This is a genomic window from bacterium (genome assembly GCA_037147175.1).
GTDB lineage: Bacteria > Cyanobacteriota > Vampirovibrionia > Gastranaerophilales > UBA9971 > UBA9971.
The window spans coordinates 1-57,671 of sequence record JBAWVS010000009.1 but is presented as its reverse complement, the minus strand read 5'-3'; the positions used below and the strand labels follow the sequence as shown (position 1 = coordinate 57,671).

The window sequence follows — 57,671 nt, the reverse complement described above, 5'->3', positions numbered from 1 at the left end:
CTTTTATACGGTGTGAATTTACTTCTTTTAATATTCAGTAAACTGGGTAAGTCTGCTTTAAACCATTATAAAGATTCTTTTAATGATTTAAACACCATAATTTCAGACACCAGATGGCTTGTAATTATAATTTCAGCTCTTTTCCTTTTCATAACAGCACTTATAACAATAAATATTACACAAGTTTTTACACCTCCCGCAAAAGATAATATCCAAACACAAGATATATCTTCAGGCGGAGGAAATACTTACCAGCCGCATGGAAATATTCTCGGAGCAAAGAATGCGAAACTCGTTGTACATGAATATACTGATTTTCAGTGTCCTTATTGCGCTATCTCCAATTCTATGATGTCCAGACTTGTTAATGAGGTTGACGGTGTGAGAGTTGAGCATCATGATTTCCCTCTTAATAAGGAATGTAATTCGCTTGTTAAAGCATCTCCGCACAAATACAGCTGCAAAGCGGCATATTATGCAAGAGCAGCCAGATTTCAGGGTAAATATTGGGATTATATTACTTTGCTATTTGATAATCAGCAGGACCTCTCTGAACCCAGACTTATTGAACTTGCAAAAAGTATAAATCTTGACATAGACCAATTAAAAAAAGATGCCTATTCTCCTGAAGTAAAACAGGGGGTTATAGCAGACATAGAGAAAGCACACAGCCTAAATATCACTTCTACTCCTACATATATTATAGGTATTAAAAAATATGAAGGACTTATGCCTTATCCGGAGCTAAGAGAAACTGTCCTCAGAAATATGTATTAATGGAAAGAAAAAAACTTCTTGTTCACACCTGCTGCGCACCTTGCGCAACTTATTCTTTTGAAAAATTGATTTCTGATAAAATTTTTCCTGTCGGTTTTTTTTACAACCCTAATATCCATCCTGAAGATGAGTATAAAAGACGGCTCAAAGAACTTGTCAGGTATACTGATTGCAAAAAATATCCGTTAATTGTACAGGAAGACCCTTCCGAAATCTGGTTTGATGCTGTTAAAGACCTTGAACAGGCAGAAGAAGGAGGAAGCCGCTGTCAAATATGTTTCAGGCTCAGACTTGAGAAAACAGCTGTTTATGCAAAAGAAAACAATTTTGACGGGTTTACAACTGTCTTGACAATTAGTCCTCATAAAAATTCCGCTATTATAAATCAAATCGGCAAAGAACTTTCTGAAAAGCACGCTATTTATTTTCTTCAAGAAAATTTTAAGAAAAATGATGGATTTAAAAAATCTCTTGAGCTTTCGAAAGACTATAATCTTTACAGGCAAAGCTATTGCGGATGTAAATTCAGTATTAACTCTAATGGCTAAAAAATTAATCGATTCGTCATTGCGAGGAAGCTCGAAGAGCTGGCGTGGCAATCTATTTCGGCTTTAAGCGGGTATTAAAACCTGATATTCTCACGCTCCCGTTAGTCGCTCAAAATGACAATAAGAATGTTCTTGCTGCTTTTTGCTTACCAGTCTTGTTAAAAACAGAACGCAGGCTTGAGCAAGTCTGCGTTTTGTAAATTACTATTTTTATTAATACTAAGAAACCTGTTTGTTTTTATTCCCGAAAAATCCTATTGGATTTTTCTTATTTAACTTCTCTTCAAAAGGTTTTAAAGCTTTGTCAAAATCGACTTGTTCAATCCTTAAATTTTTTGCATCGTCAGGCACAAATGTTCCTTTTTCCATTTTCTCAAAGATACCCAAACGGTCATAGGCATGTGCGTTGGCGTCAGTTACAATTCTTGCAATATCTGCTCCGTTTACATTTTGCTTAAATAATCTTTTTGCAAACTTTTCAGAATCAAAATTTTCAGCAATCGGTTTATTTTTTGAATGAATGTTGAGGATATGCTTGCAACCTTCTAAATCAGGGTTATTAACTTCTATATGTTTTCCGAATCTGCCGGACCTCGTTATAGCGTCATCAAGCAAGCCGATTTTATTCGTTGTTGCAATTACATAAACCTGATCATTACTTTTTTCCAGGTCGCTCATAAGGGCTAAAACCGTATTTACTGCTTTATCATCGTGTCTTGATGTGTCAGAGCCTACTCTTGTTCTGAAAACAGCATCGGCTTCATCGATAAAAATAACTGCCGGCTGCTTTTTTCTTGCATTTGCAAAAAGTTCTCTCCAATTTTTTTCAGTCTCGCCAACCCATTTTGATTCAAGTTCAGAGCCGTTTATCTTAATAAAACTTGCCTCAACTTCATTTGCAAGAGCCTGAGCAATGAGTGTTTTGCCTGTCCCCGGACCGCCTGTCAGTATAAATCCGCGGTTAACGCTGAAGTTCTTAAAAGCATCAGGATGTTTAATAGGATAAATTATGCCTTTTTTTAACTCATCAATAACATTTTTTTGCCCGCCTACATCTGCGAATGTAATTTTTTTAACACCCTCGCTCGCCTCTTTAGCTCCTGTCAAGAAGCCAATATTTTTTTTATTCAATTTCCCGATGGCTTCTTTATCTATATCTGTAAAATCAAAGAATTTAACAATATTTTCAAATTCGGCTGAAGGGATTGTTGATACATCATTTAATCCAAATTTTGCATTTGAACCAATGCAAATTTGATCTGCTTCATTAATGTTATGAACATTACCTTTTTTTGCAATAAAAGGGTTTGCCTTGTCTTTTTTTATAATTTCAGCTGATTCATCAGCAAGATTAATGAACTGTTTTATGCCTAATTTACTTCTGGTTACAGCAAAGTCCGGTAAGCCTTTTTCTTCAATAAAAAATAATTGTTTAACTAATTTGGGAAGATTATCTAATGAACCTTTAAGAGCCTGAGCAGCTTTTTCCAAGTTTTCACCTACAAGAATAATTCCATCATTATGTAAAAACTGTAAAGCTAATGCGATTTTTTTTTCAACAGGATGAGTAGCAACAATAGGTAATCCTTTAAAGGCAAGCGCACTTTTCGATGCAAAAATTTTTCTGTGGTTATCAACAATCGTTGGATTTTGAACAGAAGGTTTTTCTAAAAAATTTGTAAAGCTTGGTTTTTGTGCAGTAATATTCATTTCCCTGCTCCTCTTATAAGATGTTTTTACTAACTAAAAATATAGTTGACCTTTGTTTTAAACGTATATTGTGTTAATTAATTTTCTTCTTTTCACAGGAATAACGAACTATAATCCAACTTAATAAACACAATATAATCTGTGAAGTGATTTCTGTAAAGTGTATTTTGTACAATTATTAAGAAGAGTTAAGCCAAAAGAATTAATCCTTTTCCTGTATCCCTTCTCCAGCACTGCCTTTTCTCCTTTCCGTCTGTTATCTTGATTGCATTAAATTTTTCTTAAATAAAAAACAAAACCTGCACTGTGTGTTGATTTCACTTTGCAGGTTTTGTTTTTTAAAAGAGATTTTATTCTACAAAAATTTTAGATAATTAATTTATTTTTAAAAACACCTGCAAAAAAGGGCATACACATTTGGCACATGCACATAATGCAGCAGCAGCACATAATCATCGAATGTTTTTGTAAATTATTTTGTTTTTTAACAATAAAGTTTTTCATTAATAAGTCCGTTTGGCTTATGGTAAAATATTCGGGTTGCCGTACAATTATAGTTATCCCAAATATTTTAAAAAGTCAAGAGGCAAAATTATCATGGTAATTTATTTCTGTAGTACAAATTGGTTATAATAACCTATCTAAAGCTAATTGCTGGTTAGCGCAAGTCAGCACGAACTTTGCTATTGTCATTCTTGCGACTAACGAGTGAATGGGAACATTTCTGATTTAATATCCGTTCAAAGTCGGAATGGATTGCCACGTCAGCTCTTCTAGCTTCCTCGCAATGACAAATTTATTGATTTGTCCTGCAATTAGAGTTATCTATCTACATTTTTAACAATAAACATCCTGAGAGATTTTGTAACCTTGTTCTTTTTTGAAATTTCGACTAACATGTTTAAGGACAGCTGTTAAATCTCATTATTGGCAAGTCGGTACAAGCTTTAACAGGGCAAAACGGAGAGCTTTATTTGATAGGCAAAGTCATAAAAATACATTCGGATTTTTATTATGTGAATCTTAATAATAATATTCTTGAATGTAAAATCAGAGAAAAACTTAAAAAAGAAAAAATAGAAATTTTTGTTGGCGATTTAGTCAAAATAGAAAAAACACCGTCTAATTCAAAGCAGGCGGCAATTATTGAAGTTTTGCCGAGAAATAATTACCTCCCCAGACCCTCCATCTCAAACGTTGATCAAGTATTAATAGTTGCAGCACTAACTCAATCAAAGCTTGAGTTTGAGCAACTTAACAGATATTTATGCCAGGCAAAGCTTTATGATATTCCGGCTTTTATTTGTATAAACAAGTCTGACCTCGATGAAACTTTGAGTTTTAAACAAAAAATTCTTGATATTTATACAAATATTGGATATAAAGTTATTTTTACCTCTGCTTTAAGTGGCTTTGGTATAGATGAACTTATAAACACACTTGAATCAAAAGTTACAGTTTTATGCGGAATGTCAGGTGTCGGGAAAACAAGCCTGCTTAACAAAATTCACCCTGAATTAAAGCTTAAAACAAAAGAAATAAGCGCTAAAACAAATAAAGGCACCCATACCACAAGGCATGTAGAAATTTTAGAAGTTCCCTGCCTGAATAAAAAAACCTTGCAAGTTGCGGATACTCCAGGTTTTAGCTATTTAAAATTCGATACTGTCATGCCTTCAATAATTAACGAACTATTTGACGAAATAAAAGAATTTTCATCAGAATGTTATTTTTCAGATTGCCTTCATTTGAACGAAGAAGGCTGTAATGTACTGGCTAACGTAAGCAAGATAGATTCAACACGGTATGGGAGCTATAAAACATTTGTCAGAGAAGCTGTTGAATACAAGGAAAAAATTCGCAAAGAAGGTCATAAAGAGGAAAAATCATCTAAATCTGTCGATACAGGAAATAAAGAGATGAAACAGCTTATAAAATTAGGCACACAGGCCAGAAAAAAATCAAGAAATACCGAAAAGCAGAAAATGAACCTTATTTCAATTTTGGATGAGGTATATTATAATCAAAATCAAGAAGACTTTGATTAATTTGGGTGAAAATGTTGAAACTCCTTATACAAAAAGACTTTGACTATAATAAAGCTGTTTTTGAAGATAAAGAATTAATTAATTCCCGTCTCGATAAATATCTTGAGGTCAGATATCCTCATTTGATTTGGGAATCAATAAGATATTCCGTACTTGCCGATGGTAAAAGAATAAGACCGCTGCTTTTGCTTGAAAGTGCAAGGATTTGCGGGGGCGATAAAGAAAACGCTATTCCTACGGCTTGCGCGCTTGAGATGCTTCACGCTCAAAGCTTGATTCACGATGACTTGCCCTGTATGGACAATGATGATTACAGGAGGGGTAAGCTTACCAACCACAAAGTTTACGGTGAAGCGGTTGCAGTACTGGCAGGAGATGCTCTTTTGTCTTATGCTCCGAAAGTTATTATAAAACATACTCCTGACAAAGTTGACAAAAAAATTCTGATTCAGATACTTGAAGAATTTTTAAGAGCTGCCGGTCCTATGGGTATTGTCGGTGGGCAGGTTGTAGATATGGAGTCAGAAAAAAAAGAAATCGATTTTGCAACTTTTAACTATATACTTACTCACAAAACAGGCGAACTTTTTAAATTTGCACTAAGAGCGGGAGCTATGCTTTCAGAAGCTCCTGAAGAATTGTTGTCTGCATTATCCTTTTACGGAAAAACAATAGGCTACGCTTTTCAGATTGCTGATGATATAATTGATATTACAGGAACTTTTGAAACACTCGGAAAAACTCCGGGTAAAGACCAAAGTTCAAAGAAAAATACACACGTTTCTCTTTACGGGCTTGAAGAATCAAAAAAAGAGCTGGAAATTCTTTGTGTTAATGCACAGCAGGAATTGCTTAAAAACCACATTAAAAGTCCGTTATTAATGTCAATAGCTGAACAGATCGTAATAAAGGTTTTAAAATGATACTAAATACTGGTACAGAAGTTATACTTTCCTCTTTTATCGGGGCTTGTGCGGCTCAATGGCTTAAACTGGCATTTTACTGGGTAAAACACAAAAAACCGAATTTCAGAATTTTAACTGTTACAGGAGGAATGCCGAGCAGTCATAGTTCGCTTTCTATGGCTTTAACTACCAGTGTAGGAATGATACGCGGATTTGCTTCAGTGGAATTTGCTATAGCCCTTGGTTTTTCGATGGTTATAATGTATGATGCCGCAGGCTTGAGGCGTTCTGCAGGAAAAATGGCTACTGTTTTAAACAAAATTGTTGATGATATTTATTCGGACAAGCCCACTAAATTCCCGAACGAAAGGCTTATGGAACTTCTGGGGCATACACCTATTGAAGTTTTCATGGGAGCTTTGCTAGGCATAGTCCTGGCTTTAGCTGTTCATCTTCTTTTGCTGATTTATTAAAAAATTTATTATTATTTAACTCAAATTGCCAATTAATTTTTTTATTGTCATGTTGAGCAAAGCGAAATATCTGTCCCTTTTTGGTTTTAAGCTTAAATACTTTTTTGGACAGATTCTTCGGACTAAAGCCCTCAGAATGACAATACCAATATTAATGTGGATTTCAACTACCTAGCAATTAGAATATCAGATCTTGGTCTTTGCTCTCGGGTGGGTACTCATGTAAGCCTGTTTAAGCCTTTCCGTAGAAACATGGGTATAAATTTGCGTATTGCTTATGCTTGCATGACCGAGTAATTCTTGTACAACTCTTAAATCAGCACCGTTTTCCAATAATTTTGTAGCGAAACTATGCCTGAAAGTATGCGGTGAAACTTTTTTTTGAAAGCATAAATCTTTTGCAATTTTTGCAATTATTCGATGCACACTTCTTTGCTGAAGCCTGAATCCGTTATTATTAATAAAAACAGGAAATTTTGTAATATTTCTAATCTCCTGATTATCTGAAAACTGTTTCTCGTTAAAGCCTTCTGATAAGCAGCTCCCGGCAAGACTTGGTCTTATATTTTTTATATAATCAAGAAAATAATTCTTTGCCCTGTTGTTAATTAAGACAATGCGCTCTTTTCCGCCTTTTCCAAAAACCGTTATTTCATTTGCTTCAAGGTTAAGATTTTCAAAATTCAAGCCACAAAGCTCTGAAATCCTCATGCCTGTGGCGTAAAGAACTTCCAGAATGGTTTTATCCCTGTATTGGGAAGGGGTTTTTGCTTCAATTTGATTAAGAATTTGATTTGATTCGGAGTCAGTTAGAAATTCAGGCAAATTTTTAATTTTTTTCGGAGTTTTTATATTGGCTGCCGGATTGGATTTTACAAGTCTTTCTCTGTACAAATACCGATAAAACGTCTTTATTGCGGCTATTTTTCTTGAAATAGTAGTTCTGGTATATTTTTTTACTTGAATTTCCGCAAGATAAGTTCTTATATTTTTATAAGTGAAGCTGCAAACATCAGAAACACCCGCCCATCTTAAAAAGTTCTCGAGGTCGGTGCAATAAGCTTTTACCGTATGTACAGACAGGTTTCTCTCGACTTCAAGGTAAAGTCTGAAATCGTCAAGAATGGATTGGGAGCTTATATTTGATAAAGATGACAAAAGCTTAATACTCCTGAATGATAACACTCATTTGAAAAAATTATACAATTAGATGTAAAATACAGGCAACAACCAAATCGTTGAGGAAAATTTTTATGAATAAATCAAAGATCTTTGCTTATATAATTTTTGCCTTTATTCTGCTTAATTATCAGGCTTTTGCGGAAACTTATTCCGCAAATATCAGCAGAAATTATTCAAAAGCAGAAAATTTGATTGAATTAGGCAAATATAGAGAAGCCGAAGCATATATAACAAAACTTCTTGCCGAAAACGCCAACGATATTCAGGCAAAAACATATCTGGCCGAAATTCATTCCGCACAGTATAAGCTTGATGGGGCTGAAAAAGAATTTAATAAAATTCTCGAAAAAAACCCGCAGAATCCTATGGCTCATAATGGTTTAGGACTTGTGTATTATAGAAGAACAACTTCCTCTGATATGACTTTTAGAGGAAATATGGAAAATTATTACAATAAAGCTCTTCAGGAGTTTAGTCTTGCCGTAAAAAATGACCCAAATTTTTATCAGGCCTATGATAATACGGGAAAAATCCTTTTTGATGCAGGAAGACTTAATGATGCGGAAAAATATTTTAAAAAAGCTCTGGAAATAAGACCTGATTACTCAAAAGGTGTTGAAAATTACGGTAGAGTCTTGTTTGCAAAAAACCAGATAGATGCAGCCATCGATAAATATAGAGAAGCCATAAGATTAAACAGCAAAAATTCTTCTGCCTATTGCAATCTTGGCGAAGCATTAATAAGAAAAGGCAATTATAGTACGGCAATAAAACAGCTTCAAACTTCGCTTTATCTTTTTCCAAACAGCGCACCTGTTCATGACTTGCTTGGCAGGGCTTATGAGCTTCAGGGAAACGAAGCTGCAGCTATTTCCGAATACAAAAAATCTTTTCTCATAAAACCTGAATATCTTCCGCCATATTTAAGATTGGCAGATGTTTACAGAAACAGAGGCGACGATGAGATTGCAATTTCTGAACTTAGAAACGCTCTGTCGGTTAATCCCAACTTTTATGAAGCAAAATCCAAAATTGCTGATACTTCTCTCAACGTAGGAAAAACCGAACAAGCTATAAAATACTATAAAGACCTGTTAAGTGTTCCAAACTATAAAGTTGCCGCATTACAGGGGCTTTCTAAAGCTTATTTTGTCAGATCAAAAGAGTTGAACTCGGATGCATCAATCGCTTCTGAGCTCGGTTATGTTGATATAGAAGATTCTATCAAACAGGCAATTCAGTATGACCCTAACAATCTGGAGCTTTATCTGGCTTTGTTAAGAGTAGCAAGGGTTTCTCATAATGATAACAACTCGGCAATGTACATGAAAAATATAATTGAGAATACCCAAAACTCAAAAATTAATCATATAGTTAAAGGCGAAGCTTATATAACCTGTAATGATTATAGCAACGCTGAAAGAGAATTTTTAAATGCACTAAACCAGACTAATAATAAAGAAGATTTGCTGAGATTGGCTCAAATTTACACTATGGACAGGGCTTATATAAGCGCGAAAAACGCTGTTGATAAGGTTTTATCAATGGAGCCAAATAATTTAAAAGCCGGAAGAATTCTTGAACGAATCAGAAGAAACGAGGAGCAATCACTTTCCAGAATGAAAATAGCAGAAGCTTTTTACCGGGATGGTCAAAAAAAAGCGGCTATAGAAGCTTACCGTGATGCTCTTGCCCTAAATGTCTACCTCCCTGAAGCTCACCTCGGCATAGCAAAGGCTTTTGAAAAGGAAAAATATTATTACAATGCGATTGATCACTATACTGCTTATGTTAATTTGATTGATATAAGCAAGATAGAAGACAAAGAAAAATATACTAACAAAATTGAAAAATTAAAGATAAAAGTTGCTGAAATAGAAGCCAGAAAACAATTTGTTAAAAAATATTCAAATATGTAAAAGAAAAAGCAGGTTTTTAAAAGCCTGCTTTTTTCTTTTATTAACAATTGTTAATATTTTGCTTTAAAAATATCAATTTTTTTTATTCACGCTCGTTATAAATTTAGATAAATTTAATAAAATTTTAGTATATCTTATAAGGAGAAAAATTATGCAAATAGGAAAATCAAATATTCCCTTTACAGCGCTTACAAGAAAACCGTTCCATGAACAAAATCATCCTACCATCAGTGACATAAAAGCATTAAGAGTGGCAACAGCAAGCAACGGAAACGAATTCTGGGTTACAGGAGAAGATATCCCTCCTCATGAAGGAATCAGAGTATACGACACACAGAAAAGACTTGATCAATTTGTTCGTGAACGACGCGACGGAAAATTAGAATAATAAAAAGCTCTATCCTGCCTGATACGAAGACATGCTGTTTTTTAACGCTTTCAGCGCATAAAGAGGTTCATTTAGTCCCGCTTCAAAGAGGCTGAAAAGAGCTTTTTTTATTTCGTTTTTGTTATTCTTTTTCTGTAGTTTTCTAAGATAATTAAGTGATTTTAAAAAGCCGGCTCTGGATTTTATTTTTATACCGGAGCTTTTTACAAGTTCGTTTATCCATCTTGCAAATTTTGCAGGGTCTTTTTCTGCGGTAGGTACCATACTTTCGTAAAATACCTGTCTTGATACACCCCAGTTTCCTTGCAGGTTAGATGAATAAATTAAGACATCTTTCCAGACATCCAGATAGTTGTCTTTTTCTTCAAAATTGCTGTTAAAATCATTAGAATATCCAATGAAATAATTGGATTTCATACAATGTACCCTCTTACTTATTTATTCGACGACTTATTTAGCAAATATCCGGATTTAAACTAGATATATACTATATCGCGTGATTTAAAAATTTCTTTAATGTTTTAAGCAACAAAAGTCAGAATATTTAACAAAGCTTAACCTAATTTCAATTTTTTATAAATTAGAAAGGTGTTCTATTTTATAAGAACTAACATGAATTGCCGGATAGTCAAAATCTGCATGAATATTGGTATTGTCATTCTGATGACTTTAGTCCGAAGAATCTGTCCGAAAAAGTATTTAAGCTTAAAACCCAAAAAAGACAGATGTTTCGCTTTGCTCAACATGACAATAAGAAAATTAATTAGCGATTGGAGTTAACTAAATTTATAGTACAGATATAAACTTTTGCTTAATAAGCAAATTTTATGAGATACTTTTGTTGGATACATAGGAGAAAAAATATATGTCAAATGAAAAAGTAATTAATTTAAATTTTGGTTCAAAGAATTTTGAAGTCAAGCCATTTTGGATAATGGCAGCAATCTTGTTATTACTTATTTTTCTGTCAAGAACTGTTCTTATAGTCAACGCAGGGCATAGGGCAATAGTTTTTAACTCGTTTATCGGTGTGGAAAAGAGAACGTTGGGCGAAGGAATTCATTTTCTTGTGCCGGGTGTAGAAACTCCGACAACTTACAGTGTAAGAACTGAAACTTATACAATGTCAGGCAGACAGGATGAAGGACAACAGCAGGGTGATGATGCAATTGAATGTCTTACTTCTGACGGTCAAAAAATCAGGCTTGATCTTTCAGTTATCTATAATTTGATACCTGAAAACTTATGGGAGCTTCACAAACAAATAGGTCCTGATTATGTGGATAAAATAATAAGACCTTCAGTTAGAAGTATTGCCAGAAACACTATAGCAAACTATACCGTAACTGAATTATATTCAGGAAATAGAGATAAATTACAGGATGAAATTTCTTTAAAAGTCAAAAATGAACTTGATAAATATTATGTTAATTCTACGGAAACAATGATAAGAAATGTTGTTTTTTCTGAAGAATTTTCAAAAGCAATTGAGCAAAAGCAGGTTGCAATGCAGGATGCTGAAAGAATGAAATACATTCTCGAAAAAGAAAAACGCGAGAAAGAAAGAAAAATTATAGAATCAGAAGGTCAGGCTATAGCAATATCCAAAAAAGGCGCCGCTCTCAAAGCAAATCCGTTGCTCATAAGGTATGAGTACGTGGATAAACTCGCTCCCGGCGTAAAAACCATAATCACAAATCAGTCTTCAATATTAAATTTCCCCGGTGATTTATTGAAAGACGAAAAATAAAAAAATTATTGGCTTATTCAATCACTAATTTTTCATCAATTAAAGGCTCTATGAAATCAAATAGGGCCTTTAATCTGTTTTTGTCATGAAGATAAAGATAGCCGATAATTGCTTCAAAAGCAGTGCTTAATCTGTGAAGCACCTGATTTGTCCGTCTGGCTGTAGTTACAGAAAGATTTCTCGCTCTTCTGACTATATCTTTTTCTTCTTCCGTCAAAAAATCCTGCATTTTACCAAGAATTTCCGCATGAAATTCTGCTTTTACCACAGAAGACGTTATATTATGTAGCTTATCGGGTTTTGAAACAAGAAAAATAGTTTTTTCCCTGACAAAAACTTCATAAACAGCATCACCAATATAAGCATAAGACCTTATAGGCAGCTCATTTGTCTGCAATTTCGACATCTAATCCTGAATACTCCAAATAGTAGGCTTGTCTTTCTGATCTTTAAGAACTATGTTTAATTTGGCAAGCTCATCCCTTATAAAATCTGACATTACCCAGTTTTTTTCTTCTCTTGATTTTTGTCTTAGGGAAATAACAAGTTCCATAAGTTGTGAAGAAAGGTCATCGCTTAAATTTTCTGATTTTGTTAAATCAAAACCAAGTATCGATGATAATCTCAATAACAATGCCAGACAAAATGCGCTGTTTTGCGGCTTTTGTGATTCCCTTATTTTCTGGGCATTGCTTGCAACTTCAAATAACACAGAAAGCGCTTTTGAAGTATTAAAATCATCATCCATCGCATTTACGAAGTTTTTAATATTTTTAATAATATTATCCAAATTTTCAGAAGGAATGGTTTTCTCGATATCTTGATTTGAATCTATTTCATAGAAAGGAAGGTGATCGGTTTTTACTATTGCATCGATTATAGGAGTGATTAATTCATTTGCTTCTTTTATTTTTTCTTCATCTACTGTATTTTTTACATCTTCATAAGCATTTTTGAGCCTTTTAATACCGTTTTTAGCGGCCTTTAGGGATTCATCGCTAAATTCCACAGGCATTCTGTAGTGGTTTGTAAGTATAAAAAATCTTATGGTATTTGCGTCATATTTTTCAAGCAAATCGTTTATAGTTAAAAAATTTCCTAAAGATTTGGACATTTTTTCTTTATTTGTTGTTACAAATCCGTTATGCATCCAGTATTTAACAAAATCTTTATCAAAAGTTGCTTCTGATTGAGCTTTTTCATTCTCATGATGCGGAAAAATCAAGTCCTGTCCGCCTGCATGAATATCAATCTGCTCTCCAAGATATTTTTTTGACATGGCAGAACATTCTATATGCCAGCCCGGTCTGCCTTTACCCCATGGGCTGTCCCAAGAAATTTCCTCTTTATTGTTTATCGCTTTCCAGAGCGCAAAATCAAGAGGATTTTCTTTTTTATCGGAAGCTTCAACCCTTGCTCCCGACTGAAGATCATCAATGCTTTGTTTACCGAGTCTTCCGTATTTTTTGAATTTTGAAACCCGAAAATACATATCCCCGTCTGATTCGTATGCATAACCTTTTTCTTCAAGTTTTTTTATTATTGTTATCATATCTTGAATTGTTTCGGTAGCTTTAGGTTCAATGTCAGGAGGCGCAACATTAAGTGCCTTCATCGCTTTTTGAAACTCTTTATAATAGGTATCAGCCAATTCTTGAGGTGTTATGTTGTTTTCTCTGGCTCTGTTTATGATTTTGTCGTCAACATCGGTAATATTTCTTACGTAAGTAACGTCATATCCTTTAAACCTAAGATATCTCGATACCACATCCCACGTAATATAACATCTTGCGTGTCCTAAGTGCGGGTAATCATAAACAGTAGGACCGCAAACGTACATTTTTACCTTGTTATCTTCCAGCGGATAGAATTCTTTGATTTTTTGTGAGAGTGTATCGTATATTTTCATTGAGTTTTCCTCTTATTGTCATCATGAGCGAAGCAGAAAATTATGTCAGTAGAGCGTTATTAATCCTTAAAGCAACCCTGTCTTTACCAAGAAGTGAAACAATTATGCCCATGTCAGCACCATGCACTCTTCCTGTCAAAGCTGCTCTTATTGCCCACATGGTCTGTTTTGGCTTCAAAGGTTTCATCATTGTCCTGAATTCGCCAAGCTGTTCATGAATTTTTTCAATATTATCATATTCAATATCGTTACAGAACTCTAAAAACTCTGTCAGCACTTTTTTTGATTCTTCTGTATTCAAAACAGTTTTTCTAATTTCGTTATCAATATTTATACTATTACCAAAGAAATAATTAACCGCATCAGTCACCCCGCTTAATTTTACCAGAGGCTCTTTTACGGCATTTATAACAGTTTCCAGCTGTTCACGGGAATATATTGAAAGATCAAAATCTTGCAAATAGGGTTTAAGCCTTTCTACAAGTTCAAAAACCGGCATGCTTCTTATATACATACCATTCATCCAGTTAAGCTTGTCAAATTCAAAGACAGCGGAACTTAAATTAATTCTATCAAGGCTAAACTTTTGAATTATCTGATCAAGCGGCATGATTTCCGCTCCATCAGGAGAAGACCAGCCAAGAAGCGCGAGAAAATTAACAAAAGCCTCCGGCAAATAGCCCTGCTGAATAAATTCACTGACAGCCGTAGCTCCATGTCTTTTAGAAAGTTTGGTTTTATCAGGCGCAAGAATCATACCCAGATGGGCAAATTCGGGAATTTTTGCTCCCAGCGCTTCATAAATCAAAATTTGTCTTGGAGTATTGGAGATATGATCTTCGCCACGGATAATATGGCTCATTTTCATCTCTACATCATCTACTACAACAGCAAAATTATAAGTAGGAATTTCGTTTGATTTCATTATGACGAAATCACCGAGTAAATTTAAGTCAAACTCTACTTCTCCCTTGATTAAGTCCTTAAAAACAAGTTTTTTTGCAGGAACTTCAAATCGTATTACAGGTTTTCTTCCTTCTGTTTTAAATTTTTCTATCTGCTCAGGAGTAAGATTTTTGCATTTTTTTGAATATATAATTTGTTTTTTTTCTTCCAGTTGCGCGGTTTTTTCGGCTTCAAGCTCTTCCTGAGTACACCAGCAGTAATAAGCATGCCCTGATTCCAGAAGTTTTGCCGCATATTTTTTATAAATATCAAGTCTTTCTGATTGTTTATATGGTCCAAAAGCCCCGCCCACATCAGGACCTTCATCCCATTGAAGCCCCATAGCTTTTAAGCTGTCAAAAATATTTTGTGTATATTGTTCGTTTGATCTTTCAAGGTCAGTATCTTCTATCCTTAAAACAAATTTCCCGCCTTTATTTTTGGCAAAAAGGAAGTTGAATAAAGCTGTTCTTGCTGTCCCGACATGAAGATTTCCCGAGGGACTCGGAGCAATTCTTACTCTTATTTCTTGATTAGTCATTATTTTAATATTTCCCTTTTCTCTGATTGTCATTCTGAGAGCTTTATTTAACTTCAATTGCCAATTATTTTCTTATTGTCATGTTGAGCAAAGCGAAACAGCTGTCCTTTTTGGATTTTAAGCTTAAATACTTTTTTGGACAGATTCTTCGGGCTTTAGCCCTCAGAATGACAATACCAATATTCATTTAGATTTCGACTATTTAGCAATTCAAGTTATTTAAATTATTTTATCTTAAAAGAAAGAGGTAGTGAAAATATTTTTCACTACCTCTTTTGAAGTCAATTTTTTTTAGAAAATCTATGCGTATGTGCGAATTTGTTTTCCCAGCTGTTCCTTTAAAGCCCTGGCTGCCAGGCTGTCATCTTCATGCATTTTATTGAAAAATTCACCCTCTTGAGCATAACCGCTTGCAAGTTTATCTAAGTTATTTTTTTTTGCGATCTGTTCATAAAAAAGACAGCCGCGCGCTGCATAATCAAGAACTTCGCTGCCAACCTCCCTGTCGCTATATCCATTTTTAGGGCAACTTCTCAAATAAGGATTAAAACCAAATGCCATTTTGCTCTGCAAATTTAAAGAATTAACGACCATTTTAAATATCTCCAAAAGTTATTTAATCATGAACTTTAACACTCGTGATAAAAATTAATTGATAGTTTTTACTACAAGTATTTACAAAAATACACAAAACAAAAAGCCTGAAAAGCGTCTGTAAATAAAAAGTAGCTTATACCCCTTGAAGATTTTTATTTAGATGATATTATAAACTTCAAAGTCATGAAAAATAAAGAGGAACACTAAATGACCATTAATTTAGCCAGCAAACAACAGGTAATTGAAGAATATAAAAGAGACGTAAACGATACAGGCTCTGTAGAAGTTCAAGTTGCGCTTTTGACAGAAAAAGTAAAAGAACTTACAGAACACTTGAAAGAACACAAAAAAGATTTTCAAGGTCGTCGCGGTCTTTTAATGATGGTTGGAAAAAGAAAAAAACTTTTAGGATATCTTAAAAACGAAAATGTTGAGAGATATAGAGTTTTAATCGAAAGATTAGGAATCCGTAAATAAACCTGTAAAAGATTATTCAAAAGAGACTCTGTTAACAGAGTCTCTTTTTGTTAGAGTTAATATTGCTAAATATTTGTACTTCCGTCCTTTTTAATTTTATCAAGTGATTGCTTCTGTCCTACAAACTCTCTGGTCATTTCCTTAACAAATTTTAACGCTTCCATATCTCTTGCCATAGCATCTTTGAGAGCCACAATTTCTTCGATGGAAAGTTTTCCGACTTCCATTGAATCAAGATTTGAATCCCATATATTTTTAAAGTTTTCCCTTGTTTCTTCATCAAAACCGGGTAATTCGTTTATATAAGAAAGCCATAAATGAAATTGGTGAGAAAGAAAATAAATATTAACAGGTTTGTCATCAAGAACAAAAAGCTCAGGTGTTTTGTTTTCGATATTTAATTTGGCTCGAGAAATTATATTTAAAAGAATATTAAGAGCCAGAGCCTTAAATCCTTTTTTGGGGGGCAAAAAGCCTATTTGTTCCCTGAATAAAAACAAAACAGGCTTCATGTATCTAGATTTTATTACTCTAGTTCCTTTTAGTTTTATGAAGTTAACGAGAATTTCAGGATTTTCGACAGCTTCTTTTAAAATAAGCCTTGCTTCAGCGTTTATTTCTTCTTTTATAAATGTTTGTTTTGCATCAATAGAAAGAGAGTCATTTGAGGTAAAAAATTTTGCGGAAGTTTTGCTTGAAAATTTTCCCATTAATTTCCCTTTTATATTTTTCTGCGAAATTTTATGTGTTGCCGTAATTTTTTTTAATTTTTTTATAAGTGAATTTACAAAATTTTTCATAAGTCATGCCTCTTTTTAATTTGTTTTTGACTAAAAGTCGTAATTTTATATAAGAGATAAAATCTCTCAAAATACACCCTTATATTTATAAAAACAGTAAGGTTATATTTTTTGTTAGTTAAATATAAAAAATTGTTATATAGTTTCTAAAGTTATATAATCTTATTAAATAACTTTTTTGCCAATTTGGCATCTTAATAATTTTATGAAAACGAATTTATTTACCGTTAGTTTTGGAAAAGTCAAAGAATGAACCAGATATCTCCTGATAAAGAAACCCAAGTTATAAACAGTTACAATAAAAGAAAACTTGGGCAGCTAAAAAAAAGAAGAGAACTTCGCAAATCAAAGATTATTCTGACAAGGTTTCGATTTTTTGCGCGTATTTTTGCTATTTGTTTTCTTATTTGGGCTTTTTCAATAATCGTTCAATTACCTCAATGGTATTTAAACAAAAATATATTTATATCTTATCCAAACAAATATTTAGAAATTGAAGGGAACAAAATTGTTTCTGCAAGGCAAATACTTTCTAAACTTAAAAATCTTAAAATTCCTAATAAGCCTGTTTATCTGGTTAACACAAAATATATTGAAAATAGTATACTTGGGTTAACGCCTGTTAAGAAAGTTTTTGTCAGGAGATACTGGTTTCCTGCCAGGCTAAGAATTGTGCTTGATGAGAGAACTCCTGTTTTATCAATCGCACCGACTCCAAAAGTAGAACCTGTTGCGGTATTTACAAATGATGACGGCATCATCAAAATTATCGGCAAAGAATATCTGCCTTTGGCTTCATCAAAAGAAACTTATAAAGTGCTTACTTATGCGCCATTTGCTCTTTGGAAGCCTAATCAGGTGCAATATTTAACCAAGTTTGCTTTTTATATTGAGAATGCAACAAACCAGAAGCTTGAATATCTCGACATAAGAAACCCCGATGATGTATTTGTCCAACTTAAAGATGTTAAGTTAAGAATAGGCGGAATAAATGGAAGCACGATTTTTTCTAATATTGATAAAGTTATTCCTGTCCTTCCAGAAGCTTTAAAAACAAAAGATGAATTCGAATATATAGACTTACGATGGGATAATGTTTCCATAAAACTTAAAGATAAAAAGAAAGAAGAACCAAAAGAAAAAGCTGCCGAATAGCAGCTTTTCTTTTAAATTGTTATGAAAAAAAACTAACCTACAGCGTAAACGCTGATTTGAGTTTTATCTCTTCTGTGTTTTTCAAAAGTCACAACGCCATCAATAGTTGCAAATAATGTATCATCGGAACCGATGCCGACATTATTTCCGGGATGGAATTTTGTTCCTCTCTGACGTACTAAAATATTACCTGATCTAACAAGCTGACCGCCATATTTTTTAACACCGAGTCGCTGCGCATGACTGTCGCGACCATTTTTTGTTGAGCCTACACCCTTCTTATGAGCCATTAGGATTCACCACCTTTTCGAATTAATTTTCTTCTTTTTCTGTTTCTGTTTCTACAACTTCTACAGCAGTTTCCACAGTTTCTATAGCTTCTACTTTTTCAATTTTTTCAATTTTTTCTACTTTTTTTGCTGGTGCTTTTTTAGTAGTTTTAGGAGCTTTAGGGGCTTTTTCTTTTGTTTCAGTTTTGATTACTGTTTCTTTAGAGGATTCAGCAGCTAAAACAGAATCTTTTCCGGGGAAATCGATACTTTCTATCATAATTCTGGAAAATTGTTGTCTGTGTCCGTTTTTATTACGATAGCCTTTTTTACGTCTTTGTTTATAAACAAGAACTTTTTTGTCTTTTCCGTTTTTAAGTACGGTTACTTTTACTGTAGCACCTTCAAGATAAGGCTGACCGATTTGTGACTGGTCTCCTGCTACGATCATTACAACTTTATCGAGTTCAAGAGTTTCGTTTTCGTCTTTACCTAAAAACTCAACGTCAATATATCTGCCCTCTTGTATTTCGTATTGTTTTCCACAAGTTTCAACTATTGCAAGCATTTGCTCGTCCTTTATCTTTTCTCTTAATTATTATACATAAATAACACACGCTATAGAAGCGCATGGTTAATATAACAACATCATAATTTAATGTCAATTCATTTTATTTATCAGTTATTTTGAAAGGCTTTTAATAAATACTGCTCAATCGGCTTATGTAATCTTTAAAAAAACAGATTTAAAATAATTTTTTATGGAATGGGAGAAAACCTGTGAACAGGAATAGGTTGTTTTCATTTTTATTGGGACTATTTTTGTTTTTAAGTTGTCTTTTCTCTGAAACTGCATTTGCCGTAACAATCCAAACCGATGAATATGACAGTCTTGAAAGAGGAATTGTTCTCCAAAAATCACTTAGTTTGCAATTAAGAGGTGGATTGAAAGGATCTGAAAGTAAAATACTGATTAATGCACCTACCAGAAAAGTATGGAATGTGCTTGATGATAAGGAAAATCTCCCTAAGTTTATTCATCAGATAAAAAGAGCAAGTATTATTGAAGAAAAAAATGAACAGCAAAAAGTTGTTACAACCGTAAAATTATGTGATTTGCTGCCAAGTTTTAGTTATGTTCTTGTTTTTGACAGTTCTGAGAAATTCAGAAGAATGAAATTTAAAAAAACAGGAGGAGCTTTCAAAGAGCTTTATGGCTACTTTGAAATGATTCCGTATCAGGATAAAACGATACTCGCATACAGGATTTATTCAGACCCGGGCTTTTATATCCCTGAATTTATATGCAAAGCCATGAGAGGTGATGCAACAAAAATTATGAGATCTATAAAAAAAGAGGCCGAGAAGTAATTGTTCGATTTAATTATTATTCTGAACGAGTTTAATCTTCAAAGACTGCTCATCACAGCCGCTTCTGGTTTTACTCACGCTCCGCAAGAGAAATCTTATTGATTATATTTGTGGTTGAACGTCCTTCAACAAAGGGAATAAACTGGATTTTCCCACCGCCCTGCTTTATCACAGCTGTTTCAGGAAGAGTTTCTTCCGTATAATCCCCGCCTTTTACATGGATATCGGGTTTGATTTTATCAAGAATGTTGATAGGCGTATCTTCATTAAAAATCACCACATAATCTACTGAAGAAAGAGCCGACATGACTTCTGCCCTGTCATCCTGATGATTTAGCGGTCTTGTAGGGCCTTTGAGCCTTTGTACTGATTCATCCGAATTCAAACAAACCACTAAAACATCTCCAAGCTCTTTTGCGTGTTTCAGGTATCTTACATGACCGGCATGGATTATATCAAAGCAGCCGTTTGTAGTTATAATAGTCTTATTTTGATTTTTCACTTCGCTGATTATATTTAAAAGTTGGTTTAATTCGACAACTTCGCCCATTTGCTTTCCTCTTTTTCCTTATTGTAATTGCAATTTGTACATCTTTAACCGGGGGAAATCAAAGAACGGGTATTATCTATTAACCTCTGCTTCTTCGTTTTCCATAAGATGAAGTTCGATAATATGTTTTAATTCTTTTGGAGTTACAGCAGTGGTTCCGATTTTTCTGACTGCAACACCTGCGGCATAATTTCCAAGCTCCATAGAAACTTCCACGTCTCCGTAAGAAGCAAGTAATGCCAGCGAAATTCCTGAAATCAGGGAATCTCCCGCTCCTGTTACATCATAAACTTCTGAGGTTACAGCAGGAATTTGTTTTGTTTCGCCGTTAGTATAAAGAAGAATACCGTCTTCTCCAAGAGTAACCATTACATAATCAAGTTCAAGCTGTTCTTTTACTTTTTGCGCCAGAATCTCAGGAGTAGTACCGGCCGGTGATTTCGTTGCAGTCTCTGCTTCCAGCCTGTTTGGGGTAATCAGGGTTGCTCCCGAATATTTACTGTAATCTAAGCCTTTAGGGTCAACGAGAACAGGCTTTTTATGAAGTTTTGCAAGTTTTATAAGCTCATGAGTAAGTTTATTGGTCAGTACGCCTTTTGAATAATCTGACAATAAAATCAAATCTATTGATTCTATAGACTCAGAAACTTTTTTGATAATTTCAAGCTCAGTGTTTTCAGAAATTTCGTCTTTAACCTCTCTGTCAAACCTGACAAGCTGGTGATGATTATGCGTTATAAGTCTTGTTTTTATAGTGGTCGGGCGTGTTTCATCTTTAATAATACAGGATATATCAATATTATTCTTTGAAAGAATTTCTTCAAGTTTGTCAGAAGAAGAATCTTTTCCGACAATTCCTGCCAAACAGACCTTCCCTCCGAGAGTTCTTATATTATTTGCAACGTTTGCCGCTCCTCCAAGGATATAAGAATATTTGTTTACTTCAAGCACAGGCACAGGGGCTTCAGGAGAAAGTCTGCTGGCTTTTCCCCAGATATATTCATCAAGGATGATATCTCCTATGACAAGTACTTTAAAATTTTTGAAGTTGTCGATTATTTTAAAAAGTTTTTCTTTATTTGACATATTTATATGCCTGCTCCATCGTTATATTCTTCGTCATTTTCTTCGTTAGGACACTCACAACAATTTGTATCCTGTCTTACTATTTGTTTAAGCTCTTTTATTTCGCTGGTAAGCTCTCCTAAAGCATCTTTTATCGGATCAGGTATTACATTGTGTTGCAAATTATGGCTTTTTTGACCTTTATGAACAACTATTCTTCCGGGGATTCCTACTACCGTTGAATCATCAGGAACATCTTCTATAACAACAGAACCTGCGCCAATTCTTACATTGTTTCCTATTGTTATATTACCAAGAATTTTTGCACCTGAGCCTACAACAATATCATTTTTAAGAGTTGGATGTCTTTTGCCTGTTTCTTTGCCTGTACCGCCAAGCGTTACACCCTGATAAATCAAAACATTATCGCCTATTATTGCAGTTTCTCCAATAACAACACCCATTCCGTGGTCTATAAAAAACTTTCTGCCTATTTCTGCCCCCGGATGAATGTCTACGCCCGTAATTATTCTGGAAAGATTTGAAATTATTCTCGGCAGAAGAGGAACTTTATTCACATATAATTTATGTGCGGCTCTGTGCAGCAAAATCGCATGAAGCCCCGGATAGCATATAATCACCTCAAGAATGGTTTTGGCTGCAGGATCATTGTCAAAAATAGTTTGTATATCTTCTTTAATTCTCGATAAAAACATTTTCCTACCTTGAAAATTAATTAAAAAATTTCTATTTTATTAATATAAAACATTAGTTAATAAATTACAATTTTAAAATATTAAGAAACATTAAGTCGGGTTTTTCAGTGATAATGGTGAATTTTATTTTTATGAAGGATTTATCCTGCCACATGCTATCAATTTATTTATTCAGGAGTTTTTAAACAGTAGAAATAAATTTAAAATAAGAGGAAATTTATGAGCATTTCACTTCTCTCTTCGAATTATGAAAAACAAAAAACCGGTTTTGGTATGGCGGTTAAAGTGAAACCAAGAACACCGCAACAAATAAAAGAATTGAAAGAATTTCTTAGCGAACTTTACGGTAGCAGTGATAATTTTAAAGGCATTGTGAAAATAAGCGAGCGTAAATCTTCGGTAAAAAGATCTCAACCTCAGCTTAACCCGATTATTGTGAAATTTTCTGAAGCTGTTGGTTATCTAAATTCACGCATTAAAATTCTGCCTGACAGTGTTCTAAAGTTTTTGGAAAAAAAATCCGAAACAGGGACACATATATTTATCGGGCATAATCAATTATCTGAAAAACTTCTTGCTGATGATTTAAAAGAGGCAGGTTTTAAAGTGAGACAAACGCCTTTTTTGAAAGATTAGAGATTCCGTCAGAAAATCAATATAAATAAATTTTAATTTCGGAAAATAAACATAAAAAGATAGCGGGTATTTCCCGCTATCTTTTTATGTTTGAGATTTTACTTCGGCAAGGTGCCGAAATATTATTGTCTTGACCACTGCCTTAAATCATTAACATCAATAGTAATAGCTCTTTGAGCGAAGGCCTGATTGATTTTTTGGTTTATTTGTTCGTCTTTAGATCCTTTATAGACTTCTTTCATTGCTCTAAATATAGTTTGTCTTTCTTTTCTATCTCCATTTGTTAATAACAAAGTGCCATCTTTATTTTGATCAACATAAGAATTTTTAAATGGGGTTCTCCTCTTAGAGAATAAATTTTTGGAGGATGTTGTTCAAAAATTTATCTAATTGCTTATTTAAATGCTCTCTTGATTTTGATAATTCTAAAAAATGATTTGATAAAATATCAGATAATTTTAATTCTTGTGTGTTTTTTAAGGCAGGTTCAAGATATTTTATCAAAGGGAATTCTTCAGCTATTTTTAATGCAATTTTATAACTTTTTTTATTAGGCGATTCTTTTACAAAATTAGTCACCGCTTCAGCAACTTTTTTGGTAATTAAAAGTTCGTCCAGAGGATAATTTACATTTACACTTGGAGCTTTTCTGGCAGCTAAAGCAGATTTAAGAACTTTCTTCATTTTATAATTCCCCAATATTCCTGTAAAAGAAATATTTTGCTCATTCTTAATCATGTTTATTTACCTCTTATACCGCTCGTAAAAGTAATTGATAAATGAAAAATAATAAGCAAAAGCGGTGTAGCTTATTAGGAGTTTATTTAAAAATTCAATTTCATATGAGGTCAAAAACCACTCAAAAAAAAGTTGAGACAGTTTCGCATTGAAATCGCAACACTTTGTTACAATCGTTACAAGGATTTTTTATAGAAGAGCCTGTCTTGTTAAAAATATAAAAATTAAGATATAAGCTTTAAAGACTCGTTTTAGGGACTGCGGTTAAAAGAATAAAGGGCTTGTTTGAGAAGGCGGTTTTGATTTTAACAAGGCAGCTTCTAAATTTTTGCTAAGTTTTTTATATTTAATTTAAAATCGTATAATATAATTAGGAATAAACATTTTTGAGGAAATTTTTAAAAATATGTATAAATATGGAGTAAGACTATTAAAAAACAGACTGTATCCTGTTAAAATGCCAAAAAATTGTGAAGAAGAACTTCAACACGGTCAAATGGTTCTTATTACAACAGAAAAAGGTCAAGAAGTAGCTAAAATATTAAGAATTTCCCAATGTGTTTTTCAAAAATGGGGCGATCAGCTTCCTGAACCTCTTCCTTATGTAAGAGCATTGAGCGCTGTAGATTTACAAAGATATGAAATTATACAGGAAAGAGAAACCGCTGCTTTTCTCAAATGTACAGAGCTTATTGAAACGCATTCATTAACTATGAGGCTTATCAGCACAAAATATACATTTGATGAAAAAAAAGTAACTTTTTATTATACAGCTCCTCACAGAGTTGATTTTAGAAATCTGCTTAAAGATTTAACACAAACTTTTAGAAAAGTCCGTATTGACTTGCGACACATCGGGGTCAGAGATGAAACAGCTATCATTGAAGGAATAGGACTTTGCGGAAGACAGTTTTGCTGCTGTTCTTTTCTTTCTAACTTTGAGTCTATAAATATAAAACTGGCAAAAGATCAGGGAATGCCGATTAATCCGAGCAAAATTTCCGGTGTATGCGGACGTCTTTTGTGCTGCCTAAATTATGAATACTCAAATTATATTGATGCCGCAGCGGATATGCCGCCTATAGGCAGTAGTGTAATGACTCCTGACGGCATAGGAAAAGTAGCCGCACTGCATTTTCTTAATGCAAATATTGTTGTAAAACTTGAAGATGGAAGAGTTAAAGAATTCGGTAAAAAAGAAATCGAAATGCTCGAAGAGGATATTGGCAATATAGAACTGGATTACACTGTCGGCTATCAGGATGAAGATGAAACTGAAGTAATAAATATTGCCGAACTTGAAGAGGATGACTCAAGCTATACCACTAATATATAATTTTAAAGTTATTGAAAATCTGTACATTAAGCAAAGAATAACTTAAAATGTTTTATAAGCGTAAAAAATAGGATTACCTAATTGCAAGTTGTATCAGTAGACGATCTAATAAATTATAAACTGCTCCCGTTTGACGTTTTTAATGAAAACGGGAAAAGACTTTTTGAGGCAGGAGAAACTCTAACTCCGGGCAAGATTTTGCAATTAAAATATATGCCTGTTCTGTACATAAAAGAAAAAACTGAAGATCTTGAAATTATAGATTTTGATTATGATGAAGATTCAGCTTATTCAAATACAAAAAATGCCGAAGATGAAGAAATCAAAAAAATTTATCAAGCTTATGATATTAAAGATCAATATGAAAATGAAACTTCCGTAATTCCGATCAAAACTCAAAAAGCTATAAAAAACCAGTTTAAGAACATTCTTGATTCTTTTGACAAAGAAGGTATTAAAGATACGGCTGCATGCTTTGACGTGAGAGACAAAATTGTTGAAGAAATTTTGCCGGAAGTCAATAATATTCTTTACAAATCTCAATTACGATTAACCGGTGATTATAGTTATTCTCATGGAATAAATGTTGCGATGCTCAGTACTGTCCTGGCAGATAAATTAAAAATGGGACAAAATTCAATACAGGAAATAACCCTTGCGGCAATGCTTCACGACATTGGGAAAACCAGACTGCCAAAACAGGTGCTTGAAAAAACAGCCCTTTCCCCTGCTGAAACAAAGCTTATTCAACTTCATCCGCGTCTGGGGTACAAAATAATCACAGAAGAACTCAAGCTTTCTGAAAACATAGCCAAAGTTGCCTTGCAGCACCATGAGAGAGGAGACGGCTCCGGTTACCCTTACGGGCTTTCAGGCAACAAAATAGCTTTCGAATCTCATATCGTAATGGTATGCAATCTTTATGATGATTTAACTTCGGGAAAAGGTCTTATAAAAGTCAGTAATTCCAAAGAAGCTATAAAAATTCTTCTTGAAATAGGCTCAAAATGGTTTAGGACAGACGTGCTTTATACTTTTGTTCACATGACAAATTATAACGATGATTCTACTATTTATAATTATTAAATTAGACTGTCCCTCTGAGGCAACAGGATTAATTAACAGTTTGTATTAAAGGCTTTTAGACTAAATTGCCAAAATCGTCATTGCGAGCATAGCGAAGCAATCTATAAAAATAAAAGGGACAGATGTTTCGCTTTGCTCAACATCTGTCCCTTTTTGGTTTTAAGCTTAAATACTTTTTTGAACAGATTCTTCGGACTAAAGCCCTCAGAATGACAATATCAATATTCATGTAGATTTCGACTATCCTGCAATTCACGTTAAAACGAATTTGTTTCCAGAAAAACCGGCAAAGCTGGATTTTCCCGAAAAAGAAAATACTTTACGAGCGCGAATTGGTATTAAAATACAAAAAAATACCTTTTCCGGTAATATTATGAAAAAAATTTAGCTGAATTGACCGTATATAAATTTAAATAAACAATTTAAACTCTATAAATAACCATTAAAAAATTTAATATGACAAAATCTTAAGTTACAAATTGTAAATGTTTATATAAATAATTTTTGTCGGCTTAAATACTTGTTTTCAGAGAAATTAAACCCTATAAAAATTTATTTGCAGATAAATCAGAATACAAATTTGTTCCGATGGCAAAATCCTCTTAATTAAGGGGGCGGAGGTTCATTTGAAAGAAAATTTACGCTTAATTTATAAGAATATGAACCTTACGGAGTTGATAATCAAATGTCAGCAAGACGATAAGCTTGCGCTCGAAGAATTGATAAAAAGACATGAAAAAATAATCTATAATACTTTGTACCACCTTGATCCTAACAGGGTAGATATAGCTGATATAGCGCAAGAAGCCCTTTTTCGGATGACAAGGGGGATTAAAACACTTAAAAAACCTGTAACTTTTAAATTCTGGCTAAATCAAATAATAATAAATCTTTTTTATGACGAGCTTAGAAGAAAAACCAGAAGGCTTGCTACAATATCGATAGATACACCTTATATGAATACAGGGGAAGACGAAGCAAGTCCCTCAAGAGATATCGCCGACACAGGCAAAATGCCTGAAGAAAAAACGTTGAATAAGGAGCTTGACGAAGTAATCAAAGAATCTATAAACGATTTGCCCGAACAATTCAGGCTGGTTATCGTTTTAAGGGAACTACAGGGATTAAGCTACGAAGAAATAGCCGAAATTACAAAAACTAACATTGGTACAGTTAAATCAAGACTCGCAAGAGCAAGAACAAAACTTCAGAACCAGATTAAACCTTACCTTGAACATGAAAGAGGTGATGAATGACAGATATTTTTTCAAAATCCGATGTTTGCAGCGAAATTTCTGAAGATTTATCGGCTTTTATTGATGATGAGTTGTCAAAAGAACAGCTTGCAAAAGTTTATGAACATTTGCTTGAATGTAATTATTGCAGGCAGGCTTACAAAGAATTGAAAACAACTCAAAAAGCCATTGCTAATTATTTTAAACATTCAACCGAAGAACTGGAAATTCCTGAAAAAACGAATACGGACAATATTATAAGTAAAATTGTCTTTACTCAAAAACGAAGAAAAATTATTTATTCCGTTGCAGTCTTGGGGGTTTTATCAATTTTATCGTATTTTTCTATAGAAATAATTAATTTAAATTCATCGGAAAAAGAAGTTTTGCATAAAGTGAAATTTACAAAAGAAAAACCTGCTTTAGCGCCTTTGCCAACTATATCGAAAGAATTTGCGAAGAAATTAAAAGATCTGCCGCTTCAAAAAAACAATTGATTAATTAAAAAACCTGCCCAACTGTAAAGATTTTGTCAAACTTTTGCCATATTTAAAGAAAAAATATACTCTTTTATTTATATAAACTTATTTTAGTCTAATATATATCTTTGGATTAATAGCCGGGTAATCTCGGGAACGATGCAAGCATCTTCCCAACTTAATAACATGAAAGAGATAAAAGAATCAGGGAGAGCCTCAAAATGTGGCAGAGAATGAGTTCAAGCCTTACGGGTCAGCAAAGCTGTCTTTCAGGCTTATTAACTCCAATTTCGCAAAAAAATTCGAGAAAATTTTATATCATTATTTTTATGACGCTCGGTGTGGTGCTTTTAGGTGCGCTTTCAGCTAAAGCCCAGATGGCTGTTCCAAATATTGACATAAACTTTAAAAATGCCTCTTCCCCTCAGGAATTTAGCAAAGGGTTGCAAATTTTAATATGGCTTACTGTATTGACGCTTGCTCCGAGTATTTTTATTATGACAACGGCTTTTACAAGGATTGTAATAGTTCTTTCTCTAACAAGACAGGCCATAGGTACTGCCCAACTTCCGCCTACTCAGGTTATAGTCGGATTAGCATTGATGCTTACTTTCTTTGTAATGTCTCCAACGATTGGAGAAATAAACGAAAAAGCACTTCAGCCCTATATGAAAAGTGAAATAACACAGGAAGCTGCCCTAAAAAGGGGTATTGAACCATTAAGGCAGTTTATGTTCAGGCAAACAAACGAGGGAGATCTTGCTCTTTTTGTTAAGTTAAGCAAAATTGAAAAACCGACCTCTATGGTTGATATTCCTACTTTTGTTTTAATGCCGGCTTTTGTAATAAGCGAGTTAAAAACAGCTTTTGAAATCGGATTTTTGATTTTTATTCCGTTTCTGGTAATAGATATCGTAATTTCAAGCATACTTGTGTCAATGGGTATGATGTTTTTGCCGCCTACAATGATAGCTCTTCCGTTTAAGATAATACTTTTTGTACTTGTAGACGGCTGGCATTTAATAGCAAAATCTCTGGTCATGGGCTTTTCGTAATGACAAACTACTAATAATTGAGGAAAATAAAATTGTCCCAAATGGAATTTATTACAATATTGCAACAAACAATGCTCCTAATTCTAAAATTAGCAGGACCTGTCTTGCTTGTAAGTATGGGAGTAGGGCTTAGTATCGGTGTTATTCAATCGGTTACTCAAATTCAGGAAGCAACTTTAACTTTTGTTCCAAAAATTTTGGCAGGTATTTTAACTATTATTTTCCTTGCCCCATGGATGGTTGAAATGTACATAACCTTTACAAACGACCTGTTTACAAATCTTCTGACATATATACACTAATTATTAGCTAATTAAAAAGATCATAAATCTTATGACACACGATTTTTCTATATTTTTTTCAACTGAAAGCATTATTACTTTTATTCTGGTTCTTTCAAGATTAACCGGAATGCTCACAACTGCGCCATTATTTTCCACCTTCCCTATTCCAATGCAGGTAAAGGTAGCTCTTGCGGCCTTATGTGCATTTATTATGTACCCTTTTGTGCTTCAGAATACAAATTTTTCTGCTCCGCATGACCTTATTTCTCTTTCTATTTTACTGTTTAAAGAAACCGCTGTAGGTGTACTTATAGGTTTTGCATCTTCTCTTTTATTTACTGCCGTTGAAATTGGCGGACAGATTTTAAGTATTCAAATGGGTCTTGCTATTGCTAACGCCCTTGACCCCGTAACAAAACAGCACACTCCTATAGTCGGGCAGTTTTATTTATTTATTGCAAGTATGGTTTTTATTACTTTAAACGGCCCTCAATGGCTATTTTCTACAGTTTATGACAGCTATCATTCAATTCCGATAGGTTTGAATTTTAGTTTTTCGGGTCAAATAACCCAACAATTGCTTTTTTTCGCAGGACAACTTTTTTTAATAGCTTTTAGTATAATAATTCCTGTTTTTTCCATACTCATTATCAAGACTATATTGTTGGGCGTTATTTCTAAAATTTTGCCTCAATTAAACGTATTCATGGTTGCAATGCCTTCTCAAATATACGTGGGACTTATGCTTATGTTACTATTAATGCCATCTACAACGATTTACCTCTCAAAACTTTTTAGCGAACTGCTTTCAAATCTAAACGGTATTTTTGTTTGATAAGTAATTATTAAGGAAAGTAAATGACAGACGAACGGACAGAAAAGGCGACGCCCAAGCGAAGGCAGGATTCAAAAAATGAAGGGCAGGTATCCAAAAGTCAAGATCTTAACATGGCTGTTACTTTGACAATAAGTTTTTGGGTTCTTTCTATTTTTGCGCCGTTTGTTAGCGAAAAACTCAGGGATATTACGGTAAACACACTTTCAAATCTGAATCCTCATCTTGTTACCAAAGAAAATTTTGTCGGTTTTTTTAGTAATTATGTATGGTCTGCAATAAATATACTTTTACCGATAATGCTTTTTATAATGCTTGCAGGTGTAGCAATAAACTTTATACAGGTTGGTCCGATATTTACAACAAAAACTATTACGCCTGATTTTTCTAAACTAGGTCCTGAAAAACTAATTAAAGGTTTTCAAAAATTTTTTCAGCTGAAAAGTTTTGTTGAATTGGCCAAATCCATTATTAAAGGCTCAATAGTCGGAGCCATAGGTTATTCTGTTATTAAAAAAAGAGAAGTAGAACTTGTTTCCCTTTTGGGGTCTGATATCATGACCTCTATTCATGTAATAGGCAGTGTTTTATTTGAAATATTCTTTCAGATTTGTTTGGTACTTTTTGTCCTCGGCATAATCGATAAAAAATATCAGGATTATGAATATGAAAAATCTATCAAAATGACTAAGCAGGAAACAAAAGACGAACGCAAAAATCAGGAAGGAGATCCTATGATTAAATCAAAAATCAGAGGAATCCAAATGCGTTTTGCTATGCAAAGGATGATGGGTTCTGTTCCTTCTGCTGATGTTATAATTACAAACCCGACTCATTATGCCATCGCCTTAAGATATGACACAACAAAAGCGCCTGCTCCTCAGGTTGTAGCAAAAGGTGTGGATTTTGTGGCTTTTAAAATAAGAGAAATTGCCGAAAATAATAAAATTCCTGTAGTTGAAAATAAACCGCTTGCCCGAACATTGTATAAAATTGTACCATTGGATGGAATGGTTCCGGCAGAATTATATGTTGCAGTAGCAGAAGTATTGGCCTATGTATATAAAACAAACAGAAGTAAAGGGAACATCAGATAGTCATGGGTAATTTCAAATTAAGCGATTTATCTAAAAATAACGATATAATACTGGCAATAGTTCTTGTCGTTATTATAGGCATGATGATTATTCCCCTGCCTCCGTTTTTGATAGATATACTGCTTACAATAAATATTTCTCTGGCTATAATAATACTTCTTGTCTGTTTATATACAACAGAACCTCTTCAATATTCTTCATTTCCGACCATATTGCTTATGGCAACACTCTTCAGGCTGGGGCTTAACGTTAGTGCGACAAGACTAATACTGCTTCACGGCAGTGCAGGAGAAGTAATAACAGCTTTCGGACAGTTTGTTGTGGGTGGTAATTATGTTGTAGGTGTTGTAATATTTATAATTCTTGTAGTTATCAACTTTATGGTTATCACAAACGGTGCCGGAAGAGTCGCAGAAGTTGCAGCCAGATTTACATTGGATGCAATGCCGGGAAAACAGTTAAGCGTTGACGCTGACTTGAATTCAGGAATAATTACAGAAGAGGAAGCAAAACAAAAAAGAAAAGATTTTCAAAGAGAAGCAGATTTTTACGGAACTATGGATGGTGCCAGCAAATTTGTAAAAGGAGATGCAACAGCAGGGATATTCATTACTGTTGTAAATATTGTCGGCGGCTTTATTATTGGGATTGTCCAAAATCATTTGTCATTTGTCCAATCAGCAGCAACTTATACAATTTTAACAGTCGGAGATGGTCTTGTATCACAGCTTCCTGCGCTTATTATTTCTACAGCAACAGGTTTGATTGTAACCAGAGCGGGCGGAAAAGAAACCGGCTTAAGCAAAGATATTGAAAATGAAATGTTTGGCAATCCTAAAGTCCTTGGTGTTGTTTCAGGACTTTTACTCTTATTAGGCTTTGTTCCCGGCTTGCCTAAAATGCCTTTCTTCCTTATAGGCGGATTTCTCGGGGTATTGAGTTTTTGGAAGCTTAAAGATATAAACAAAGAAAAAGAAGACGAGATAAAAGCAAAAGACTTAGAAACGTCACAATCCAAAAAAACTAAGAAAAAAGCTTCTAAAGAAAGCGTAATGGAGTTATTAAATATTGAACCTATAGAAATAGAAATAGGATACAGGCTTGTACCTCTTCTTGATATTGAACAGGGAGGTGATTTGCTCGAAAGAATCGCCCAAATAAGAAGACAAACTGCGATTGATTTAGGAATTATACTTCCTTCAATAAGAGTTAGAGATAATTTACAACTTCCTGCAAATAATTATCAAATAAAATTAAGAGGAATCCCTATAGAAACAGGTGAAGTGTACTCTGACAGGCATCTTGCAATGAATGCAGGAGCAGGAGATGATGACCCTAATTTGAAAGGGATAACTGCGGTTGAACCGGCTTTTGGGTTGCCTGCCTTATGGATTGCGGAAAAAGACAAAGAATACGCTGAATCAGAAGGTTATACAGTTGTTAGCGCTTCAGCAGTAATTTCAACTCACATCACTGAAGTTATAAAGAAAAATTCCTCAGAAATTTTGACAAGACCTGACGTGCAAACACTTATTGAAAACCTTAAAAAGCAATCTGAAGCTTTTGTAGAAGATGTATTTAAGGATAATAATATTACGACATCGGAAGTTCATATGGTCTTACAGAATTTATTGCGTGAAAAAGTACCTATAAAAGATTTACAGACAATCCTTGAAACATTAAGCACTTATCAAAGAATAAATAAAAACCCTGATTTCCTCACTGAACAGTGCAGGATGGCACTTTCAAGAAGTATATGCAAACAAAATTTGAGTGATTCGGGAGAATTGCTTGCTATAACTATTTCTCCCGAAATAGAAAATACGATTGCAACAGGAATAAGCAATGACGGACAAAGTTTGAGCCTTGAACCGAATTTTACAAGGAAATTAATAAGCAGTCTTAATTTGGAAATTGAAACAGCGCTTAAATCTACAGGCAATCAGCCGGTAATTTTATGCAGTTCTCCTATACGTATGGCGTTTAGAAGACTAATAGAAAGAACTTTTCCGCAAATTAGCGTTATGTCCTATAACGAAGTACCCGGAAATATTAGCGCTCGCTCAGTCGGAATGGTAAAAGTTTGAAAATAAAAAAGACCGGAAGTAGGGCTAATCCGGTCTACAATTAAAACAGACGGTTAAGTGAGAATGAATAAAGCATCCTATTATATAACCAGAAATAAACAGCATATAAAATTGCCCGGGTGTGCGTATTTAAGGCTAATTTTTACAGTTCAACGTGTTTAAAATCCGGATCGGTTTTAAACATCTTATATGCAGAAAGAACGCTTTTGTCCTTATCTTTCGTTTCAAACATTATGTCAAAATTCAGATGCAAGTATTTTAAGAAAAATTCTTTAAATTCTTGCAAATTTATTGATTCAGAATGACTTCCCGACCTTGATGCTTCTTTTTGTGTTGAATAATGGATATCAGGTATTTCTGTTTTATTGTCCCACGTTGAAAAAAATGTTTTAAGTATAGCTTCAATATCTTTGTCACGGGGCTGTTGCGTATTTAAAACCTCGTGATGCAAATTATCAAATACAAGCGGTATTCCTACTGCTTCATTAATCTTAGTCAAATCCCATACATTGTAGTTTTTGTCGTCATTTTCAAGAGTAAGTCTTGCTTTGAAATTTTTCGGAAGTTCTTTATAAACTTTAATGAACCGTTTTATGGCTTCTGTTTTATCTCCGTAAACTCCGCCTGCATGAAATACGATTTTGTGAGAAGAATCAAGCTCAAGCGCGTCAAGAAATTTTATATGCCATTCCAGTTCTTTAATTGAACTTTTCACCACCTCCGGTCTCGGCGAATTCAAATAGACAACCGGACTTGGATGCATTGCAACCCGAAAATTATTTTCTTTTATATAAGTGCCTATAGCCGGAAACTCATCTTTAAAATCCTTCCACCATTCGATTTTATTGATTTCATGAGAAGCAAACGGGATAATGTCAGAGCTTATCCTGAAATGATAAATATTATTTTCTTTGTTCCATTCAAGAACCTGCATTAAACCGTCAAGATTTGACTTTATAAGCCCTCTAAGTCTTAAATCAGTGGCGTTTGCAAGTCTGCATGTCCTGTTTAAAGGAATTCCTGTTGTTAAGTTTATACAGGCATATCCAAGTCTATGTTTCATCATTTATTAAGTCCTAATGATTACAATTTTACTATATCAGGATTTGGCGGGAATTTTATCCCTCTTTTTTATAAAATTAATTTTCTTATATAATAAGTATAATTATTTATTATGAGGAAAAATAAAGTACATGAATAATGCACAAAATATTTCAGGAAAAGAAATAAGACAAAAATTTATCAATTTTTTCAAAGAAAAACATAACAGCATACATATCCCGAGTTCAAGCTTAATACCGGATAACCCGACTGTTTTACTGACAACAGCGGGAATGCTTCAGTTTGTTCCGATATTTTTAGGGTATGAAGCCCCGCCAAATCCTCCAAGAGCTGTAACAGTCCAAAAATGCGCTCGCGCAGGCGGAAAAGATTCTGATATAGAAAACGTGGGAAGAACTCCACGCCATCACACTTTCTTTGAAATGCTCGGAAATTTCAGTTTTGGTGATTATTTCAAAAAAGAAATTATTCCCTGGTCATGGGATTTTGTAACAAACGAGATCGGCCTGGATAAAAGCAAACTTTGGGTTACAGTATTTGAAACAGACGATGAATCCTTTGAAATATGGAAAAATGATGTAGGAATCCCTCAAGAAAGAATTTTAAGAAAAGGAAAGAAAGATAATTTCTGGGGTCCTCCCGGTCCTACAGGACCTTGCGGGCCTTGTACGGAAATTCATTATGATTTAGGCGGGGAATACAAATGCGATCATCCTCAATGCGGCATAGATACCTGTGAATGCGACAGATATGTCGAAATTTGGAATCTTGTTTTTATGGAACTCAACAAAGACGAGGAAGGCAACTATACTCCACTTGAAAAGAAAAACGTAGACACAGGCATGGGGCTTGAAAGAGTCACTATGGTTGTAAACGGGCACACTTCTACTTTTGATACTGACTTGTTGCAGCCTATTGTTAAAAAAGTATGCAAATTATCAGGAAAAAACTATAAAGACAACAAAAAAGACGACATAAGCATAAGAATAATTACAGACCACGCGCGCTGCGTAACTTTCTTGATTTCTGACGGGCTGATCCCCGGCAATGAAGGCAGAAATTACGTCCTGAGAATGATTTTGAGAAGGGCTTTAAGACATGGCAAAATTCTCGGAGTAGAACTTCCTTTCTTGTTCAAAATAGTGGATACTGTCGTTGAAAATTACAAAGAAACTTATCCTGAGCTGGAAAATAACAAAGAAAAAGTAATTTCTATCATCAAAAAAGAAGAAGAAAGATTTAGACAGACAATAGACAGAGGTGTTAATCTTCTTGAAGAAATAATTGGAAATTCTTCAGACACAAAAGTTCTATCAGGAGAAGAAGCGTTTAAACTTTATGATACTTTTGGTTTTCCACTTGAATTGACTAAAGAAATCGCCGAGGAAAAAGGCTTTTCTGTGGATGTTGTCGGATTTAACAAGGCTATGGAAGAACAAAAAGTCAGAGCCAGAGGTGCAAGAACTGCGGTAAGGCTTACTGATGATACAATTTATATTGATATATTCGAAAAGTTAGGCGCAACGAATTTTGTAGGGTATACCGAAAATAAATCGGAAGACAGCCTGATAAAAGTTATTATAAAAGATGGTACAATTTCTGATTCGGCTGATGAAGGAGATATTGCAGAAATAATCTTAGATAAAACTCCTTTTTACGGGGAATCCGGCGGTCAGGTAGGTGATACCGGCATAATTAAAAGCGAAAATTTCGAAGCGGAAGTGTTAAACACTACTAAATTCAACGATTTATTTATCCATAAAGTCCAAATAAAAAATGGTGAAGCCAAAATCGGAGAAAAAATTTCTGCTGTGATAGATGAAGCAAGAAGAAAAGATATAATGATTCATCATACAAGCGCGCATCTTTTGCAATCGGCTTTGAGGGAAGTTCTGGGCGATTCTGTTGCTCAGGCCGGTTCTCAGGTAGATCCTGACAGAACAAGATTTGATTTTTCTTTTGACAGAGGATTAAGCGAACAGGAAGTCGAAAAAATCGAAAATATCCTTAACAAATGGATAAACGAGAATTACAAAAGACAAACTCTGGAATTGTCGATAGCTGAAGCCAAAGATTCAGGTGCAATCGCTCTGTTCGGTGAAAAATACGGTGATAAAGTAAGGGTTGTTTCCATTGAGGGCGTGAGCAAAGAACTTTGCGGAGGGACTCATGCAGATTCCACAGGCGAAATAAGACTTTGTAAAATTGTTTCAGAAAGCGCAATTGCCGCTGGAACAAGAAGGATTGAGCTTGTTTGCGGGCAAAAAGCCTTTGACTATTTAAACAGTTACTATAAAGAACTTAATAAAGTATCCAAAAAACTAAAAATTCCACCTGCTGAAGTAACCGAAAGGCTTGAAAAACTTCAGGATGAACTGAATCTAAGCCAAAAACTCATTGAATCACTTGAAACGGAAATTGCGGAAAGTAAAATTGATTCGCTTTCAGACCAAGCTGTTGTAATAAATGACGGAAAACTTCTTGTGGCAAGAGTTGATGGGATTCCTTCAAAGGCTTTAAGAGGGCTTACGGAAAAAATCGGTGACAAATTGGGCAACAGTATTATTGTGCTTGCCTGTGTCGAAGATGAAAAGATTTCTATCACAAGCAAAGTTTCGCAAAATTTTATTACTAAGGGAATAAATGCAGGTCAACTTGTGAATGAAGTTGCATCAAAATGCGACGGTAAAGGCGGAGGCAAACCAAATTTTGCGCAGGCCGGCGCAAAGGATGTTTCCAGGCTTACTGAAGCAATTCTGGAGATAAATCAGTCAATAACATTAAGAGTTAAAGAATAAAATTAAATGGATTGCCACGTCAGCTCTTCAAACTTCCTTTCAATGACAGAGTGGTTAATTTATTTTGCAATTTGAGTTAAATAACGTTTAATTTTTTTCAATTCGGGTATATATAATTTGTGGAGCGGATGGCTCCGATTTAAGGGAAAGCTTAAAGTTAGCTTTAAGAAGGCTGTGTTAAAAGCACAGCCTTCGTCTATTTTTGCTGCAATTTTAATTTTTGCCTGCAAGATATTATTGTCTTTTTTCTGCTTGTGCTTTGAGTAAAGAAACGTGAACATCTCAAAATGCCTGTAAGCTCTCTCTAAACAAGAAATTTCTAAAATAATTTTCTTGTTTTCTTAAGCTAAAGGTGCAAAATACTTAATAAATATGATATATTGAACCTAACAAAAATGGGTCTATTCTATTAATTCATCTCTTGCTGTAAACGTAAAATTTTATTGTAAAAACAAAATTCAAAATACCTTCTAAGACAGTTTAAAAAACAGCTTAGGGTCTTTGTTGTAAAGAACAGGGAAAAAGGACGGCTATTTATGACATGAATTTTATCAAAAAAATGTATTTGTTTTTTAAAAATAATGGTTGTTTAAAACGCGTTTTAAAAGTATAATCAACAAATAAATTAAACAAGAAAATTTAAGCTCTTTAAAAATACCCTGTGGCTTTTGTGTTATGAAAAAATATTTAGATGAAGGATAAGGTGATAAAAATTAAAATATTAATTGTAGATGATGATTTTACCAGCAGAAAAATACTTTTGAAATACCTTTCCGAATACGGACAATGCGATGTTGCAGTCAATGGGAAAGAAGCTGTTGAAGCTTTTAGGCTGGCATTTGATGAGAATGAAGCTTACGATTTTATTTGCCTTGATATTATGATGCCCGAAATGGACGGGCAGGAAGTACTTAAAGAGATCAGGCAATTTGAAAAACAAAAAGAAATATATGGCCTTGACGGAGTTAAAATCATAATGACATCAGCTCTTGATGACTCTGATAATATCAAAACTGCATTTAGAGAACAATGCGAGGGTTATCTTGTTAAGCCTATCGATAAGCAAAAATTAATTCAAAAAATGGAAAGTCTGGAGATTATCAAGACTTGAAAATAGTGGTGATTTTAATAATGTTACTAAATTATAAGGATATTTTTGCCGGAAATGTTAAATAACAATAATAAAATATATGACGTAACAAAGGAATTAAAAGAAGAACTGTTTATACAAATTGAAATCATTCGATCTGTATTGTTAAAAATAAATACAAATTCTGCTGATAAAAGAGTATTTCTTGAAAAAAACGAGATACTTCATGAGTTTTTTCGCGCTTTTCATTGCATAAGCGGAATAGCAGATTTTATTGATTTGGCTTGCGTTAAAAATATTTGCATTGTAATTGAGTTATTTTTAAACAAATGCAAGAAAGATTTAATGTACAAAGATGAAAATTTAATAAATGAGATGAGCATAATAATTAACTCAATACACTATATAGAGAAAATTTGTAATGAGCCTGAAATTCAATACAATGACGCTTTTAGGACTGAAATGCATTTATTTTTATTAACTATCAAAAACACTACCCGGGTTGACGACAATTATGAAATTATAAGTTAAAAATGTACACAACAAGCTAAAGCAGCAATATTTTTTGCGCACTGAATGCATTTTTGGACGGAGAAGCGGATGAAAAAGACACAAAAGTTATTAAACAATAAATATATATTGGTAATAACCCCTATAATTGTAATTATAATAATAGTGTTTTTATGTCTAATTAACAGTGCCAACAGCATATTGGTTGAATCGAAAAAAGCTGCGGTAATTAATGAAGAAATATTACAATCCACAAATGAGTTTGATGAAATTTTTAGTAAGGCAGAATATCCTGTCAGTTCATTAAATAGCATGGTATCAGCCATGATGGAAAAACCTGCCGAACTTAAAGATATTAAAAGGTTAAAACACATATTTAATGTTCATATTAATCCTCTTGCAAAATATTTACTTGAGAATACGACTTACGGGCAAGGTATCTGGTTTATACCCAATCAAAAAACAGTTCAAGATAATTATCAGGGTCTTTGGATAATTAAAAAAAATAATAAATTTGAAAATATACCTGATACCGGCAGAAAATTTACGGAAAAAGATGATCCATATTATTTTAAGGCCATAAAAGCCAAATCTCGTATTTGGAGTGAAATTTATCAGGATCCCGATATCAAAATTTCTATGATAACAATTGCCGAGCCTGTATATAAAAACGGAATATTACTCGGGGTCGGAGGAATTGACATCTCTCTTGATAACATAAACAGGCTTCTCTCTAAAATAAAAGCCCAATATAAATCTTCAGAAGTTTTTCTTCTGAATCAAACCGGTTATTTAATCTCTTCAACTGATAAAATAACTCCTGATATATCAAAAAATATAACTAGCTTGATTTTTAATAAAAAAATAAATAAAAATTCAACTATTTATTATAATGAAAATAATTTATCTAAAGTCGCTCATATTGCGAAATTAGCAACAGGCGATTACTTACTTATTACAGTGCCTAATTTTATTAATGGAGATTTTGCATATTTAGTAATTGCGATATATCTTATATTTATTATGCTTGTTATTGCTTTATTTATTGCATTTAAAGGCAATAAAAAACTTGAATATGAAACAGCTTTACTTAACGGATTACTAAATTCAATGCCTGATGTTATTTATTTCAAAGACAAAGAGGGCGTCTATTTAGGATGTAATCAGGCTTATACGGATTTTATAGGTATCTCAAAAGAAAATATCATTGGAAAAACTGATTATGATTTGTATCCAAAAAATATTGCAGATTTATTCAGAGAAAATGATCTTGCTCTGATGAATTCAGGGGAATCAAAATACAGTGAAGGTTGGGTAAAATACCCTGACGAAAGAAAAATTCTTTTATCTACAGTAAAAGCACCATTATATAATTTACAAAATGAACTTATAGGCATTTTGTTCGGAGGAAGGGATATAACTGAACATAAAAGACTTGAAGATAAAATAAAAGAATCTGAAACGGAAAAAAATGTTATTTTGAACAGTCTTTCTGAAATAGTTGCTTTTATAGATACTGACTTTAAGTTCAAATGGGTTAACAAATTAGGCTGCGATGCTTTCGGGATGAAAGAAAGTGAAATGATCGGCAGCTTATGTTATCAAGTAAGACATCACTCTGATGAACATCATGCAATGTGTCCTGTAGCCAAAGCAATGCAAACAGGCTTGCCCCAAGAAGCCGAAGTGGATATATATAACGGAAGAATTCTTCTCGTACTTGCTAATCCTGTTTTTGATGAAAACAAAAAACTGATAGGAGTTGTTGAAACTGCTCTGGATATAACTGACAGAAAAAAAGCCGAAGAAAAAATTCTGGAATCAGAATCAGAAAAAAATACCATTTTAAATAACCTGCCATATATTGCCTGGCTAAAAGATAAAAATCACAGGTACTTAACAATAAATGACCAATTTATAGAAATTTGTAAGCTCTCCAGGGAAACTGTCATAGGCAAGACAGACCACGATTTCATGCCCGCAAACATGGCTGATGAAAACAAAAAACGTGATCTTCAGGTTATAGAGTCAGGGAAGCAAATTGTTTTTGAAAAATCGTTTCTGGACAGAAACGGAAAAATCTGGTTTGCAGAGTACTATATAAAACCTGTAAAAGATAAAAACAATAATATAATTGGCACTACGGGTATAATACGAGATACAACCCAACAAAAACGAGCTGAAGAAACACTACACCGCTCAGAGGCTAAATATCGTACCCTATTCGATTCAACCAGCGATGCGGTTATGCTTCTTGATGAGAAAAGCTTTATTGATTGTAACTCTGTAGCTTTATCAATGTTTAGATGTTCAACAAAAAAAGAATTTTGCTCAATGCACCCATCAACATTATCACCTAAAAAGCAGCCTGATGGTACGGATTCTATAACAGCCTCTATTGAGAACATTAAAACAGCAATGAAAAATGGAAATAATCAGTTCGATTGGGTTCACAAGCGTTATGGAACGGGAGAAGAGTTTCATGCAGATGTAATACTCAGTAGAATAGAAATGGAAGGCAGACAGCTTTTACTGGCTTCAGTCAGAGATATAACAGCACGTAAAAAAGCTGAAATAGAAATAATTAAGGCAAAAGAACTTGCAGAAGAAGCCAACAAAATAAAAAGTGAATTTCTGGCAAACATGAGCCATGAAATAAGAACGCCTATGAACGGTGTAATCGGGTTTACCAGCCTATTATTAAGTACTGATCTTAATGAAGAACAGGAAGATTTTGCTCAAGAAACTAAAAAATCATCTGAATTGTTATTAAATATTATCAATGACATTCTTGATTTTTCTAAAATTGAAGCAGGAAAAATGCTAATGGAAACTATCGACTTTGATATAAGGTCTAATGTCGAGGATATTGCTGTTTTGGCAATGTCTACAGCCTATAAAAAAGAATTGGAAATTAGCTCGTTTATTCATTCAGACGTTCCGCAAAAAATCGCGGGTGATCCCGGCAGATTAAAACAAGTCCTGAACAACCTTGTTAATAATGCAGTTAAATTTACAAATCAGGGCGAAATATTGATAACTGTTAATAAAGAATCAGAACAAAATAATTCGGTAACCTTGAAATTTGAAGTTTCCGATACAGGCATCGGCATCGCTCAAGACAAACAAAAAGCCATCTTTGAATCCTTCACACAGGCTGATGCCTCTGCGACAAGAAAATTCGGAGGAACAGGGCTGGGATTAACTATTTCTAAAAAAATAATTGAGTTGATGAATGGAAAAATCAGCGTAACCAGCGAAGAAGGCAAAGGTTCTCTGTTTTCATTTACTGCTGAATTCGAAAAATGTAATAACAGCGAAACATTAGAAACAGCTTCAATTTCTTTAGAAGGAAAAAATATTCTTGTGGCTGAGCGAAATTTAACAAACTTAAAAATTATGAGCGATTACTTGGGTGAAACAGGGTGCAATGTTTATAAGGCTGATTCTACAGAAAATGCATTATCAATCTTAAAATCAGTGCCTACTATTGATGTTATTCTTCTTGATTATAATATGACCGGTCCGTACGGAATGATGCTTGCTTTTGAAATAAAATCTATTCCTGAATTTGCCGATATTCCTCTTATTTCAATTACATCACTAAATCAAAGAGGTGAAAGTAAAAAAGCTAAAGAAAAAGAATTCGCCGGATATTTAATAAAACCGATTAAAAAAAATGCTATGTTTGAGTGTATAAACATTGCACTGGAAGCAAAACCGCAGCAGACTAATTTAAAGACAGATGTGCTTATCGACGAATATGACTTTAAAGAAAGACCTATTAATAAAAATTTTAAAATACTTCTGGCTGAAGATAATGAAACAAATCAAAAATTAACAACAAAGATTTTAAATAAAGAGGGTTTCCTCTGCGATATTGTCTCAAATGGAGTTAAGGCAGTCGAAGCATATCAAAACCATAATTATGACCTTATTTTAATGGATTGCCAAATGCCAATTTTAGACGGCTATGAGGCATCTGAAAAAATAAGAGCTATAGAAGTTTCAAAAGAAACTACAGACAACGAAAAAAAACATGTTCCAATTATTGCCTTAACAGCTCACGCTCTTGAAGGGGATATCGAGAAATGCTTGTCCTTCGGGATGAATGATTATATCGCTAAACCTTTTAACGATAAACTTTTCATTGAAACTATAAAAAAACATTTGACTGTTAAACAATTAGATAAAAAACAAATTTTAATGAGTTCTATTCTCTCTGAAATTATTGAAAATATAGGATTTTCAGAACCTGAAGCCGTAGAGATTCTCGATGAATACATAAAAACAATTCCTCCTATGATAGAAAGCATTAATAAAGCTATTATCGAAGATGATTTTAAAGAAATAGCTTCTCAAGCACATTTGATGAAAGGCTCCAGTGCGAATTTAAGAATAAAAGAACTAAACGAACTTGCCTTAAGATTGGAAAATTCAGCAAAATCAAACGATATGTTTTTATGTGATTTATTATTGAAAGATATTCAAAAATATTCTGATCTGTTAAATTAAAACACTCGAATTGCCAAAATCGTCATTGCGAGCATAAATTTAATTTGATTGGATGGCTAAAACGAGTTTTATTTTGCTGAATTTAATATATTTAAAAAATAAAAAAAATTTCACAATTTTTATCTTGTTTGCTTTAAAATAGGATTTATCTAATATATTAAACTCCAAACCGGCAGATAAATCATGAGCAACAGAAATTTTTTATTTATCTACAACGATAAAGCAGGCAAAGGAAGTATTTTAAAAAAACTTCAATATATAAAAAAACTTTTCTCTAAAAAAGAAATTTGTTTTAAATTTATAAATATTCTTGATTTAAATAATACTGTTCATATAGAAAATTTTGATACCGTTGTTGCCATTGGCGGAGACGGTACGGTTCTGGCGGTTTTGCCTTATATTGTAAACAAAGGTATAAAATTGGGAATAATTCCCTGCGGAACAGCAAATTTACTGGCAGAAAAATTAAATATCCCCCAAAATATTTCACAGGCTGTTGATATATTGATTAATGGAACAAAAAAACTTATAGACGTAGGCAAAGCAGGAAATTCCTATTTTGCATTAAGAGTCGGCTATGGAATGGATGCTGATATTGTTAACGGAGCAAATTCTTTTCTGAAAAACAAATTCGGATATTTGGCATATTTAGTTCAGGGCATAAAAAGCATTTTAAACCTTAGAACAAAATCGTTCGAAATTCGCACTGATAATAAGTGCTTTAATGTAAAAGCTTCTGCGGTTATTGTTTCAAATTCAGGCAATATGTTCAGGGACAAGTTTTCTGTATCGCCTGAAAGCGATATTTCTGACGGAAAACTCGATGTTTTCGTGCTTCGTGCAAGAAATATACGGGAATTTTTAACTGTGTTTTTTCAAATTTTATTTAACAAACATAAAATCGGTCCAAACGTAATGTATGGAAAAACCCACAGCATTAGCATCAAAACAAATAACAATAAGTTTCATGTTGACGGTGAAGCCTGTTCTTCCCAAAAAGTTGATATAAGCCTAATACATAACGGATTAGCCGTTATGGTTCCTTAGACGCTTTTACTTTAAGTGCAGCCACTAAAACAAGCCTTTAAAGGTTATATAGCTTGATTTATTCAAACTGTTTCATAATGTCTTGAAGACTGTAATTCTCAGGATTTCCAACTTCAGCTCTGGACATTTCTTTTATATTATCAAGTTTGTCGTGCAAAGTAGGTCTTTCATTTTCGTAGAAAATTCCTGTATAAAGCGGCTCTTGTGTAAACGCATATTTCATTCCCAAAAGTCTGTCCAATCTGTCATGATTTTCGGGAAGTGCCTGTATTCGTTTTTTTAGAGAATCATACGTAACTTTTTCATTATATTGAGTACATGGAGATAGAACATGCACAAAAGAAAAGCCTTTATGTCTTATTGCTCTTGCAATTATATCTTTTAACTGCTCTGTTTCATCGCAAAATGCGCGGGCAATAAATGATGTATTAAAAGAAAGCGCCATTAAAACAGGGTTAATTCTATCTTCAACAACTTCATAAGGATTAATTTTGGTCAATAAGTCCTCATGAGAAGTCGGAGAGTTCTGTCCTTTTGTAAGTCCATAGATTTCATTATCCATTACAATATACGTAATATCAGGGTTTTTTCTTGAAGTATGTATAAAATGGTTTCCGCCTATGCTGAAAGCATCGCCGTCACCACCTACTGATATAACTGTTCTTTCTCTATTTGCGACTTTAATACCTATCGCAGCAGGTAGAGCTCTTCCATGTACCGTATGAAATCCGTATGTACTTGTATAAAAAGGCAAACGGCTGGCACAGCCTACACCTGCGGTTAATACTATGTTATGCGGTTCTACTGCAACTTCTGCAAGCGCGGAAGTTAATGAATCCAATACTTTATAATCTCCACAGTCTTTGCACCATGTAGGGTTTACCGGGCTTCTGTATTGATCTGGCGTCTTTGTAGCCAATTTTATATCTCCTTATTTTTAAAACTATTTTAATAATACCAAACTGAAATATTTTAAATTTTTAATCCGGGCTGATGAGTTGTAAATTTTAAATACTGACCTTTAATAATCTGTTCAATTTTTGATAAGATTTCGTTAGTTGTAAACGGTTCTCCATTATATTTCATCAAATTATGTATTTGCAGATTTTTATTTAGACATGTACATCTATAAACAATAGTATTAGCGAATTGAGCGCTGTAATTTCTTTCTACGATAAGAACAATGTCTTTATTACGCAGAAAATCATTTATCCACTCTGAAGGGAAAGGATATACCGTTCTTGGATAAAGTGCCTGAACCTTATATCCCAACTTATCTGCCTGGTCTATTGCTTCCAGAACAGCTCCTGATGTACTGCCCCAACTGATTATACCAAATCTGGCATCGTCATCTCCATATTTTTTAGCTGCCAAAAAGTCATGAATAGCTGTATCAAGTTTTTTAAATCTTTTTTCTGTCATTGCCGCATGAACTTCAGGTTTGCTTGAAGGTGCGGAGTTTTCAGAATGTTCAAGTCCTGTTGCAATATAAGTTCCGCCTTCTTCTCCAGGTGTTGTCATCGGGGAGATACCGGAATCTGTTATTGCATATCTTGAATAAGGTATATTTTTGTGAGTTTTCTCAGGCTTTAACCTGTTTATAACTTCTATTTCATCAATATTTATCATATCTATGCACTCTCTTCTTTCTCCAAGAGAAACATCGGAGAGAATAAGTACGGGAACCTGATATTTTTCCGCATAGTTAAAAGCTTTTATTGTTTGATAGAAACTGTCTTCAACGTTAATAGGAGCAAGAACAATTTTTGGAGTATCACCGTGAGTACCGTAAATAGCAAGATTCAAGTCGGATTGCTCTGTTTTTGTAGGAAGACCAGTACTAGGACCTCCTCTTTGTACATCAACAATAACGACAGGGATTTCTGCCATTGAAGCAAGTCCTAATGCTTCTGACATCAGTGAAAGCCCCGGACCGCTTGTGGCTGTCATCGCTTTAACACCTGAAAATGATGCGCCGATAGCAGCAGTAATTGCGGCTATTTCATCTTCACATTGAATTACGTTGCCGCCAAGACGAGGCATTTCTTTTGCAAGAAATTCCATAATTTCTGTAGCAGGTGTAATTGGATAACCTGAATAAAATCTGCACCCTGCAACCAGTGCCCCATAAGCCATTGCTTCGCAACCGCTCATAATAAGCTTTTTACCGCTCTTTTCTATATTCAGTGTTTCTAAAATTGTATTTTTATCAAGATTTTGTCGTGCATAATTATATGCCGCATCAAGAGCCTTAAAGTTTAATTTGATTATTTCTTCGCCTTTTGTTTCATATCGTCTTTGAATATCGTCTTTCAGCAGGTCTTTAATCTCCAGATTCGGGATTAATCCTGATAAAATGCCGAGAGCGACCATGTTTTTTGTTTTTATTGAACCAAATTCTTTAGCCCAATTGGAAATAGGAACAAAATATTTAACGATATCCGGATATTCTTCAAATGTGTTATCGGTTTCCGAAGAATCAAAGAGAAGAATTCCGCCCGGTTTAAGACTTGTAATGTTTTCTCTTAAAGTTTTTTCGTTAAAAGCGATTAAAATATCTTCGTTATCAGAAGGTGTTAGGATTTTTTTTGAGCTTATTCGAAGCTGATATAAACTTTGATCAACGCCGCGCACTTCTGTGGGGAATGATCTGTGTGTACTGACGTATCTTCCGCTTCTTGCTGAAGCCAGAGTGAAGATATCACCGGAACTTATGACACCGTCTCCGGGATTTCCAACTATTCGTAATACAATTTCTGACATGGTTTCCTCTTTTAATATATAAGTTTACTAATTATCTTTTATAATTAACTATTTTATAAAGAAAGCTTGTAGATTTCAATTATATCTTCTTTGTTAAGAACTTTGAAAGTACCAAGTGTTTTCCTTTTTTCAATATTTTCAGCCATTAATTCGAAATATTTTTCGTCAATATTAACCTCTCTTAGGGTTGACGGGAGATTAAGACTGTTAAAAAATTCTCTTGTTTTTTTAATAGAAGCATCCGCAAGTTCTCTATCGCTCAAAGATGCAGGAAAATCCCAGACATTAACTGCATAATCTCTGAATTTCCAAAGTCTTGAGTCATCAGCGACTCTTTTCATCCAATTCGGAAAAAGTATTGCAAGCCCGATTCCGTGGTTTAAATCATAATAGGCAGAAAGCTCATGCTCTATCATGTGCGAAGCCCAATCTCCGAGTTTTCCAACGGTGAGCAGACCGTTTAAAGCAATTGTTGATGCCCACATAATTTCTGACCTTGCTTCATAATTTTTCGGATCTTTTAAAAGAACAGGGGCAAATTTTATACAAGTTTTCAAAACGCTTTCAGAGATTCCATCTGTTAAACATGCCTCTTTTGTCGATGAGAAATATTGTTCGAAAACATGGGACATAATATCTGCAACGCTTGCAGCTGTTTGAACAGATGAAAGTGTATATGTATAAGTCGGGTCAAGGACGGCAAATTCCGGTCTTAACTCTTCCATTCGAAGCCCCAGCTTCTCTTTTGTTTTTTCATTTGTAATTATTGAATTTCTGTTAGATTCCGAGCCTGTTGCAGCAATTGTAAGGATACAGCCTGTTTTTAATGCCCCTTCGAATTTGCTGTTATCAAGGTAAAGCTCCCAAACATCGCCTTTATAAACAACTCCTGCCGCTATTGCTTTTGCTGCATCAATTACTGAGCCGCCGCCAAGAGCAAGAATAAAGTCTATATTGTTTTCTTTGCATATTTTTATTCCGTCATAAACAGAATCTATTGAAGGATTTGGCTTTATGCCTGAAAGTTCGTATACTTCTTTTTCTGTTGCCGATAATTCAGCCATTACGGTATCATAAATACCAAATTTTTTAACACTTCCCGAGCCGGTCACAAGCAATATTCTTTTGTAGGGACTTAATTCGGATTTTAAATTTGAAATTGCACCTTTGCCAAAGTGGATACGGGTTTTTAGATTTAAAGAAAAATTAATCATTTTTGTACTTCTATAAAGCTAATTATTTTACACTTTTATATTATTCTACCGTCATAACAAAAAGTAAACAAAATTAACAAAAGTTAATATACTTTGTGCAAAGTTCTTAATCAGTCCAAATTTTTAAAAAAATACTGCATGCCGGAAATCCCCTACTGAAGGGAGAAATGAAAGATTGATGGCATGCTGAGTCGTTCGTAAAAGGATTTTTTGTTTTAATATAATCAAAACATCTTACAAAAATGTAACAAAAAACTTTGTTGAAAAATATTAAAACAAAAATCAAGCTTTGATATTTTTTTGTTATCCTACCGGTGTAATAAAAAGTAACCAAACTTAATAAAACTTTATAAGTAATGTAAAAATTTATTTTTTTTTAGATTTTAAAAAATTACAAAATTTTCAAAATATTATAATAATTTTCAAAAAAATTTGAAAAATTTCAAATTTTTTGAATTCAAACTTATATTTTTTAAAAAAAATTTTATAAATTATTGATTTTTTGAAAAAAATTTTTTTATACCAAATTTGATTTTTTCAGAGTTACTCTTTGTTTTGCGCAATTTTTATTATTGACAGACTTTAATTAAATAGGCTAATTTAAAATAATAGAAGAATTGTAAAAAGAACACTTTATCGATCTAACAATTTTTAATACTAATATCTCTCCATATAAAAATGTAAAAGCAAACAAGTTAAAAAGAGTAAGAACAGAATCGGGAAGGTTAATAAATTTAATGCTTTCAGTTGCACAAAAAAATTATGTTACATATGAAAAAAATAAAAAATCTGTTTCTTTTGGCTTTGCAGATGCACTCTCTTCGAGAGTTCTTGCAGGAGGATTAGAGTATTTAAAGCAAAACCCTGTTGCAGAAGTGGCGTTTTTGGATGCTACTACTATGATTGCGCCCAGAACTTATACTGATTACAAACAAAACCCTGTTTACGGAACAGAAACTCTTTTTAGAGAAGTTGCTCCTGTTTTATTTAATCCTTTTGGTCCCGGAATTGTTGCGGCTTTAATGATGGCAAGTCAGGGGTATAAAGGAATTGGGGCAGGAAAAGACACTATAAGAAGTCTTCACGAAGCCTGGAAAATGGCGGGCGGAAGAAATTTCCATCCTGAAACTTCAACACAGGAAGAAAAATATAAAATTATAAAAAAATATAATAACTTAATTCTGGAAAATACAGCAGCAACCACCACGAATACTACTTTTAATAAGCTTGGTAAAAGAGAGCTGGATTCATTCTCGGAAAGTCTCACCGACTTGATGATGAATAATCAGGACAAAAAATTCGAAAAGAAATTACTTTCTGGAGTAGCTGAAGATTATACATTGCATACAGGAGCCGCTGATTTTCTTAAAGTAAAAGTCGGCACAGAACCTCATTTTTCGACAGATATAAATACACTTTTGGAAGATATTGTTTCTGTAGGCAAAAAATTCACTACAACATTGCCTGAAAAACTTGAAGGAACTGTTGATCATATCGTTAAATTCTCCAAAAAGAAAACCCTCTGGGCAACAGGTTTATCCATAGCAGGTATTATTACTTTGCCTGCCATTAATAATGCTATTACAAGACTAAGAACAGGAAAAAGCGGCTATTCTGCTTATCAAGATTTTGGAAAACAAGAGAAGACTGCCCAGAATAATCCTGAAAAAAAGAAAAACAAAGCAGGCCTCTGGCTCGCAAAAGGCATTGGCGCCGGAATATTAGGATCAATTACTCTTATTACAATGGGTGCTTTCAGTAAAAATAGAGGATTTTTTAAGTCCGGCGGGGCTAAAAACTTTATGGATACCATTGAATTAAAAGGCAAAAGTGCGCATATGGATCTTATAAAGTTAATTTACGGTACTAGTCTTGTGTCTAGAGTTCTTTGTTCCAGAGATGAGCAGGAAGTAAAAGTTACTACACTCAGAGATTCTTGTGGTTTTCTTAACTGGCTCGTTTTAGGAGGCTTTGTTACTAAAGGAATTGCACATCTTGCAGACAAAAAAGGACTGTCTTTTGTTAATATAACAGGTCCTATAGTTGACAAAAACGCAAATCCAATCAAAGCAGCACTTAAAACTGCTTCTAACTGGCTTAGCAATTTATCACTAAAAACTCCAAGCGAAATAAGAGCAATGAATAAAAATCTCCCTGCTGCTACAGTAAATAAAAATATGGCAATTCACGCTGCTGCAATCATAGGAGGATTTGCCTGGTCAATGCTGGTTTTAGGACTGGGAATGCCTGCTCTTAACAACTTTATGACCAACAAAGCAAGAGAAAAACAATTAAAAGCTAAAGAAACTGAAAATAAAAATATTAAAAGATTAGTTTAACCTTTTATACTAAAATATAATCAATCTCTTTACTGAGAAAGGAATAAAAAAATTTATAACTTTGATTCTTATTTAATTGAAGATTTTTATGACGAGTATTTTTTTAAAAAAAATATTCCACAAAAAAATACTGAAATAATTATAAAAACACTCAATAAACTTAAAAAAAATGAACTTGAGCAAAGGCAAAAAGCAGCAGAAAAAGCTTTTTTGAATCTTGGCATTACTTTTAATGTCTACGGCAATTCTAATGCAGAAGAAAAAATATTTCCTTTTGATATTATACCCAGAATTATTGACAGTAAAGAATGGGAATACATTGAAAAAGGCTTAAAACAAAGAATAACAGCCTTAAATCTCTTCATAAACGATATTTATACTGAAAAAAAAATTATAAAAGATAAAATTATTCCCGAAGATTTAATTTTATCCTGCGAATCATATAAAAAAATATATGAAGAATTAACTCCACCCCACAAAATCTGGTGTCATATTACAGGAACAGATCTGGTCAGAGATAAAGACGGTCAGATTTATGTGCTTGAAGATAATTTAAGATGCCCTTCAGGTATTTCTTATGTTTTTGAAAACAGGCAAATGACTAAAAAAACCTTCCCTCAAATTTTTGAAACTCTAAAAGTCCGTCCTGTAGAAGATTATCCCGTAAGACTTTTTGAAATGTTGAATTTTCTGGCTGGAGAAAAGACTAATAATCCTGTAGTTTGTGTATTAACACCGGGAATTTATAATTCGGCATATTTTGAACATTCTTTTCTTGCAAGACAAATGGGTGTAGAACTTGTAGAAGGAAGCGATTTGCTTGTAAAAGATGACAAAGTCTTCATGAAAACAACAAAAGGCTTGCAAAAAGTAGATGTTATATACAGAAGGTTGGATGATAGCTATTTAGATCCGCTTGTTTTCAATAAGGATTCTTTACTTGGGGTTCCGGGTCTGCTCAATGCGTATAAAAAAGGTAATGTTGCCCTTGTAAATGCTCCGGGGGCAGGAATAGCAGATGATAAAGCAATATACTCTTTTGTCCCTGAAATAATAAAATATTATCTTGGAGAAGAAGCTATAATTCCTAACGTTCCGACTTATTTGTGCTATAAAGAAAAAGACTTAAGTTATGTTCTGGAAAACATTAAAGACCTGGTGGTTAAAACTGTTGACGGCGCCGGCGGTTACGGAATGCTCATAGGACCAAAGTCTACCGGTGAAGAAATCAGTGAATTCAGAGAAAAGGTTAAAGCAAACCCCAGAAAATATATTGCACAGCCTGTAATAAGCCTTTCCAGAGTGCCTGTTATGGCGGATAATAATTTCGAAGGAAGACATGTTGATTTAAGACCATATATTATTTATGGAAAAGATATTTTTGTTTTGCCGGGGGGATTAACAAGAGTTGCACTAAAAAAAGGTTCTCTTGTGGTTAATTCTTCACAGGGAGGCGGAAGCAAAGATACATGGGTTATTGCTTAGAATAAGAACAGTTACGGAGAAATTTATGCTTAGCAGAGTTGCTGATTCAATATATTGGATGAACAGATATATCGAAAGAGCTGAAAATATAGCCAGAATAATAGATGCAAACCTGCATTTCTTTTTAGACTCAAAAATTCCTGATGCTGAACAGTGGGAACCTCTTATTTGTATTACGGGAGATCAAAATTATTTTTTCGAAAAGTACGGCAAAGTAACTAGAGAAAATGTTATTTATTTTCTGACTTTTGATAAAGAATACGATAATTCAATTATTTCATGCCTGAGATGCGCCAGAGAAAACGCAAAAAGCATAAGAGAGATAATTTCTCTTGAAATGTGGGAGCAAATTAATAAATTTTATATAATGCTTTCCGAGTTAAGTGAAAGCGAAATTACTCTTGATTTTCTGCATGAATTTTTTGAAAAAGTTAAAAATAATTGTCATCTCTTTAACGGAATATCTGACTCTACAATGTCGAGAAATGAAGGATGGCACTTCGCCAGACTTGGAAAAATGCTGGAGAGAGCTGATAAAACTTCTCGAATAATTGATATTAAATATTTCCACATTTTGCCTTCGGTTAAATTCGTCGGCTCTACTTATGACATACTGCAATGGTCAGCTATTTTAAAATCAGCAAGCGGACTTGAAATGTTTAAGAAAAAATATAAACTTATAAAACCTGATAAAATTATTGAATTTTTAATTACAGATGACGAATTTCCTCGTTCTATCAAATATTGCATCTCAAAAGCGAATGAATCAATTCATTCTATTTCTGGAACAACAAATAATTCTTTCTCTAATAAACCCGAACAAAGCCTTGGAATGCTTAATGCGGAACTTTTATACGCTGACATTGATAACATAATTGAAATTGGTTTTCACGAATTTCTAGACTCTTTTCAAAAAAAGTTGTTAAATATAGGAACGGATATTTATTCTAAATATTTTAATATTGAACAATAAAATAGTTTCGAAATAGAGAATAGAGTGATAATGGTGGAAAAAAATGACATTTTGCCTTGGGATTAAAATTAAAGACGGAATTATCGGAATTTCGGACACCCGAATAACTTCGGGAAGAGAATGTACAAATTCGCGAAAAGTAACGGTTTTTAAAAAAAGAAACCATTCGATGTTTATAATGACTTCAGGTCTAAGATCTCTTAGAGATAAGGCTCTGGCGTATTTTGAAGAAGCTATTGAAGAAGATGACGAGTCTTTTGACAAGCTTTATAAAGCTATAAATGCTTTTAGCCGACAAATAAGAAGGGTTTGCGAAGAAGATAAAGAATATCTTGTTGAAAGCGGAATGCATTTTGATATACATTGTATTGTAGGAGGACAACTCCAAAAAGATGAAGAACACAAGCTATTTCTCTTATATCCGCAGGGAAATTGGGTTGAAATAAAAGAAGGTTCTCCTTATCAAATTATAGGTGCGACAGGCTACGGAAAACCTGTTCTTGATAGAACTTTAAAATATAATGACGACCTTTTTCATGCTTTAAAAGTCGGAATTCTTGCTTTTGACTCTACAAGAATAAGTACAAATGATGTTGATTTCCCTATAGATGTGACAATTTGTCTTAAAGATAAGTTTGATATAAGGGAATTCAGGGTTTTTAAAGAAGATTTGCAAAAAATATCATCATGGTGGCAAGAAAAACTGAGACAATCAGTGAATGAAATCCCTACAGAAGAACTTCAACGGATTATATCCCAGCTAAAACAATAAAAAACTATGAAAGCAAAAGTACAACATTTAAGTTTATATAACTACAGTTCTCCTGTTTTTCTGGAATCACAGGAAATTAGACTATGCCCGAGGAATGATTATAATTTAAAAGTAATAAACTTTTCCTACAAAATTGACCCTGAGCCAAGTTCTTCAAGCATTATTATTGATAGCGAAGGAAATTCATTAATAAAAGCGTGGTTTAATCAAAAAACAGATTTTTTCAGAGTAGAAACTCTATGGGAAGCAGAAAACACAAATCAAAACGAATATAATTTTATAATTCATTTTGATAATACTGAACTGCCGGTCAGGTATAGTTCAATGAACGAAAAGCCTCTCAAAGTTTATCGAATAATTGAAACTCCCGATTTATCAGTTAAAACTTTTTCGGATTCTCTGGCAAACAAAACTCAAAATGATATTCTTACTTTCCTTATAGAGCTTACCGGTGAAATTTATAATACATTTACTTATGAAAAGAGGGAAAAAGGTGAGCCTTATTCTCCAGAATTTACTTTAAAAACCAAAACCGGCTCATGTAGAGATTTAGCGGTATTATTTATGGAATGTTGCAGATATCAAGGTTTTGCCTCAAGATTTGTAAGCGGATACAGAATTGATAAAGATTCAATAGAAAATACTGACTTGCACGCATGGTGCGAGGTCTTTATCGAAGGTGCAGGTTGGAAAGGGTTTGATCCTTCTATGGGGTTGGCTGTAACTAACGAATATTTTACGTTATCTTCTTCTTATTCTTCATTTATTACATTACCTATAATAGGCTCTTATCGCTCTAACTATTCATTTTCTGAGTTAAAAACATTAATAAATGCGGAAATATTATGATTTTAGCTTAATTTCCAGCTATTTTTTTGAAAAGGCATTGAACTTAGATTTTTGCCGCTCCAAAAAAGCAATCATTTCAATTCGATTAAAAGTCATATAATCATTTATTTTTTCCATTCCAAGTCTTGTGTAAAAATCATCAACTACCGGATAAAGTTCAAATGATTTTGCTCCACCAAGTTTAGCAATTTTTACAAGTCCACACATAAGAGCAGTCCCGACACCTTTGTATTCTTTTTTTTCTCCGGTTCCAAAAAAACTGTTTGGAGATGCCATTATATAATCCAATTTAAAAGTATCTTTTTCTTTATGCGCAGAAGCAAGACATAAAAGTTTATCAAACAAATTTTTATCGGAATCCAACTCTATAGCAAAAACAGATTTTCTTGTTTCAAATTCTTTATATATATATTCTTTCAAATCATAATATGGATAATTTATGAAACTAATTTCGTTTTTATTAATATAGTGTTTTACCCAAAGTTCTTTCACCTTTTTCATTGCCGCTGCATCAACAGGATCAGAAAAATTCAGCTGCGAAAACCACGCTTTTACGTGTCTATTATTCATATCCTTTACGACAATAGGGAAAAACCTATAACTGCCGAAAGAAACTTGATTTTTGGTATGTTTATAACCTGTTAACTGCATTTTGAAACCATTTTTTCTGTTTTTGCCGGTTGTTTTTGTAAAAGTAAATCAAATTCTGTTTCTTGTCGTTTCAAAAAATCACCCATTTCAGGGCGATCAAAAGTCATATAAATCCCTCTTTTTTCCATTTTTAATCTGTCATAAAAATTATCAGCTGTAGCAGAATAAAGCTTAAATAATTTTGATTCCACGATTTCAGCAATTTTTACAAGTCCGTACATAAGAGCAGTTCCTGCACCTCTGTATTCTCTATTTCCTTTTGGAGCCTTAAACGAACTGTTCGGAGAAGCCTGTAAAAAATCTAATTTAAAAGTATCATTTCCTTCTATATGATAAGAAGCAAGACCCAATAATTTGTCATATAGAGAACCATTTTTTGAATCCAGCTCTACAGCATAAACAGGTTTACCTTCTTCAAATTGATTATAAATGTTTCTTGTGTGAACATCCCATTTTTTCTCTGTCCACGAGTTTTTTACAGTCTTCATTGCTGTCTCATCAACAGGATCAGAAAGATTTAGTTGAGAAAACCATGCTTTTACAGGCATATTATTTATATCTCTTACAACAACAGGAAAAAATCTGTCACTGCTGAAAGAAACTTGATTTTTGGTATGTTTATAACCACTTAACTGCATCTTGAAACCATTTTTTCTGTTTTTGCGGGTTGTTTTTGTAAAAGTAAATCGAATTCAGCCTTTTGTCGTTTCAAAAAATCATTCATTTCATGTCGATCAAAAGTCATATGAAGATTTCTTTCTACCATTCCCAGTATTCTATAAAAATCATCCGTATCTGAACGAAGCTTAAACATTTTTGCTTTTTCAAGTTCAGCAATTTTTACAAGTCCATACATAAGGGCAGTTCCTGCACCTTTATATTTTCTTTCTTCCTTTAAAGCCTTAAAAGAACTGTTCGGCGATGACTGTAAAAAATCAAGTCTAAAAGTACCATTTTGTGTATGATGAGAAGCAAGACATAAAAGTCTATCAGATAAAGAACCATTTGCGGAATCAAGTTCTATAGCATAAACAGGCTGTCCTATTTTAAATTCATCATATATATCATTTGCAAAATTCCATTCTTGCTGCCTTTTCCACTGTACTTTTGCCTTCTCCATTGCTTCTTTATCAACAGGATCAGACAAATTCAGTCGAGAAAACCACGCTTTTACAGGCATATCATTCATATCTCTTACAACAGTCCGAGAAATCTTTGTACTGCTGAAAGAAACTTGATTTTGGTTAGGTCTGTAAGCATTTACTTGCATCTTTGTAATTATCCTTGTTAATATATTTTTAAACTCTTATGAAAATACAAAACACGTGAAGATAAAAAATTGCTAAAATTTTATTTTTTCTAAGGATTTAAATGATTAAGCCCGTCAAAAAAATATTTACAGAAAAAAATAACCCGATAGAGCTTTTTCTTGCCGAAAAAAAATGTTGTCAAAAAGGACAAACTATTCTCATAATCGGTGTTTTTCATGGAGATGAACCCGAAGGTGAATTTTTGATTCATAAATTAATTGACGAAATCAAAAAAAATCCTGAATTAATAGAAAATAATACGATTCTGTTTATTCCCTGCTTAAATCCCGATGGAAAAGACTTGAAAACAAGAACAAATACAAACGGAGTCGACTTAAACAGGAATTTCCCCACCACAAACTGGGAATTATCAGAAAAAAAAGATTGTTATTACTCCGGTAATTCTCCCGCAAGCGAAATAGAAACAAAATTTTTGATTCAAGTAATTGATGAATATAAACCTGACAGGATTTTAACGCTTCATACGCCTTATAAAGTTGTAAATTATGACGGTTGTGCAAAAGAACTTGCGGAAGAAATATCAAAACTTAACGGGTATCCTGTAGAAGAAAATATAGGTTACCCAACACCCGGTTCTTTCGGGACTTATTGCGGAATCGAGAGAAACATTCCCACAATAACGCTTGAATTGCCGGAAAACGAGTCCCCTGAAAAATTGTGGGATGATAACAAAAAAGCTTTTTATTTTTTTGTAAAAGGTGATTTTAATTAGGTTTTATTATGCTTTTGAAAAAAGAATCAAGCAAAGTCGGTTCCAAGAAAAAATCCAACTTATCAACAAATTTATAACCGTTTGCTAAGGCTGCTTTTTTTGCATAATAAGTATCATTAGATACAACAGCTATATGTTCTTTTTTTACGCCATTTTCTTCGGCAAATTTTGCCAATTCAGGTCCGTCAGGATTTGTAATATCATCACCATTGCTGATATTTCCGTCAGTTAACAATATATCAGGTCTTGTTTCATGATTTTTTATAATTTTTTCTGCTTCAGGAACTGTTGCAACTCCTGTAACTTCAAAAGTATCAGTAGGAAAATGTTCTTTTACTTTTTCTTTTACAAGTTCTTGTTCATGTTTTCTTGCCCAGTCGTAATCTTCGGCTATAAGAATTTTGTAATGGGCACAGAAACCAAGAGCAGATGTTTTGTTAAAGTTTAATAAATTTATCATTTTTTTTACCTCCATAATTTTTATTAAATTAAAGTTAAACCTCTGAATATATAAATCCTCTAAATACAAAAAGTGACAATTTTACTTAGAGGTCATCTGAAAAGTATTGAAAAATAGGTCACAATATTGTTAGGTAT

At 33.5% G+C, this 57,671-nt stretch carries 54 protein-coding genes (1 of these 54 running past the window's edge); 32 read left to right on the top strand and 22 right to left on the bottom strand.

The annotated features are described in order from the left end of the window. Positions 1-777: the 3' portion of a thioredoxin domain-containing protein gene (locus tag WCG23_03770; GenBank protein ID MEI8388987.1), read on the top strand. 402 nt of this gene lie to the left of the window's left edge; 777 of the gene's 1,179 nt are visible here — the last part of the coding sequence; its start codon lies off the left edge, out of view; the stop codon is at positions 775-777. Then, entirely contained in the window at positions 777-1,325 is a 549-nt protein-coding gene (locus WCG23_03765; GenBank protein ID MEI8388986.1) for an epoxyqueuosine reductase QueH, read from the top strand. The genes WCG23_03770 and WCG23_03765 overlap by 1 nt, the downstream gene beginning before the upstream one ends. 219 nt (positions 1,326-1,544) lie before the next feature. Here WCG23_03765 and WCG23_03760 read toward each other — a convergent pair whose 3' ends face one another. After that, on the bottom strand, positions 1,545-3,035 hold the full coding sequence (locus WCG23_03760) for an ATP-binding protein (GenBank protein ID MEI8388985.1): 1,491 nt from the start codon (positions 3,033-3,035) through the stop codon (positions 1,545-1,547). Positions 3,036-4,009: 974 nt separating this feature from the next. On the opposite strand from WCG23_03760, the gene rsgA reads away from it, so the two are divergent. From rsgA to WCG23_03745, 3 genes are read left to right on the top strand one after another with little or no spacing between them, the layout of a single operon-like run. Next, on the top strand, positions 4,010-5,083 hold the full coding sequence (gene rsgA, locus WCG23_03755) for a ribosome small subunit-dependent GTPase A (protein ID MEI8388984.1): 1,074 nt from the start codon (positions 4,010-4,012) through the stop codon (positions 5,081-5,083). Between the two features lie 11 nt (positions 5,084-5,094). Then, positions 5,095-6,006, top strand: coding sequence for a polyprenyl synthetase family protein (locus WCG23_03750; protein ID MEI8388983.1), 912 nt, complete (start codon positions 5,095-5,097; stop codon positions 6,004-6,006). Next, on the top strand, positions 6,003-6,461 hold the full coding sequence (locus tag WCG23_03745; GenBank protein ID MEI8388982.1) for a divergent PAP2 family protein: 459 nt from the start codon (positions 6,003-6,005) through the stop codon (positions 6,459-6,461). Before WCG23_03750 ends, WCG23_03745 begins: the two co-directional genes overlap by 4 nt. 186 nt (positions 6,462-6,647) lie before the next feature. Here the strand turns inward: WCG23_03745 and xerA are convergent, their stop codons facing one another. Then, positions 6,648-7,619: a site-specific tyrosine recombinase/integron integrase gene (gene xerA / locus WCG23_03740; protein MEI8388981.1), complete on the bottom strand. Its 972-nt coding sequence runs from the start codon at positions 7,617-7,619 to the stop codon at positions 6,648-6,650. Between the two features lie 95 nt (positions 7,620-7,714). Here xerA and WCG23_03735 point away from each other — a divergent pair, with 95 nt between their 5' ends. Together WCG23_03735 and WCG23_03730 are read left to right on the top strand one after the other, a co-directional pair. Then, the gene (locus WCG23_03735; GenBank protein ID MEI8388980.1) at positions 7,715-9,562 is read left to right on the top strand and encodes a tetratricopeptide repeat protein; all 1,848 of its coding nucleotides are present in this window, start codon (positions 7,715-7,717) and stop codon (positions 9,560-9,562) included. Positions 9,563-9,713: 151 nt separating this feature from the next. Beyond that, positions 9,714-9,950 (top strand): hypothetical protein, encoded by a 237-nt coding sequence (locus tag WCG23_03730; protein ID MEI8388979.1) that lies wholly within the window; start codon positions 9,714-9,716, stop codon positions 9,948-9,950. Positions 9,951-9,959: 9 nt separating this feature from the next. On the opposite strand, the gene WCG23_03725 is transcribed toward WCG23_03730, so the two are convergent. Then, on the bottom strand, positions 9,960-10,367 hold the full coding sequence (locus WCG23_03725) for a hypothetical protein (GenBank protein ID MEI8388978.1): 408 nt from the start codon (positions 10,365-10,367) through the stop codon (positions 9,960-9,962). Between the two features lie 448 nt (positions 10,368-10,815). Between WCG23_03725 and WCG23_03720 the strand changes: the two genes are divergently transcribed. Beyond that, positions 10,816-11,700 carry a prohibitin family protein gene (locus tag WCG23_03720; protein MEI8388977.1) on the top strand — a complete coding sequence of 295 codons (885 nt, stop codon included), beginning with the start codon at positions 10,816-10,818 and terminating at the stop codon, positions 11,698-11,700. A gap of 13 nt (positions 11,701-11,713) precedes the next feature. On the opposite strand, the gene WCG23_03715 is transcribed toward WCG23_03720, so the two are convergent. The 4 genes from WCG23_03715 to WCG23_03700 form a co-directional block, all read right to left on the bottom strand. Continuing rightward, on the bottom strand, positions 11,714-12,106 hold the full coding sequence (locus WCG23_03715) for a ribonuclease III domain-containing protein (GenBank protein ID MEI8388976.1): 393 nt from the start codon (positions 12,104-12,106) through the stop codon (positions 11,714-11,716). Next, entirely contained in the window at positions 12,107-13,609 is a 1,503-nt protein-coding gene (cysS, locus tag WCG23_03710) for a cysteine--tRNA ligase (protein ID MEI8388975.1), read from the bottom strand. 40 nt (positions 13,610-13,649) lie between these two features. Further along, on the bottom strand, positions 13,650-15,095 hold the full coding sequence (gltX, locus tag WCG23_03705; GenBank protein ID MEI8388974.1) for a glutamate--tRNA ligase: 1,446 nt from the start codon (positions 15,093-15,095) through the stop codon (positions 13,650-13,652). A gap of 300 nt (positions 15,096-15,395) precedes the next feature. Beyond that, positions 15,396-15,689 (bottom strand): hypothetical protein, encoded by a 294-nt coding sequence (locus WCG23_03700; protein MEI8388973.1) that lies wholly within the window; start codon positions 15,687-15,689, stop codon positions 15,396-15,398. 210 nt (positions 15,690-15,899) lie between these two features. Here WCG23_03700 and rpsO point away from each other — a divergent pair, with 210 nt between their 5' ends. Beyond that, positions 15,900-16,169 carry a 30S ribosomal protein S15 gene (gene rpsO, locus WCG23_03695; GenBank protein MEI8388972.1) on the top strand — a complete coding sequence of 90 codons (270 nt, stop codon included), beginning with the start codon at positions 15,900-15,902 and terminating at the stop codon, positions 16,167-16,169. A 65-nt stretch (positions 16,170-16,234) separates the two neighbouring features. Here the strand turns inward: rpsO and WCG23_03690 are convergent, their stop codons facing one another. Next, the gene (locus WCG23_03690; protein MEI8388971.1) at positions 16,235-16,969 is read right to left on the bottom strand and encodes a hypothetical protein; all 735 of its coding nucleotides are present in this window, start codon (positions 16,967-16,969) and stop codon (positions 16,235-16,237) included. Between the two features lie 249 nt (positions 16,970-17,218). On the opposite strand from WCG23_03690, the gene WCG23_03685 reads away from it, so the two are divergent. Further along, positions 17,219-18,124, top strand: coding sequence for an FtsQ-type POTRA domain-containing protein (locus tag WCG23_03685; protein ID MEI8388970.1), 906 nt, complete (start codon positions 17,219-17,221; stop codon positions 18,122-18,124). 32 nt (positions 18,125-18,156) lie between these two features. On the opposite strand, the gene rpmA is transcribed toward WCG23_03685, so the two are convergent. Together rpmA and rplU are read right to left on the bottom strand one after the other, a co-directional pair. Continuing rightward, entirely contained in the window at positions 18,157-18,414 is a 258-nt protein-coding gene (gene rpmA / locus WCG23_03680) for a 50S ribosomal protein L27 (GenBank protein MEI8388969.1), read from the bottom strand. 22 nt (positions 18,415-18,436) lie between these two features. Then, positions 18,437-18,961: a 50S ribosomal protein L21 gene (gene rplU / locus WCG23_03675; GenBank protein ID MEI8388968.1), complete on the bottom strand. Its 525-nt coding sequence runs from the start codon at positions 18,959-18,961 to the stop codon at positions 18,437-18,439. A 212-nt stretch (positions 18,962-19,173) separates the two neighbouring features. On the opposite strand from rplU, the gene WCG23_03670 reads away from it, so the two are divergent. Continuing rightward, positions 19,174-19,764 (top strand): SRPBCC family protein, encoded by a 591-nt coding sequence (locus tag WCG23_03670; GenBank protein ID MEI8388967.1) that lies wholly within the window; start codon positions 19,174-19,176, stop codon positions 19,762-19,764. A 70-nt stretch (positions 19,765-19,834) separates the two neighbouring features. On the opposite strand, the gene rfaE2 is transcribed toward WCG23_03670, so the two are convergent. From rfaE2 to cysE, 3 genes are all read right to left on the bottom strand, one after another. Then, positions 19,835-20,314: a D-glycero-beta-D-manno-heptose 1-phosphate adenylyltransferase gene (rfaE2, locus tag WCG23_03665; protein ID MEI8388966.1), complete on the bottom strand. Its 480-nt coding sequence runs from the start codon at positions 20,312-20,314 to the stop codon at positions 19,835-19,837. A 72-nt stretch (positions 20,315-20,386) separates the two neighbouring features. Next, a complete protein-coding gene (rfaE1, locus tag WCG23_03660; GenBank protein ID MEI8388965.1) occupies positions 20,387-21,400 on the bottom strand; it encodes a D-glycero-beta-D-manno-heptose-7-phosphate kinase in 1,014 nt (337 codons plus the stop codon). 2 nt (positions 21,401-21,402) lie between these two features. Then, on the bottom strand, positions 21,403-22,095 hold the full coding sequence (gene cysE, locus WCG23_03655; protein ID MEI8388964.1) for a serine O-acetyltransferase: 693 nt from the start codon (positions 22,093-22,095) through the stop codon (positions 21,403-21,405). A 219-nt stretch (positions 22,096-22,314) separates the two neighbouring features. Between cysE and WCG23_03650 the strand changes: the two genes are divergently transcribed. Beyond that, positions 22,315-22,731, top strand: coding sequence for a hypothetical protein (locus WCG23_03650; GenBank protein MEI8388963.1), 417 nt, complete (start codon positions 22,315-22,317; stop codon positions 22,729-22,731). Between the two features lie 345 nt (positions 22,732-23,076). Here WCG23_03650 and WCG23_03645 read toward each other — a convergent pair whose 3' ends face one another. Further along, positions 23,077-23,469 (bottom strand): hypothetical protein, encoded by a 393-nt coding sequence (locus WCG23_03645; protein MEI8388962.1) that lies wholly within the window; start codon positions 23,467-23,469, stop codon positions 23,077-23,079. Between the two features lie 406 nt (positions 23,470-23,875). Here WCG23_03645 and ricT point away from each other — a divergent pair, with 406 nt between their 5' ends. The 9 genes from ricT to flhA all read left to right on the top strand — a co-directional run bounded on the left by ricT (position 23,876) and on the right by flhA (position 32,963). Then, positions 23,876-24,805 (top strand): regulatory iron-sulfur-containing complex subunit RicT, encoded by a 930-nt coding sequence (gene ricT, locus WCG23_03640; GenBank protein ID MEI8388961.1) that lies wholly within the window; start codon positions 23,876-23,878, stop codon positions 24,803-24,805. A gap of 81 nt (positions 24,806-24,886) precedes the next feature. Beyond that, on the top strand, positions 24,887-25,891 hold the full coding sequence (locus WCG23_03635) for an HD domain-containing phosphohydrolase (protein MEI8388960.1): 1,005 nt from the start codon (positions 24,887-24,889) through the stop codon (positions 25,889-25,891). A gap of 626 nt (positions 25,892-26,517) precedes the next feature. After that, entirely contained in the window at positions 26,518-27,147 is a 630-nt protein-coding gene (locus WCG23_03630) for a sigma-70 family RNA polymerase sigma factor (protein ID MEI8388959.1), read from the top strand. Continuing rightward, complete coding sequence (locus tag WCG23_03625; protein MEI8388958.1) at positions 27,144-27,623, top strand: zf-HC2 domain-containing protein; 480 nt, start codon at positions 27,144-27,146, stop codon at positions 27,621-27,623. Before WCG23_03630 ends, WCG23_03625 begins: the two co-directional genes overlap by 4 nt. Positions 27,624-27,982: 359 nt before the next feature. Beyond that, positions 27,983-28,660, top strand: a complete 678-nt coding sequence (gene fliP, locus WCG23_03620) for a flagellar type III secretion system pore protein FliP (GenBank protein MEI8388957.1) — start codon at positions 27,983-27,985, stop codon at positions 28,658-28,660. A gap of 41 nt (positions 28,661-28,701) precedes the next feature. Next, positions 28,702-28,962, top strand: coding sequence for a flagellar biosynthetic protein FliQ (locus WCG23_03615; GenBank protein ID MEI8388956.1), 261 nt, complete (start codon positions 28,702-28,704; stop codon positions 28,960-28,962). A 31-nt stretch (positions 28,963-28,993) separates the two neighbouring features. After that, positions 28,994-29,779, top strand: a complete 786-nt coding sequence (fliR, locus tag WCG23_03610) for a flagellar biosynthetic protein FliR (GenBank protein MEI8388955.1) — start codon at positions 28,994-28,996, stop codon at positions 29,777-29,779. Positions 29,780-29,802: 23 nt separating this feature from the next. Further along, complete coding sequence (flhB, locus tag WCG23_03605; protein ID MEI8388954.1) at positions 29,803-30,876, top strand: flagellar biosynthesis protein FlhB; 1,074 nt, start codon at positions 29,803-29,805, stop codon at positions 30,874-30,876. A 2-nt stretch (positions 30,877-30,878) separates the two neighbouring features. Beyond that, the gene (gene flhA / locus WCG23_03600) at positions 30,879-32,963 is read left to right on the top strand and encodes a flagellar biosynthesis protein FlhA (GenBank protein ID MEI8388953.1); all 2,085 of its coding nucleotides are present in this window, start codon (positions 30,879-30,881) and stop codon (positions 32,961-32,963) included. 142 nt (positions 32,964-33,105) lie between these two features. On the opposite strand, the gene uvsE is transcribed toward flhA, so the two are convergent. Further along, on the bottom strand, positions 33,106-34,029 hold the full coding sequence (gene uvsE, locus WCG23_03595) for a UV DNA damage repair endonuclease UvsE (GenBank protein MEI8388952.1): 924 nt from the start codon (positions 34,027-34,029) through the stop codon (positions 33,106-33,108). Between the two features lie 127 nt (positions 34,030-34,156). Between uvsE and alaS the strand changes: the two genes are divergently transcribed. The 5 genes from alaS to WCG23_03570 all read left to right on the top strand — a co-directional run bounded on the left by alaS (position 34,157) and on the right by WCG23_03570 (position 43,985). Then, positions 34,157-36,823 (top strand): alanine--tRNA ligase, encoded by a 2,667-nt coding sequence (gene alaS / locus WCG23_03590; GenBank protein MEI8388951.1) that lies wholly within the window; start codon positions 34,157-34,159, stop codon positions 36,821-36,823. Positions 36,824-37,535: 712 nt separating this feature from the next. Continuing rightward, positions 37,536-37,934 (top strand): response regulator, encoded by a 399-nt coding sequence (locus WCG23_03585; protein ID MEI8388950.1) that lies wholly within the window; start codon positions 37,536-37,538, stop codon positions 37,932-37,934. Between the two features lie 54 nt (positions 37,935-37,988). Continuing rightward, complete coding sequence (locus tag WCG23_03580) at positions 37,989-38,444, top strand: hypothetical protein (protein ID MEI8388949.1); 456 nt, start codon at positions 37,989-37,991, stop codon at positions 38,442-38,444. A gap of 69 nt (positions 38,445-38,513) precedes the next feature. Continuing rightward, positions 38,514-42,938, top strand: a complete 4,425-nt coding sequence (locus WCG23_03575; protein ID MEI8388948.1) for a PAS domain S-box protein — start codon at positions 38,514-38,516, stop codon at positions 42,936-42,938. A gap of 183 nt (positions 42,939-43,121) precedes the next feature. Then, the gene (locus WCG23_03570; GenBank protein ID MEI8388947.1) at positions 43,122-43,985 is read left to right on the top strand and encodes a diacylglycerol kinase family protein; all 864 of its coding nucleotides are present in this window, start codon (positions 43,122-43,124) and stop codon (positions 43,983-43,985) included. A gap of 58 nt (positions 43,986-44,043) precedes the next feature. Here WCG23_03570 and WCG23_03565 read toward each other — a convergent pair whose 3' ends face one another. Genes WCG23_03565 through WCG23_03555 form a run of 3 tightly spaced genes read right to left on the bottom strand, consistent with a single transcriptional unit; the run spans position 44,044 to position 47,962 of the window. Next, positions 44,044-44,904: a thiamine pyrophosphate-dependent enzyme gene (locus WCG23_03565; protein ID MEI8388946.1), complete on the bottom strand. Its 861-nt coding sequence runs from the start codon at positions 44,902-44,904 to the stop codon at positions 44,044-44,046. 53 nt (positions 44,905-44,957) lie between these two features. Continuing rightward, positions 44,958-46,748 (bottom strand): 2-oxoacid:acceptor oxidoreductase subunit alpha, encoded by a 1,791-nt coding sequence (locus WCG23_03560; GenBank protein ID MEI8388945.1) that lies wholly within the window; start codon positions 46,746-46,748, stop codon positions 44,958-44,960. 53 nt (positions 46,749-46,801) lie between these two features. Beyond that, a complete protein-coding gene (locus tag WCG23_03555) occupies positions 46,802-47,962 on the bottom strand; it encodes an iron-containing alcohol dehydrogenase (GenBank protein MEI8388944.1) in 1,161 nt (386 codons plus the stop codon). Positions 47,963-48,699: 737 nt separating this feature from the next. Between WCG23_03555 and WCG23_03550 the strand changes: the two genes are divergently transcribed. From WCG23_03550 to WCG23_03530, 5 genes are all read left to right on the top strand, one after another. Continuing rightward, complete coding sequence (locus tag WCG23_03550) at positions 48,700-50,301, top strand: hypothetical protein (GenBank protein MEI8388943.1); 1,602 nt, start codon at positions 48,700-48,702, stop codon at positions 50,299-50,301. Between the two features lie 114 nt (positions 50,302-50,415). Further along, positions 50,416-51,786 (top strand): circularly permuted type 2 ATP-grasp protein, encoded by a 1,371-nt coding sequence (locus WCG23_03545; GenBank protein MEI8388942.1) that lies wholly within the window; start codon positions 50,416-50,418, stop codon positions 51,784-51,786. Between the two features lie 25 nt (positions 51,787-51,811). Further along, positions 51,812-52,759 carry an alpha-E domain-containing protein gene (locus WCG23_03540; protein ID MEI8388941.1) on the top strand — a complete coding sequence of 316 codons (948 nt, stop codon included), beginning with the start codon at positions 51,812-51,814 and terminating at the stop codon, positions 52,757-52,759. A 43-nt stretch (positions 52,760-52,802) separates the two neighbouring features. Beyond that, the gene (locus WCG23_03535) at positions 52,803-53,531 is read left to right on the top strand and encodes a peptidase (GenBank protein ID MEI8388940.1); all 729 of its coding nucleotides are present in this window, start codon (positions 52,803-52,805) and stop codon (positions 53,529-53,531) included. 6 nt (positions 53,532-53,537) lie between these two features. Next, a complete protein-coding gene (locus WCG23_03530; protein MEI8388939.1) occupies positions 53,538-54,380 on the top strand; it encodes a transglutaminase family protein in 843 nt (280 codons plus the stop codon). 18 nt (positions 54,381-54,398) lie between these two features. Here the strand turns inward: WCG23_03530 and WCG23_03525 are convergent, their stop codons facing one another. From WCG23_03525 to WCG23_03515, 3 genes are read right to left on the bottom strand one after another with little or no spacing between them, the layout of a single operon-like run. Further along, positions 54,399-55,031 carry a hypothetical protein gene (locus tag WCG23_03525; protein ID MEI8388938.1) on the bottom strand — a complete coding sequence of 211 codons (633 nt, stop codon included), beginning with the start codon at positions 55,029-55,031 and terminating at the stop codon, positions 54,399-54,401. After that, positions 55,022-55,669: a hypothetical protein gene (locus WCG23_03520; GenBank protein MEI8388937.1), complete on the bottom strand. Its 648-nt coding sequence runs from the start codon at positions 55,667-55,669 to the stop codon at positions 55,022-55,024. The genes WCG23_03525 and WCG23_03520 overlap by 10 nt, the downstream gene beginning before the upstream one ends. Further along, positions 55,660-56,301, bottom strand: a complete 642-nt coding sequence (locus tag WCG23_03515; protein MEI8388936.1) for a hypothetical protein — start codon at positions 56,299-56,301, stop codon at positions 55,660-55,662. Before WCG23_03515 ends, WCG23_03520 begins: the two co-directional genes overlap by 10 nt. Positions 56,302-56,402: 101 nt before the next feature. Here WCG23_03515 and WCG23_03510 point away from each other — a divergent pair, with 101 nt between their 5' ends. Beyond that, positions 56,403-57,074, top strand: coding sequence for a M14 family murein peptide amidase A (locus WCG23_03510; GenBank protein MEI8388935.1), 672 nt, complete (start codon positions 56,403-56,405; stop codon positions 57,072-57,074). Here the strand turns inward: WCG23_03510 and WCG23_03505 are convergent. Further along, a complete protein-coding gene (locus tag WCG23_03505) occupies positions 57,067-57,534 on the bottom strand; it encodes a hypothetical protein (GenBank protein ID MEI8388934.1) in 468 nt (155 codons plus the stop codon). The two genes, WCG23_03510 and WCG23_03505, sit on opposite strands and share 8 nt — an antisense overlap. Between the last annotated feature and the right edge of the window lie 137 nt (positions 57,535-57,671).

What these genes read in the sequence shown, in the direction of transcription:
- WCG23_03765 (MEI8388986.1), top strand. Translation starts at nt 777, where the DNA reads ATGGAAAGAAAAAAACTTCTTGTTCACACCTGCTGCGCACCTTGCGCA.
- WCG23_03760 (MEI8388985.1), bottom strand. Translation starts at nt 3,035, where the DNA reads ATGAATATTACTGCACAAAAACCAAGCTTTACAAATTTTTTAGAAAAA.
- WCG23_03750 (MEI8388983.1), top strand. Translation starts at nt 5,095, where the DNA reads ATGTTGAAACTCCTTATACAAAAAGACTTTGACTATAATAAAGCTGTT.
- WCG23_03745 (MEI8388982.1), top strand. Translation starts at nt 6,003, where the DNA reads ATGATACTAAATACTGGTACAGAAGTTATACTTTCCTCTTTTATCGGG.
- WCG23_03735 (MEI8388980.1), top strand. Translation starts at nt 7,715, where the DNA reads ATGAATAAATCAAAGATCTTTGCTTATATAATTTTTGCCTTTATTCTG.
- WCG23_03730 (MEI8388979.1), top strand. Translation starts at nt 9,714, where the DNA reads ATGCAAATAGGAAAATCAAATATTCCCTTTACAGCGCTTACAAGAAAA.
- WCG23_03725 (MEI8388978.1), bottom strand. Translation starts at nt 10,367, where the DNA reads ATGAAATCCAATTATTTCATTGGATATTCTAATGATTTTAACAGCAAT.
- WCG23_03720 (MEI8388977.1), top strand. Translation starts at nt 10,816, where the DNA reads ATGTCAAATGAAAAAGTAATTAATTTAAATTTTGGTTCAAAGAATTTT.
- WCG23_03715 (MEI8388976.1), bottom strand. Translation starts at nt 12,106, where the DNA reads ATGTCGAAATTGCAGACAAATGAGCTGCCTATAAGGTCTTATGCTTAT.
- cysS (MEI8388975.1), bottom strand. Translation starts at nt 13,609, where the DNA reads ATGAAAATATACGATACACTCTCACAAAAAATCAAAGAATTCTATCCG.
- gltX (MEI8388974.1), bottom strand. Translation starts at nt 15,095, where the DNA reads ATGACTAATCAAGAAATAAGAGTAAGAATTGCTCCGAGTCCCTCGGGA.
- WCG23_03700 (MEI8388973.1), bottom strand. Translation starts at nt 15,689, where the DNA reads ATGGTCGTTAATTCTTTAAATTTGCAGAGCAAAATGGCATTTGGTTTT.
- rpsO (MEI8388972.1), top strand. Translation starts at nt 15,900, where the DNA reads ATGACCATTAATTTAGCCAGCAAACAACAGGTAATTGAAGAATATAAA.
- WCG23_03690 (MEI8388971.1), bottom strand. Translation starts at nt 16,969, where the DNA reads ATGAAAAATTTTGTAAATTCACTTATAAAAAAATTAAAAAAAATTACG.
- WCG23_03685 (MEI8388970.1), top strand. Translation starts at nt 17,219, where the DNA reads ATGAACCAGATATCTCCTGATAAAGAAACCCAAGTTATAAACAGTTAC.
- rpmA (MEI8388969.1), bottom strand. Translation starts at nt 18,414, where the DNA reads ATGGCTCATAAGAAGGGTGTAGGCTCAACAAAAAATGGTCGCGACAGT.
- rplU (MEI8388968.1), bottom strand. Translation starts at nt 18,961, where the DNA reads ATGCTTGCAATAGTTGAAACTTGTGGAAAACAATACGAAATACAAGAG.
- rfaE2 (MEI8388966.1), bottom strand. Translation starts at nt 20,314, where the DNA reads ATGGGCGAAGTTGTCGAATTAAACCAACTTTTAAATATAATCAGCGAA.
- rfaE1 (MEI8388965.1), bottom strand. Translation starts at nt 21,400, where the DNA reads ATGTCAAATAAAGAAAAACTTTTTAAAATAATCGACAACTTCAAAAAT.
- cysE (MEI8388964.1), bottom strand. Translation starts at nt 22,095, where the DNA reads ATGTTTTTATCGAGAATTAAAGAAGATATACAAACTATTTTTGACAAT.
- WCG23_03650 (MEI8388963.1), top strand. Translation starts at nt 22,315, where the DNA reads ATGAGCATTTCACTTCTCTCTTCGAATTATGAAAAACAAAAAACCGGT.
- WCG23_03645 (MEI8388962.1), bottom strand. Translation starts at nt 23,469, where the DNA reads ATGATTAAGAATGAGCAAAATATTTCTTTTACAGGAATATTGGGGAAT.
- ricT (MEI8388961.1), top strand. Translation starts at nt 23,876, where the DNA reads ATGTATAAATATGGAGTAAGACTATTAAAAAACAGACTGTATCCTGTT.
- WCG23_03625 (MEI8388958.1), top strand. Translation starts at nt 27,144, where the DNA reads ATGACAGATATTTTTTCAAAATCCGATGTTTGCAGCGAAATTTCTGAA.
- fliP (MEI8388957.1), top strand. Translation starts at nt 27,983, where the DNA reads ATGGCTGTTCCAAATATTGACATAAACTTTAAAAATGCCTCTTCCCCT.
- WCG23_03615 (MEI8388956.1), top strand. Translation starts at nt 28,702, where the DNA reads ATGGAATTTATTACAATATTGCAACAAACAATGCTCCTAATTCTAAAA.
- fliR (MEI8388955.1), top strand. Translation starts at nt 28,994, where the DNA reads ATGACACACGATTTTTCTATATTTTTTTCAACTGAAAGCATTATTACT.
- flhB (MEI8388954.1), top strand. Translation starts at nt 29,803, where the DNA reads ATGACAGACGAACGGACAGAAAAGGCGACGCCCAAGCGAAGGCAGGAT.
- flhA (MEI8388953.1), top strand. Translation starts at nt 30,879, where the DNA reads ATGGGTAATTTCAAATTAAGCGATTTATCTAAAAATAACGATATAATA.
- uvsE (MEI8388952.1), bottom strand. Translation starts at nt 34,029, where the DNA reads ATGATGAAACATAGACTTGGATATGCCTGTATAAACTTAACAACAGGA.
- alaS (MEI8388951.1), top strand. Translation starts at nt 34,157, where the DNA reads ATGAATAATGCACAAAATATTTCAGGAAAAGAAATAAGACAAAAATTT.
- WCG23_03580 (MEI8388949.1), top strand. Translation starts at nt 37,989, where the DNA reads ATGTTAAATAACAATAATAAAATATATGACGTAACAAAGGAATTAAAA.
- WCG23_03575 (MEI8388948.1), top strand. Translation starts at nt 38,514, where the DNA reads ATGAAAAAGACACAAAAGTTATTAAACAATAAATATATATTGGTAATA.
- WCG23_03570 (MEI8388947.1), top strand. Translation starts at nt 43,122, where the DNA reads ATGAGCAACAGAAATTTTTTATTTATCTACAACGATAAAGCAGGCAAA.
- WCG23_03560 (MEI8388945.1), bottom strand. Translation starts at nt 46,748, where the DNA reads ATGTCAGAAATTGTATTACGAATAGTTGGAAATCCCGGAGACGGTGTC.
- WCG23_03555 (MEI8388944.1), bottom strand. Translation starts at nt 47,962, where the DNA reads ATGATTAATTTTTCTTTAAATCTAAAAACCCGTATCCACTTTGGCAAA.
- WCG23_03550 (MEI8388943.1), top strand. Translation starts at nt 48,700, where the DNA reads ATGCTTTCAGTTGCACAAAAAAATTATGTTACATATGAAAAAAATAAA.
- WCG23_03540 (MEI8388941.1), top strand. Translation starts at nt 51,812, where the DNA reads ATGCTTAGCAGAGTTGCTGATTCAATATATTGGATGAACAGATATATC.
- WCG23_03535 (MEI8388940.1), top strand. Translation starts at nt 52,803, where the DNA reads ATGACATTTTGCCTTGGGATTAAAATTAAAGACGGAATTATCGGAATT.
- WCG23_03530 (MEI8388939.1), top strand. Translation starts at nt 53,538, where the DNA reads ATGAAAGCAAAAGTACAACATTTAAGTTTATATAACTACAGTTCTCCT.
- WCG23_03525 (MEI8388938.1), bottom strand. Translation starts at nt 55,031, where the DNA reads ATGCAGTTAACAGGTTATAAACATACCAAAAATCAAGTTTCTTTCGGC.
- WCG23_03520 (MEI8388937.1), bottom strand. Translation starts at nt 55,669, where the DNA reads ATGCAGTTAAGTGGTTATAAACATACCAAAAATCAAGTTTCTTTCAGC.
- WCG23_03515 (MEI8388936.1), bottom strand. Translation starts at nt 56,301, where the DNA reads ATGCAAGTAAATGCTTACAGACCTAACCAAAATCAAGTTTCTTTCAGC.
- WCG23_03510 (MEI8388935.1), top strand. Translation starts at nt 56,403, where the DNA reads ATGATTAAGCCCGTCAAAAAAATATTTACAGAAAAAAATAACCCGATA.
- WCG23_03505 (MEI8388934.1), bottom strand. Translation starts at nt 57,534, where the DNA reads ATGATAAATTTATTAAACTTTAACAAAACATCTGCTCTTGGTTTCTGT.